At 71.9% G+C, this 56805-nt stretch carries 53 protein-coding genes (2 of these 53 running past the window's edge); 11 read left to right on the top strand and 42 right to left on the bottom strand.

Annotated features, from left to right (window positions below):
• The 6 genes in view from ACIQGQ_RS20200 to ACIQGQ_RS20175 are tightly spaced (at most 44 nt apart) and all read left to right on the top strand, a layout consistent with a single transcriptional unit that may run on beyond the window.
• On the top strand, positions 1-823 hold the 3' portion of the coding sequence (locus tag ACIQGQ_RS20200; RefSeq protein ID WP_366290644.1) for a sugar ABC transporter permease. The gene continues 83 nt to the left of window position 1, outside the view; the window shows 823 of its 906 coding nt (coding positions 84-906); its start codon lies beyond the left edge, outside the window; its stop codon occupies positions 821-823.
• 2 nt (positions 824-825) lie between these two features.
• Positions 826-1773, top strand: a complete 948-nt coding sequence (locus ACIQGQ_RS20195; RefSeq protein ID WP_402397665.1) for a carbohydrate ABC transporter permease — start codon at positions 826-828, stop codon at positions 1771-1773.
• Positions 1774-1779: 6 nt separating this feature from the next.
• The gene (locus ACIQGQ_RS20190; protein WP_402397662.1) at positions 1780-2808 is read left to right on the top strand and encodes an NAD-dependent epimerase/dehydratase family protein; all 1029 of its coding nucleotides are present in this window, start codon (positions 1780-1782) and stop codon (positions 2806-2808) included.
• Between the two features lie 8 nt (positions 2809-2816).
• Positions 2817-3872 (top strand): dihydrodipicolinate synthase family protein, encoded by a 1056-nt coding sequence (locus ACIQGQ_RS20185; protein WP_402397660.1) that lies wholly within the window; start codon positions 2817-2819, stop codon positions 3870-3872.
• A complete protein-coding gene (locus ACIQGQ_RS20180; protein WP_402397657.1) occupies positions 3856-4878 on the top strand; it encodes a hydroxyacid dehydrogenase in 1023 nt (340 codons plus the stop codon). Before ACIQGQ_RS20185 ends, ACIQGQ_RS20180 begins: the two co-directional genes overlap by 17 nt.
• Before the next feature lie 44 nt (positions 4879-4922).
• The gene (locus tag ACIQGQ_RS20175; protein WP_402397655.1) at positions 4923-5771 is read left to right on the top strand and encodes a fumarylacetoacetate hydrolase family protein; all 849 of its coding nucleotides are present in this window, start codon (positions 4923-4925) and stop codon (positions 5769-5771) included.
• Positions 5772-5784: 13 nt separating this feature from the next.
• Here ACIQGQ_RS20175 and ACIQGQ_RS20170 read toward each other — a convergent pair whose 3' ends face one another.
• The 5 genes from ACIQGQ_RS20170 to ACIQGQ_RS20150 all read right to left on the bottom strand — a co-directional run bounded on the left by ACIQGQ_RS20170 (position 5785) and on the right by ACIQGQ_RS20150 (position 12202).
• A complete protein-coding gene (locus tag ACIQGQ_RS20170; protein ID WP_402397654.1) occupies positions 5785-7476 on the bottom strand; it encodes a flavin monoamine oxidase family protein in 1692 nt (563 codons plus the stop codon).
• A 58-nt stretch (positions 7477-7534) separates the two neighbouring features.
• Positions 7535-8332 (bottom strand): carbon-nitrogen hydrolase family protein, encoded by a 798-nt coding sequence (locus ACIQGQ_RS20165; protein ID WP_402397650.1) that lies wholly within the window; start codon positions 8330-8332, stop codon positions 7535-7537.
• 174 nt (positions 8333-8506) lie between these two features.
• The gene (locus ACIQGQ_RS20160) at positions 8507-8986 is read right to left on the bottom strand and encodes an Lrp/AsnC family transcriptional regulator (protein ID WP_402397648.1); all 480 of its coding nucleotides are present in this window, start codon (positions 8984-8986) and stop codon (positions 8507-8509) included.
• Positions 8987-9091: 105 nt separating this feature from the next.
• Positions 9092-10549 (bottom strand): aldehyde dehydrogenase family protein, encoded by a 1458-nt coding sequence (locus ACIQGQ_RS20155; protein WP_366290614.1) that lies wholly within the window; start codon positions 10547-10549, stop codon positions 9092-9094.
• Positions 10550-10735: 186 nt separating this feature from the next.
• On the bottom strand, positions 10736-12202 hold the full coding sequence (locus tag ACIQGQ_RS20150) for a GuaB1 family IMP dehydrogenase-related protein (protein ID WP_402397644.1): 1467 nt from the start codon (positions 12200-12202) through the stop codon (positions 10736-10738).
• A gap of 308 nt (positions 12203-12510) precedes the next feature.
• Here ACIQGQ_RS20150 and ACIQGQ_RS20145 point away from each other — a divergent pair, with 308 nt between their 5' ends.
• Positions 12511-13533, top strand: a complete 1023-nt coding sequence (locus ACIQGQ_RS20145) for a terpene cyclase (protein WP_402397643.1) — start codon at positions 12511-12513, stop codon at positions 13531-13533.
• Positions 13534-13600: 67 nt separating this feature from the next.
• Here ACIQGQ_RS20145 and ACIQGQ_RS20140 read toward each other — a convergent pair whose 3' ends face one another.
• The 6 genes from ACIQGQ_RS20140 to fmt form a co-directional block, all read right to left on the bottom strand.
• Positions 13601-14617: a sugar-binding transcriptional regulator gene (locus tag ACIQGQ_RS20140; protein ID WP_402397712.1), complete on the bottom strand. Its 1017-nt coding sequence runs from the start codon at positions 14615-14617 to the stop codon at positions 13601-13603.
• Positions 14618-14770: 153 nt separating this feature from the next.
• Positions 14771-15454: a ribulose-phosphate 3-epimerase gene (gene rpe, locus ACIQGQ_RS20135; protein WP_402397640.1), complete on the bottom strand. Its 684-nt coding sequence runs from the start codon at positions 15452-15454 to the stop codon at positions 14771-14773.
• Positions 15455-15605: 151 nt separating this feature from the next.
• The gene (locus ACIQGQ_RS20130; RefSeq protein ID WP_402397637.1) at positions 15606-15950 is read right to left on the bottom strand and encodes a DUF4253 domain-containing protein; all 345 of its coding nucleotides are present in this window, start codon (positions 15948-15950) and stop codon (positions 15606-15608) included.
• 141 nt (positions 15951-16091) lie between these two features.
• Entirely contained in the window at positions 16092-16223 is a 132-nt protein-coding gene (locus tag ACIQGQ_RS20125; RefSeq protein ID WP_402397634.1) for a hypothetical protein, read from the bottom strand.
• Positions 16224-16372: 149 nt separating this feature from the next.
• Entirely contained in the window at positions 16373-17809 is a 1437-nt protein-coding gene (locus ACIQGQ_RS20120; RefSeq protein WP_402397632.1) for an RsmB/NOP family class I SAM-dependent RNA methyltransferase, read from the bottom strand.
• A 73-nt stretch (positions 17810-17882) separates the two neighbouring features.
• Entirely contained in the window at positions 17883-18815 is a 933-nt protein-coding gene (gene fmt, locus ACIQGQ_RS20115; RefSeq protein WP_402397629.1) for a methionyl-tRNA formyltransferase, read from the bottom strand.
• A gap of 227 nt (positions 18816-19042) precedes the next feature.
• On the opposite strand from fmt, the gene ACIQGQ_RS20110 reads away from it, so the two are divergent.
• Positions 19043-19588 (top strand): hypothetical protein, encoded by a 546-nt coding sequence (locus tag ACIQGQ_RS20110; RefSeq protein WP_402397626.1) that lies wholly within the window; start codon positions 19043-19045, stop codon positions 19586-19588.
• A gap of 88 nt (positions 19589-19676) precedes the next feature.
• Here ACIQGQ_RS20110 and ACIQGQ_RS20105 read toward each other — a convergent pair whose 3' ends face one another.
• The 14 genes from ACIQGQ_RS20105 to pyrR form a co-directional block, all read right to left on the bottom strand.
• Positions 19677-21818 carry a primosomal protein N' gene (locus ACIQGQ_RS20105; protein WP_402397624.1) on the bottom strand — a complete coding sequence of 714 codons (2142 nt, stop codon included), beginning with the start codon at positions 21816-21818 and terminating at the stop codon, positions 19677-19679.
• 124 nt (positions 21819-21942) lie between these two features.
• Entirely contained in the window at positions 21943-23151 is a 1209-nt protein-coding gene (gene metK, locus ACIQGQ_RS20100; protein ID WP_402397621.1) for a methionine adenosyltransferase, read from the bottom strand.
• Positions 23152-23392: 241 nt separating this feature from the next.
• Positions 23393-24595 carry a bifunctional phosphopantothenoylcysteine decarboxylase/phosphopantothenate--cysteine ligase CoaBC gene (gene coaBC, locus ACIQGQ_RS20095; RefSeq protein ID WP_402397618.1) on the bottom strand — a complete coding sequence of 401 codons (1203 nt, stop codon included), beginning with the start codon at positions 24593-24595 and terminating at the stop codon, positions 23393-23395.
• A 133-nt stretch (positions 24596-24728) separates the two neighbouring features.
• Positions 24729-25001: a DNA-directed RNA polymerase subunit omega gene (rpoZ, locus tag ACIQGQ_RS20090; RefSeq protein ID WP_003970369.1), complete on the bottom strand. Its 273-nt coding sequence runs from the start codon at positions 24999-25001 to the stop codon at positions 24729-24731.
• A gap of 123 nt (positions 25002-25124) precedes the next feature.
• On the bottom strand, positions 25125-25742 hold the full coding sequence (gene gmk / locus ACIQGQ_RS20085) for a guanylate kinase (protein WP_402397615.1): 618 nt from the start codon (positions 25740-25742) through the stop codon (positions 25125-25127).
• Positions 25743-25780: 38 nt separating this feature from the next.
• Positions 25781-26104, bottom strand: coding sequence for an integration host factor (locus ACIQGQ_RS20080; protein WP_003970367.1), 324 nt, complete (start codon positions 26102-26104; stop codon positions 25781-25783).
• 244 nt (positions 26105-26348) lie between these two features.
• Entirely contained in the window at positions 26349-27188 is an 840-nt protein-coding gene (gene pyrF / locus ACIQGQ_RS20075) for an orotidine-5'-phosphate decarboxylase (RefSeq protein ID WP_402397612.1), read from the bottom strand.
• Entirely contained in the window at positions 27185-28294 is a 1110-nt protein-coding gene (locus tag ACIQGQ_RS20070) for a quinone-dependent dihydroorotate dehydrogenase (protein ID WP_402397610.1), read from the bottom strand. The genes pyrF and ACIQGQ_RS20070 overlap by 4 nt, the downstream gene beginning before the upstream one ends.
• Positions 28295-28355: 61 nt before the next feature.
• Positions 28356-31664: a carbamoyl-phosphate synthase large subunit gene (gene carB / locus ACIQGQ_RS20065; protein ID WP_402397608.1), complete on the bottom strand. Its 3309-nt coding sequence runs from the start codon at positions 31662-31664 to the stop codon at positions 28356-28358.
• Positions 31657-32799 (bottom strand): glutamine-hydrolyzing carbamoyl-phosphate synthase small subunit, encoded by a 1143-nt coding sequence (carA, locus tag ACIQGQ_RS20060; RefSeq protein WP_402397605.1) that lies wholly within the window; start codon positions 32797-32799, stop codon positions 31657-31659. Before carA ends, carB begins: the two co-directional genes overlap by 8 nt.
• Positions 32796-33377 carry a hypothetical protein gene (locus ACIQGQ_RS20055; RefSeq protein ID WP_402397602.1) on the bottom strand — a complete coding sequence of 194 codons (582 nt, stop codon included), beginning with the start codon at positions 33375-33377 and terminating at the stop codon, positions 32796-32798. The genes carA and ACIQGQ_RS20055 overlap by 4 nt, the downstream gene beginning before the upstream one ends.
• Positions 33374-34660, bottom strand: coding sequence for a dihydroorotase (locus ACIQGQ_RS20050; RefSeq protein WP_402397600.1), 1287 nt, complete (start codon positions 34658-34660; stop codon positions 33374-33376). The genes ACIQGQ_RS20055 and ACIQGQ_RS20050 overlap by 4 nt, the downstream gene beginning before the upstream one ends.
• A gap of 2 nt (positions 34661-34662) precedes the next feature.
• Positions 34663-35640, bottom strand: a complete 978-nt coding sequence (locus ACIQGQ_RS20045) for an aspartate carbamoyltransferase catalytic subunit (protein ID WP_366290686.1) — start codon at positions 35638-35640, stop codon at positions 34663-34665.
• 94 nt (positions 35641-35734) lie between these two features.
• Entirely contained in the window at positions 35735-36319 is a 585-nt protein-coding gene (gene pyrR / locus ACIQGQ_RS20040) for a bifunctional pyr operon transcriptional regulator/uracil phosphoribosyltransferase PyrR (protein ID WP_402397597.1), read from the bottom strand.
• A 220-nt stretch (positions 36320-36539) separates the two neighbouring features.
• On the opposite strand from pyrR, the gene bldD reads away from it, so the two are divergent.
• The gene (bldD, locus tag ACIQGQ_RS20035; RefSeq protein ID WP_326696507.1) at positions 36540-37040 is read left to right on the top strand and encodes a transcriptional regulator BldD; all 501 of its coding nucleotides are present in this window, start codon (positions 36540-36542) and stop codon (positions 37038-37040) included.
• A gap of 182 nt (positions 37041-37222) precedes the next feature.
• Here the strand turns inward: bldD and nusB are convergent, their stop codons facing one another.
• The 14 genes from nusB to ACIQGQ_RS19965 all read right to left on the bottom strand — a co-directional run bounded on the left by nusB (position 37223) and on the right by ACIQGQ_RS19965 (position 51056).
• The gene (gene nusB, locus ACIQGQ_RS20030) at positions 37223-37654 is read right to left on the bottom strand and encodes a transcription antitermination factor NusB (RefSeq protein ID WP_366290557.1); all 432 of its coding nucleotides are present in this window, start codon (positions 37652-37654) and stop codon (positions 37223-37225) included.
• Between the two features lie 2 nt (positions 37655-37656).
• Positions 37657-38223 (bottom strand): elongation factor P, encoded by a 567-nt coding sequence (efp, locus tag ACIQGQ_RS20025; RefSeq protein WP_352277403.1) that lies wholly within the window; start codon positions 38221-38223, stop codon positions 37657-37659.
• 49 nt (positions 38224-38272) lie between these two features.
• Positions 38273-39379 carry a M24 family metallopeptidase gene (locus tag ACIQGQ_RS20020; RefSeq protein ID WP_402397592.1) on the bottom strand — a complete coding sequence of 369 codons (1107 nt, stop codon included), beginning with the start codon at positions 39377-39379 and terminating at the stop codon, positions 38273-38275.
• Between the two features lie 65 nt (positions 39380-39444).
• Positions 39445-40266 carry a Pro-rich N-terminal domain-containing protein gene (locus ACIQGQ_RS20015; RefSeq protein WP_402397590.1) on the bottom strand — a complete coding sequence of 274 codons (822 nt, stop codon included), beginning with the start codon at positions 40264-40266 and terminating at the stop codon, positions 39445-39447.
• Positions 40267-40395: 129 nt separating this feature from the next.
• Positions 40396-40836, bottom strand: coding sequence for a type II 3-dehydroquinate dehydratase (aroQ, locus tag ACIQGQ_RS20010; protein WP_366290550.1), 441 nt, complete (start codon positions 40834-40836; stop codon positions 40396-40398).
• Positions 40833-41927 (bottom strand): 3-dehydroquinate synthase, encoded by a 1095-nt coding sequence (gene aroB, locus ACIQGQ_RS20005; protein ID WP_402397586.1) that lies wholly within the window; start codon positions 41925-41927, stop codon positions 40833-40835. Before aroB ends, aroQ begins: the two co-directional genes overlap by 4 nt.
• Positions 41924-42475 carry a shikimate kinase gene (locus ACIQGQ_RS20000; protein WP_402397583.1) on the bottom strand — a complete coding sequence of 184 codons (552 nt, stop codon included), beginning with the start codon at positions 42473-42475 and terminating at the stop codon, positions 41924-41926. Before ACIQGQ_RS20000 ends, aroB begins: the two co-directional genes overlap by 4 nt.
• Entirely contained in the window at positions 42472-43656 is a 1185-nt protein-coding gene (gene aroC / locus ACIQGQ_RS19995) for a chorismate synthase (RefSeq protein WP_402397580.1), read from the bottom strand. The genes ACIQGQ_RS20000 and aroC overlap by 4 nt, the downstream gene beginning before the upstream one ends.
• A 758-nt stretch (positions 43657-44414) precedes the next feature.
• Positions 44415-45266 (bottom strand): shikimate dehydrogenase, encoded by an 852-nt coding sequence (locus ACIQGQ_RS19990; RefSeq protein ID WP_402397578.1) that lies wholly within the window; start codon positions 45264-45266, stop codon positions 44415-44417.
• A complete protein-coding gene (gene mltG / locus ACIQGQ_RS19985; protein ID WP_402397575.1) occupies positions 45263-47044 on the bottom strand; it encodes an endolytic transglycosylase MltG in 1782 nt (593 codons plus the stop codon). Before mltG ends, ACIQGQ_RS19990 begins: the two co-directional genes overlap by 4 nt.
• A gap of 95 nt (positions 47045-47139) precedes the next feature.
• Positions 47140-47613 carry a Holliday junction resolvase RuvX gene (gene ruvX, locus ACIQGQ_RS19980; protein ID WP_402397572.1) on the bottom strand — a complete coding sequence of 158 codons (474 nt, stop codon included), beginning with the start codon at positions 47611-47613 and terminating at the stop codon, positions 47140-47142.
• 8 nt (positions 47614-47621) lie between these two features.
• Positions 47622-50291: an alanine--tRNA ligase gene (gene alaS / locus ACIQGQ_RS19975; protein WP_402397568.1), complete on the bottom strand. Its 2670-nt coding sequence runs from the start codon at positions 50289-50291 to the stop codon at positions 47622-47624.
• Positions 50291-50614 carry a hypothetical protein gene (locus ACIQGQ_RS19970; protein WP_352277418.1) on the bottom strand — a complete coding sequence of 108 codons (324 nt, stop codon included), beginning with the start codon at positions 50612-50614 and terminating at the stop codon, positions 50291-50293. Before ACIQGQ_RS19970 ends, alaS begins: the two co-directional genes overlap by 1 nt.
• A gap of 7 nt (positions 50615-50621) precedes the next feature.
• Entirely contained in the window at positions 50622-51056 is a 435-nt protein-coding gene (locus ACIQGQ_RS19965; protein WP_366290683.1) for a DUF948 domain-containing protein, read from the bottom strand.
• A gap of 215 nt (positions 51057-51271) precedes the next feature.
• On the opposite strand from ACIQGQ_RS19965, the gene ACIQGQ_RS19960 reads away from it, so the two are divergent.
• Entirely contained in the window at positions 51272-53473 is a 2202-nt protein-coding gene (locus tag ACIQGQ_RS19960) for an ATP-binding protein (RefSeq protein ID WP_402397565.1), read from the top strand.
• Positions 53474-53490: 17 nt separating this feature from the next.
• Here ACIQGQ_RS19960 and rpsD read toward each other — a convergent pair whose 3' ends face one another.
• On the bottom strand, positions 53491-54105 hold the full coding sequence (rpsD, locus tag ACIQGQ_RS19955; RefSeq protein WP_352277422.1) for a 30S ribosomal protein S4: 615 nt from the start codon (positions 54103-54105) through the stop codon (positions 53491-53493).
• 188 nt (positions 54106-54293) lie between these two features.
• Here rpsD and ACIQGQ_RS19950 point away from each other — a divergent pair, with 188 nt between their 5' ends.
• Positions 54294-54995: a DUF2470 domain-containing protein gene (locus tag ACIQGQ_RS19950; RefSeq protein ID WP_402397563.1), complete on the top strand. Its 702-nt coding sequence runs from the start codon at positions 54294-54296 to the stop codon at positions 54993-54995.
• A gap of 198 nt (positions 54996-55193) precedes the next feature.
• On the opposite strand, the gene ACIQGQ_RS19945 is transcribed toward ACIQGQ_RS19950, so the two are convergent.
• Together ACIQGQ_RS19945 and ACIQGQ_RS19940 are read right to left on the bottom strand one after the other, a co-directional pair.
• Positions 55194-56570 (bottom strand): replication-associated recombination protein A, encoded by a 1377-nt coding sequence (locus tag ACIQGQ_RS19945; RefSeq protein ID WP_402397561.1) that lies wholly within the window; start codon positions 56568-56570, stop codon positions 55194-55196.
• Positions 56571-56636: 66 nt separating this feature from the next.
• A protein-coding gene (locus ACIQGQ_RS19940; RefSeq protein ID WP_402397558.1) for a vitamin K epoxide reductase family protein crosses the window boundary here: on the bottom strand, positions 56637-56805 show its end. 467 nt of this gene lie beyond the right edge of the window; the window shows 169 of its 636 coding nt (coding positions 468-636); its start codon lies off the right edge, out of view; the stop codon is at positions 56637-56639.

The following is a 56805-nucleotide window of genomic DNA, read 5'->3' as shown; positions in this document are numbered from 1 at the left end:
CGTCCTCCCCTGCTTCCTGCTCTTCCTGGCGTTCCGGTTCGGTCCGGGCATCGCCGGGGTGCTGATGAGCTTCACCGACTACAGCCTCACCGGGGGCGGCAGCTTCATCGGGCTGGACAACTTCACCCGGCTCTGGGACGACCCGCTGTTCTGGCAGGCGCTGAAGGTCACCGTGCTCTACACGGTGCTCGCGGTGCCGGGCACGCTGATCGCCTCGGTGTCGCTGGCCCTGATCACCCGCCGCGCGTTCCGCGGCGCCAAGTTCTTCCGCTCGGTGTTCTTCCTGCCGGTGGTCACCTCGCTGGTGCTCGCCGCCACCGTCTTCGTCTGGATCTTCTCGACCGGCGGCCCCTGGTCCACCCTGATGGGCTGGTTCGGGATGTCCGAGGGCTCCTGGCTCTCCGACGACGTGCTGGTGCTGCCCGCGCTCGCCGTGGTGGGCGTCTGGTCCCGGTTCGGCTACGGGATGCTGATCCTGCTGGCCCGGATGCAGGACATCCCCCGGGAGCTGGAGGAGGCGGCCCTCACCGACGGGGCGGGGGCCTGGCAGCGGTTCCGGTACATCGTGCTGCCACAGCTCAAGCCCGCGCTGTTCTTCCTCGCCGTGATCGAGACGACGGCCTCCTTCCAGGTCTTCGACGCGGTCTACACGATGACCGGCGGCGGCCCCGCCAACGCCAGCTACACGCTCGTCTTCCAGCTCTACGACGCGGGCTTCAAGTACTTCGACCTGGGTTACGCCTCCGCCATCGGCGTCGCGCTCTTCGCGCTGACCGTGGTGGTCGCGGTGATCCAGCGGCTCGTGATCGGGAAGGACCAGTGACCATGACCGCAGCACCCGCCACCCCGAAGGCCCCGCCCGCCGCGCCGGCCCCGAAGGTCCCGGACCGGGCCGCCCGCCGCGCCGAACGCAGGCTGCGCAAGCTCGCCGACCGGGAGACCGTCCCGCACGGCATGCGGCCCACCCGGGCCGGCCGGATCGGGCGCGCCGTCCTGCTGACGGTGGCCGCGATCGTCACGATCTTCCCGTTCTACGCGATGGTCGTGCTCTCCCTGAAGCCGTCCGCCGCCGTCGAGTTCCCCGGCAGCCTGGTGCCGTGGCCGCTCAGCGGCGAAGCGTACGACACCGTCATGAACGCCCAGGACGTGCCGCGCTGGCTGGTCAACACGCTCGTCTACTCGGTCGTCTCGGTCGTCGGCGTGCTGCTGCTCGCCTCGCTCGCCGGGTACGCCTTCGCCAAGAAGCGCTTCCCGGGCCGGGAGACGATGTTCTGGTCGTTCCTGTCGATGGTGATGGTGCCGTACCACGTCACGATGATCCCGACCTTCGCGATGATCGCGAAGCTGGGCGGCGTGGACACGTACTGGGGCCTGATCGTGCCGACCCTGGCCAACGCACAGGCGGTGTTCCTGATGCGGCAGTTCATCCAGGGGCTGCCGGACGAGCTGTTCGAGGCGGCCCGGCTCGACGGCTGCAACGAGTGGCAGATCTTCTACCGGATCGTGCTGCCGCTGCTGAAGCCGATCCTCGCCACCCTCGGCGTCTTCGTCTTCCTGTGGCACTGGAACGACTTCCTGTGGCCGCTGGTCATCGGCCAGTCCACCGACATGCGCACCCTGACCGTCGGCATCGCCTCGCTCCAGCAGCAGAACGTGCCGCTCAACGTGGTGCTCTCCGGCTCCGTCATCGCGTTCGTGCCCATCTTCGCCGCGTACATGGTGGGCCAGCGCTACTTCACCGAGGGCGTCACCGCGTCCGGAATCAAGGGATAGTCACACATGTTCACCGATGAGGCCGCGCTCGAAGAGCGGCTCGCCACCCCCTCCCCCGCGCTCGTCGCCGACCTCGGCCGCCTCGAAGGCGATCTGCTGGTGCTCGGCGCGGGCGGCAAGATGGGCCCCAGCCTCTGCCGGCTCGCCCGGCGCGCGCTGGACGCCGCGGGCCGCGCGGACGTGACCGTGTACGCGGTCTCCCGCTGGTCGGACCGGTCCGCCGCCGAGGAGCTGGAGGCCGCCGGGGTACGCACCGTCGCCTTCGACCTGATGGACCCGGCCGCCGACCTGGCCGCGCTGCCCGACGCCGGGAACGTCGTCTTCATGGTCGGCGCCAAGTTCGGCTCCGCCGGGGCCCCCTCGCACGCCTGGGCGGTCAACGCCGCCATGCCGGACCGGGTGGCGCGCCGCTGGTCGGAGGCGCGGATCGCCGCGTTCTCCACCGGCAACGTCTACCCGCTGGTGCCGGTCGCCTCCGGCGGCTGCACCGAGTCCGACCCGGTCGGCCCGGTCGGCGAGTACGCCATGTCGTGCCTGGGCCGGGAGCGGATCTTCGGCCACGCGGCACTGACCCGGGGCACCCGGGTCGCCAACATCCGGCTCAACTACGCGGTCGACCTGCGCTACGGCGTCCTCGCCGACATCGCGCACCGGGTGCACACCGGCGAGCCCGTCGACGTGACGACCGGTCACGCCAACGTCGTGTGGCAGGGGTACGCCAACGAGGTCGCCCTGCGCTCGCTGCTGCACGCCACCGGCGGCGAGGCGTTCACCCTCAACCTCACCGGCCCCGAGACCGCGTCCGTACGCCGCCTCGCCCAGTGGTTCGGCGAGGAGTTCGGCACCGAGCCGGTCCTCGCCGGCCAGGAGGCGCCGACCGCGCTGCTCTCCGACGCGAGCCGCTGCCACGCCCTGTTCGGCTACCCGGACGTGACGCTGCGCACCCTCGTCGAGTGGCAGGCCGACTGGCTGCGCCGCGGGCTGCCGCTCTCCGGCAAGCCCACCAAGTTCCAGGTCCGTGACGGAAGGTTCTGATCCACCCCATGCCCACTCCCTCCCCCGTGCGGACCCCCGCCCTCGACGCCCTCGCCCAGGGCGCGGTGATCCCCGCGCACCCGCTCGCCCTGCACGACGACGGCTCCTTCGACGAGCGCCGCCAGCGCGCGCTGACCCGCTACTACCTGGCCTCGGGCGCGGGCGGCGCCGCCGTCGCCGTCCACACCACCCAGTTCGAGATCCGCGAGCCCTCGGTCGGCCTGTTCCGGCCGGTGCTGGAACTGGCCGCCGAGACGATCGACGCCGAGGCCGGCCGCCCGTTCGTCAAGGTCGCCGGGGCCTGCGGCTACACCGCGCAGGCGGTGGCGGAGGCGGAGACCGCGGCCGAGCTGGGGTACGACGCGGTGCTGCTCAGCCCGGCCGTGCCCGGCGCCGACGAGAAGGGCCTGCTGGAGCGGGCGCGGGCGGTCGGCGAGGTGCTGCCGGTGATCGGCTTCTACCTCCAGGAGGCCGTCGGCGGCCGGTACCTGTCGCCGCACTTCTGGTCCTCGTTCACCGATCTGCCGAACACGGTCGCGGTGAAGATCGCCCCGTTCGACCGGTACCGGACCGCCGACGTGATCCGGGCCGTCGCCGCCGCCGACCGCGCCGCCGAGGTGGCGCTGTACACCGGCAACGACGACGACATCATCGGCGACCTGCTCACCCCGTACGGGACGGTGGACGGCGCGCCGCGCTGGTTCGCGGGCGGGCTGCTGGGCCAGTGGGCGGTGTGGACGAGCTCCGCGGTGACGCTCCTGGAGGACGTCCGCCGGGCGCGCGGCGGGGACCACGCGGCGATGGTCCGCTGCCTGGCCCGGCGCCCCGAGCTGACCGACGCCAACAGCGCGGTCTTCGACGTGCGCGGCGCGTTCCGCGGCTGCATCGCCGGGGTCCACGAGGTGCTGCGCCGTCAGGGCCTGCTGGCGAACATCCGCTGCCTGGACCCGGCCGAGACGCTCTCCCCCGGGCAGGCCGAGGAGATCGACCGGGTGTCCGCGGCCCACCCCTGGCTGACCGACGACGCCTTCGTCGCGGAGCACCTCGATGACTGGCTCTCCTGATCCCTCCGGCCGCCCCCGGGTGGTCGTCGCCGTACCGCCGGGGCTGCGGGCGCAGTTCTTCACCGCCGAGGTGTGGGCGGAGCTGGGGCGGGCGGCGGAACTGGTGGTCCCGGACGACCACCGCGACCGGGCGGCGGTCGCGGCCGCGCTGCCCGGGGCCCGGGCGCTGATCACCGCCTGGGGGGCGCCGAAGGTGGACGCCGGACTCCTGGCGTCGGCCGACCGGCTGGAGCTGGTGGCGCACACCGGTTCGGCGGTCGCCCCCTACGTCACCGAGGAGGTGTTCGAGCGGGGCGTCCTGGTCACCCAGGCGGGGGACGCGATGGCCCGCCCGGTCGCCGAGGTGGCCCTGGCGTTCACCCTCGCGCTGCTCCACCGCGTCCACCGCTTCGACCACGCCCTGCGCGGCGGGGCCGAGTGGGCGGCGGCGAGCGCGGCCCCGCCGCGCCACGAGATCCACGGCAGCGACATCGGGGTGATCGGCGCCTCCCGCACCGGCCGCGCCTACATCGCCCTGGCGCGGGCCGTGGGGGCGCGGGTGTCCGTCACCGACCCGTACCTCTCCGAGGCGGACGCCCGGGAGCTCGGGGTGGAGCCGGTGCCCCTGGAGACCCTGCTGCGGCGCAGCCGGATCGTGGCCGTGCACGCCCCGGTCACCGAGGCGACGCACCGGATGCTCGGCGCCGGGCAGCTGGCGCTGATGCCGGACGGGGCCGGGCTGGTGAACACCGCCCGGTCGTGGCTGGTCGACGAGGACGCGCTCCTGGCCGAGCTGACCACGGGCCGGCTGGACGCGGCCATCGACGTCTTCGACGCGGAGCCGCTGCCGGTGGACCACCCCTTCCGTGCCCTGCCCAACGTCCTGCTCACCCCGCACCAGGCGGCGGGCACCGTCGAGTGCCGCCACCGGCTCGGGGCGAGCGCCGCCGACGAGGTGCTGCGGCTGCTCGCCGGGCGGCCGCCGCTCCACGCGGTCACCGCCGACGCCCTCGCCCGCCTGCACTGACCCCGCCCCCGACCTCCCCGTACCTGCCAAGGAGAACCCCGCACATGCGACTGATGCGCATCGGCGAGCCCGGCCACGAGCGCCCGGTCCTCGTCGGCCCCGAAGGCCGCCACTACGACCTGTCCGGCATCACCGGCGACATCGACGGCACGTTCCTCGCCGCCCTCGCGGACGACCCGCGCCTGGTGCCCGACGTGTCGGCGCTCCCGGAGACCGACATCACCGGCGAGCGGATCGGCGCCCCGGTGGCCCGCCCCTCCGCACTGCTCTGCATCGGCCAGAACTACGCGGCGCACGCCGCCGAGTCCGGTGCCGAACCGCCCGAGCAGCCGATCCTCTTCTACAAGTCGCCGAACACCGTGGTCGGCCCGTACGACGACGTGCTGATCCCGCGCGGCTCGAAGAAGACGGACTGGGAGGTGGAGCTGGCCGTCGTCATCGGGCGGCGCGCCTCCTACCTCGACTCCCCCGCCGACGCCGCCGCGCACATCGCGGGCTACGCCGTCAGCAACGACGTCTCCGAGCGGGCCTTCCAGCTGGAGGAATCGGGCGGCCAGTGGTCCAAGGGGAAGAGCTGCGCCACGTTCAACCCGCTGGGTCCGGTGCTGGTGACCGCCGACGAGGCCGGCGACCCGCAGGACCTGCGGCTGCGCAGCTACGTCAACGGCGAGCCCCGGCAGGACTCCTGCACCGCGGACATGATCTTCGGCGTGGCGCATCTGGTGCACCACCTGTCGCAGTACCTGGTGCTGGAGCCCGGTGACGTCATCAACACCGGTACCCCGCAGGGCGTGGCGCTCTCCGGCCGCTTCCCCTACCTGGGCCCGGACGACGTGATGGAGGTCGGGATCTCCGGCCTCGGCCGGCAGCGCAGCGTCTGCCGGCCCGCGTAGCCCCGGAAGGGGCTCAGTCCTCCGGGAGCTCGACCGGGGCGATGGAGTCGAAGACGTCGCCGGGGCCGGGGTTGGTCGGGTCGGTCGCGCCGCCGAACTGGGCCATCACGCCCCAGACGGCGTTGAGCGCGGTCTGCACGGCGCCCTCGGCCCAGCCGGCCGTCCAGGAGATGTCGTCGCCGGCGAGGAACAGGCCCCGCCGGTCGGCGGGCAGCCGGTCCTGCATGAAGTGGGTGAACAGCCGCCGCTGGTAGCGGTAGTGGCCGGGCAGGTTGGCCTTGAACGCGCCCATGAACCAGGGCTCGTTCTCCCAGGAGACCGTCACCGGATCGCCGATGACGTGCCGCCGGATGTCGACGCCCGGGTAGATCTCGCCGAGCGACTTGAGCATGACCTCCATCCGCTCGTGCGGGGAGAGCGGCAGCCACTTCAGGCTGTCGTCGCACCAGGTGTAGGAGAGGCAGATGACGGCGGGCCGGTCGGGCCCGTCGTCCAGCAGGTAGGTGCCACGGGTCATCCGGTCGGTGAGCGTCATGGACATGGTGTCGCGGCCGGTGGCCGGGTCCTCGTCCAGCCAGAACGGGCGGTCGACCGGGACGAAGAGCTTGGACGACTCCATGTAGTGGGTGCGCTCCATCGCCGTCCAGTGGTCGATCGGGAAGAGCGCGTCGTCGCAGTCGATCTTCGACAGCAGCAGCCAGGACTGGCCGGTGAAGATCGCGGCCGGGTAGGTGCGGATGGAGCCGGTGGCGTCGGTGACGGTGATCCGGTTGCCCGCGGTGCGGTGCAGCCGGGTCACCGCGCCCAGCGGCTCGCCGCCGTGCAGCGAGGAGAGCGACGTGCCGGCGGGCCAGTGGACGATCTTCTGCGGTTCGCGCTCCCAGAGCCGCAGCGGGAGCTGCTGGCTGCCGCCGACGATGCCCCGGTGGTGGTCGTCGGCCTCGGTGTAGACGACGCGGAGGATCTCCAGGATCGAGTTGGGGAAGTCGGTGTCCCAGCCGCCGGTGCCGAAGCCGACCTGGCCGAAGATCTCCCGGTGCCGGAACGACGCGAAGGCGTCGGAGTCGCAGAGGAAGCCGTAGAAGGTCTGGTTGTCGAGCCTGCGGACCAGCTCGGACCAGATCTCCCGGATGCGCGGCACATCGCGTTCGCGCATCGCCCGGTTCATGTCGGAGAAGTCGGCGCCCTCCTCCAGGCAGCGGTTCCAGGCGTCCATCACATCGCGGTAGACCTGCGGCAGGTCGTCGATGGTCCGCGCGTAGTGCGACTCCCCCTTGAGGTCGACGACGGTCGACGGGGTGGCCTCGGCGAGCGGGTTGGGGAACGGCCTGGTCGTGAGGCCGACCAGGTCGATGTAGTGCTGGAGCGCGGTGGATGACGGCGGGAAGCGCATCGCGCCCATCTCCGCGGTGAGGTCCGGGTCGCACCCCTCGAAGCCGACGGTGCGCAGCCGTCCGCCGATCCGGTCCGCCTCGTAGACGACGGGCTTGAGGCCCATCTTCATCAGCTCGTAGGCGGCGACGATCCCGGAGAGTCCGCCGCCGATGACGGCGACCTCGGTGCCGTGCGCGGTCGCGGGTATCTGGCCGATGCCCGCAGGGTGGGCCAGGAAGTCGTCGTAGGCGTAGGGGAAGTCCGGTCCGAACATGGTGATCGGCTCGGTGGCGTCGGTGTGCTGGACGGCGTTGGGCACCGTGGACGTCATGGGGTACGGACTCCTTGCGCGGGTGGGGGCGGTGCGGTGGAACGGTGGCGGGGCGGGCTCAGACCAGCGGGCGGTAGAGGCCGGGGCGGCGGTCCCGCAGATACGGGTTGGCGGCGCGCGAGGCGCGCAGGAACGCCGGGTCGACCTCGCCGACGACGAGCTCCTCGCCGCGCCCGGCCCGGGTGCGGACGGTGCCGTCGGGGCCCGCCAGGCAGCTCAGCCCGACGAACTCGTACCCGCCCTCCTGGCCGGTCCGGTTGGTGTACGCCACGTAGAGCTGGCTCTCGAAGGCGCGGACCGGCACCAGGGACTCGGCGACGAACGGGAAGGGATGCATCAGCGCGGTCGGCACCAGCAGCAGATCGGTGCCGGCCAGGGCGTGGGCGCGGACGTTCTCCGGGAACTCGACGTCGTAGCAGATCAGGATGCCGATCCGGACGCCGTCCAGTTCGGCCTGGACGACGGGCTGCCGGCCCGGGGTGAACCACTTCTGCTCGAAGTCGCCGAAGAGGTGGGTCTTGCGGTAGTTCGCGAGCGGCACGCCGTCCGGGCCGATCAGCCGGGCGGCGTTGTAGATCTTCTCGTCCGCGAGCTCCGGGTAGCCGTAGAGGACGGCGAGCCCGTGCCGGGCGGCGATCCCGCCGATCCGCCGGGCGGACGGCCCGTCGGCGGGCTCGGCCAGCAGCGGCACGTCGGCGCCGATCGCGTACCCGGTCAGGAAGAGCTCGGGGCAGACCAGCAGCCGGGCACCGGCCTCGGCCGCCCGCCGCGCGGCCGCGTCGAGGGCGTCGATGTTCCGGTCGACCCGCCCGGGACATCCGGAGCTCTGGAGCAGGGCGGTGCGCAACGGCGGCATGGCTGACCTCGGGCGATACGGGCGGGCGGGGACGTATCGACGGTACGGGCCGCCGCTCGCACCGGACAAGGCGCGAGTGTTGCGCGTCCACCGTCGATCCATTGCGCGTCGAAGCCCCTGGGCGGCGATTCGTTGCACATGGCGTCCTCGCAGGTCACCGAGGTGATCCGGCTCTCACGCCGGGTTCGCGCTCCGGGCCTGTTCGGGGGCGCCCGCGGAGTAGCGGCGCAGCAGCGGCGAGAGCACCAGGACGGACTTGGTCCGCTCCACGTACGGCTCGCCCGCGATCCGTTCCAGGACCTGCTCGAAGTGGCGCATGTCCGCGGCGAAGACCTGCACGATCGCGTCGGCCTCGCCGGTCACCGTGGACGCCGAGGCGATCTCCGGGTAGCGCTCCAGGCCCTGCCTGATCGCCTCCGGCGAGGTGTTGCGGCTGCAGTAGATCTCGATGAAGCCCTCGGTCTCCCAGCCCAGCGCCGCCGGGTCCACCCGGACCGTGAAGCCGGTGATGGCGCCCTCGGCGCGCAGCCGGTCCACGCGGCGTTTCACCGCGGGGGCGGACAGGCCGATCTTCGCGCCGATGTCGGCGTAGGAGCGCCGGGCGTCTTCGGCGAGGGCGTGGACGATGCGTTCGTCGAGGTCGTTCAGGCGCACGTCGGGCGGTTCACTTCTCTGCGATGGCCGGATCCGGGGGCGGCGCGGGCCGCCCCCGAAGTAGACCACGGCCGCGCCCCGGCCGGGCGCGGCCGGGGCCGCCGCTCAGAAGGGGAAGCCGGAGCGGCCGTGCTGGACCGAGATCCACTTCTGGGTGGTGAACGCCTCGACCATGGCGTCGCCGTTGAGCCGGCCGAGGCCGGAGCTCTTCTCACCGCCGAAGGGGACGATCGGCTCGTCGTGGACCGTGCCGTCGTTGATGTGGATCATGCCGGTGTGGATGCGCCGGCCGACCCGGACACCGCGCTCGACGTCCCCGGTGTGCACCGCGCCGCTCAGGCCGTACGGGGTGTCGTTGGCGATCCGGACCGCCTCGTCCTCGCCGTCGAAGGGGATGAGCAGGGCGACCGGGCCGAAGATCTCCTGGGAGAGCACCGGCGCGTCGGCGGCCAGTCCGGTCAGCACGGACGGGCTCACCAGGTTGCCCTCGGTCGGGCCGTGCAGCAGCGCCGTCGCACCGGCGGCCACGGCCTGCTCGACGACCGCGGAGACGGCCTCGGCCTGCGAGGAGTTGATCAGCGGGCCGATGACGGTGGCCGGGTCGGCCGGGTCGCCGACCGGCAGCGAGGCCACCTTGGCGACGAACTTCTCGGTGAACTCCTTCTCCACCGCCCGGTCGACCAGGATGCGGTTGGCGGCCATGCAGACCTGGCCCTGGTGGACGAACCGGCTGAAGACGGCCGCGTCCACGGCGTAGTCCAGATCTGCGTCGTCGAGGACGATCAGCGCGCTGTTGCCGCCGAGCTCCAGCACGGCGCTCTTGAGCTGGGCCGCGCAGACCGTGGCGACGTGCCGCCCCACCTTGTCGGAGCCGGTGAAGGAGATGACCTGCGGCACGGGGTGCTCCAGCAGGGCGTCGCCGATCTCGGCGATGTCGGTGACCACGACGTTCAGCAGCCCGGCCGGCAGCCCGGCCTCCTCGAACACCTTCGCCACCAGCGTGCCGCCGCAGACCGGGGTGTTCTGGTGCGGCTTGAGGACCACGGCGTTGCCGAGCGCCAGGGCCGGGGCCACCGACTTCAGCGAGAGCAGGAAGGGGAAGTTGAAGGGGCTGATGACGCCGACGACACCGACCGGCACCCGGTAGACGCGGTTCTCCTTGCCCTCGGTCGGCGAGGGCAGGATCTGCCCGGTGGGCCGCAGCGCCAGCTGGACCGACTCGCGCAGGAACTCCTTGGCGAGGTGCAGCTCGAAGGCGGCCTTCAGCCGGGTCCCGCCCAGCTCCGCGACGATCGCGTCGCTGATCTCCGCCTCGCGCTCCTCGACGATGCGCAGCGCCCGCTCCAGCACCGTGCGCCGGGCGTACGGGTTGGTCTCGCCCCAGGCCCGCTGGGCCTCCTGCGCACCGCGGTACGCCTGGTCGACCTCCTCGGCCGTGGCGACGGTGATCGAGGCGAGCTTCTCCCCGTCGTACGGGTTGAAGTCGATGATGTCCCAGGAGCCCTTGCCCTGCCTCCATTCCCCGTCGATGTACTGCTGGGCCAGATCGGTGAAGAAGGACATGGGATCCCTTACCACGGAGGAACGGGCAACTGATTGGTGTTCATGTTACTTACATTCCACCGCGGTTGACGGTGATAGGCCGGTTGCCGCCGCGATCCGGACAGCCGCCGCCCGGCCCCGGAAACACCGGTGCCCCGCCGGGCGCGAACGGCCCGGCGGGGCACCGGTGTCGAAGGACGGGAAGGATCAACTCCAGCTGGCGTGCAGCGGCTTGCCCTCGGCGTATCCGGCGGCGCTCTGCACCCCGACGACCGCCTTCTCGGCGAACTCCGCGAGGGAGGCCGCCCCGGCGTAGGTGCAGGAGGAGCGGACGCCCGCGATGATCGAGTCGATCAGATCCTCGACGCCGGGCCGGGCCGGGTCGAGGAACATCCGCGAGGTGGAGATGCCCTCCTCGAAGAGCGCCTTGCGGGCCCGGTCGTAGGCGGACTCGTCCGAGGTGCGGTTCTTCACGGCGCGCGCGGACGCCATGCCGAAGGACTCCTTGTAGAAGCGGCCGTCGGCGGTCTGCTGGAGGTCGCCGGGCGACTCGTACGTACCGGCGAACCAGGAGCCGATCATCACGTTGGACGCGCCCGCGGCGAGCGCCATGGCGACATCGCGGGGGTGGCGGACGCCGCCGTCGGCCCAGACGTGCTTGCCGTACTTCTTCGCCTCGGCGGCGCACTCCAGGACGGCCGAGAACTGCGGCCGCCCCACGCCGGTCATCATCCGGGTGGTGCACATGGCGCCGGGGCCCACGCCCACCTTGATGATGTCGGCGCCCGCCTCGATGAGGTCGCGCACACCCTCGGCGGCGACGATGTTGCCCGCCACGATCGGGACCGAGGGGTCGAGGGCGCGGACCGCCCGGACCGCGCTGATCATGGACTCCTGGTGGCCGTGGGCGGTGTCCACGACGAGCGTGTCGACGCCCGCGTCCAGCAGCTGCTTGGCCTTGCCCGCGACGTCCCCGTTGATCCCGACGGCGGCGGCGATCCGCAGCCGGCCCTCGGCGTCGGTGGCGGGGGTGTACAGGGTGGCGCGCAGCGCGGCCTTGCGGGTGAGGAGGCCGACGAGCCGGCCCTCCGCGTCGACGGCGGGGGCGAGCTTGCGGTTGGCGCCGTCCAGCCTGTTGAACGCGTCGCGCGGGTCTATGTCCGCGTCGAGCAGCACCAGGTCCTTGGACATGACCTCGGTGAGCTGGGTGAAGCGGTCCACACCGGCCAGGTCGTGCTCGGTGACGACACCGAGGGGCCGGCGCTCGTCGTCGACCACGACGCCCGCGCCGTGCGCGCGCTTCGGCAGCAGCGACAGGGCGTCGGCGACCGTCTGGCCGGGGGCCAGCACGATCGGGGTGTCGAGGACCAGGTGCCGCGACTTCACCCAGGCGACGACCTCGGTGACGACCTCGATCGGGATGTCCTGCGGGATGACGACGAGCCCGCCGCGCCGGGCGACCGTTTCGGCCATCCGGCGGCCCGCGATGGCCGTCATGTTCGCCACGACGAGCGGGATGGTGGTGCCGGTGCCGTCGGGCGAGGAGAGGTCGACGCCCTGGCGGGAACCGACTGCCGAACGGCCCGGGACCATGAAGACGTCGTCGTACGTGAGGTCGTAGGGGACCGCGGGGGAGTCTGTGTAACGACCAGTACCGGGCTCAAGAAAACGCATAACACTGATTTTTTCATACGAATCGCCGCAGGTCGCGTCCACGATGGCACAACAAACAGCACCCGCGTTGGTACGTTCCTCCGAAAGAGGTCCGGCGGGAGTCCCGGACGGGTGCAGCCCGTCTTGCCCGCGGACCCTACCCGAAGTCGTTCGGATCAATCCCCGATCGTCTGCCCTGGACCTGGTGACAAGGGGTCCGGTAGCTTCAAATTCGCAGGTCCCGTGGGTCTCACCAACGCCCCGGAGGAACAGCCGGAAGAGCCACAACTTCCGTCATACGTACGACCGGAGAGGATCACGACCCACTCGTGGAGAGCGAACTGCCGGACATCTACTGCCCGTTCCCCCAGCTCAGCAACCCGAACGTGCCGCACACCAGAGTCCATCTGGAGGAGTGGACCCGCGACACCGGTCTGGTGCACCGCGATTCGGCCAGGGCCCGCTTCGTCCAGGCGGACTTCGGCGCGTTCGTCGGCATGGTGTATCCGACCGCCGACAGCAAGAACCTCGACCTGGTGGCCGACTGGTTCGTCTGGCTCTTCCTCGTCGACGACCAGCTCGACGACGGACACCTCGGCCGCAGCCCGGAGCGGGTGCGGGACGTGGTCGGGCTGATGCGGGACGTCATCCGGAGCGACACCCCCGGCGCCCTGCCCGAGGGCGAGCTCCCGGCGGCCGTGACCGCCCTGGCCGATCTGTGGGAACGTACGACGCCGATGGCCGCCCCGCACTGGCGCGCCCGCTTCGGCTGGCACCTCACCACCTACCTCACGACCACCACCACCTGGGAGGCCGGAAACCGCGCCTCGGGCGTGGTGCCGTCCGAGGAGACCTATATCGCCAAGCGGCGCCACACCGGTGCGATACATGTCTGCATGGACCTGATAGAGATCGTGGCCGGCATCGAGGCACCCGAGTCGATCCACAACGACCCCCGGTTCATCACCGCGCTGGAAGCCTCGTGCAACGTCGTGTGCTGGGCCAACGACGTGTACTCGTACGAGAAGGAACAGGTGCTCGGCGAGATCCACAACCTCGTCCACCTGGTCCGGCACCACCGCGGCCACGGCGAGCGGCAGGCCCTGGAGCACGTCTGCGCGGAGATCACGACCGAGACGGAGCGCTTCCTCACCGCCGAGGCCGAGCTGCTGTCCGCCTATCCGCAGCTGTCCTGGATGCTCCGGCCGTATCTGGACGGCATGCGCAGCTGGATGCGCGGCAATCTCGACTGGTCGCGGCAGACCCCGCGCTACAACCCGGCCGACGTGAGCCAGTACGAGGAGCCGCAGGAGTATCTGGAGGCACGGGTGCTGGGCATGGCCCAGGACTGAACCACCCGGACACGGGTCCGCCCGGACGGCGCGCATGCCGTCCGGGCGGACCCGTGTCCGGGGCCGGTCAGTCGCCGTCCGGGTCGGCGCGCTCCAGCGCCGGGCGCAGCGGGGCCGCCGACTCGGTCAGCAGAAAGTCCGCCGCGGCCGTGTCCGTCACCAGGCTGGTGACCAGCCCCGAGCGCAGCACCGCCCCGATCGCCGCGGCCTTGCGCTGACCGCCCGCGATGGCCACCACCTCGGGGATCCGGCGCAGCCGGTCGGCCTCGACCGTGATGCACCGCTCCCCCAGGTCCCGGCCGACCCGCCGGCCCTCGGTGTCGAAGAGGTGCGCCGACATCTCCGCCGCGACGCCGAGCGAGGCGTAGTGCGCCCGCTCCTGGTCGGAGAGCATGTCGTGGACGGTCGAGATGCCCGGCTCCCAGGAACCGATGGAGACCGCCGCGACGGTCACCTTGTCGAAGTACTCGAAGGCGCGGGCGATGCCCGTCTGGTGGCGCAGGGCCGCGGCCGTGGCCGGGTCCGGCAGCAGCATCGGCGCGTAGATGGGGTGGGCCTCGCCGCCGGAGACCTGGGCGGCCCGCCGGACCGCCTCGACGGAGCCGCGCTCCGCCGTCCCCGCGTCGTACACCCCGGTGAGCTGTACGACCGTGCACGGCGGCAGCCGGTCGAGCGCCGCCGCCATGTGGATGGTGGAGCGGCCCCAGGCCAGCCCCAGTACATCGCCTTCGTTCACCAGTTCGCCGAGCAGATCGGCCGCGACCTCGCCCAGGTTCTCCGGATCCGGTGCGTCGTCCTGCTCCTCGGCCGGCGATTCGACGACGACCGCGTGACGCAGCCCGTAGCGGGCCCGGAGCGCGTCGGAGCGCTCGGCGTCCAGCTCGGCGGGGACCCGGATCTCGATACGTACGAGATCGCGCTCCAGCGCCGTCTCCAGGACCCGGGCCACCTTGAAGCGGCTGACGCCGAACTCCTCGGCGATCTGGATCTTCGACTTTCCCTCGAGGTAGAAGCGGCGGGCCATGGCCGCCGCCTGCACCAGCTCCGCGGGCCCCATCCGCAGGGCGGACCGGCCCGCCGACATTGCAGACACCGCGCTCTCCTCACTGCTGTTCACACTCTCGATACGCCGTTCATCCTGTCAGATCCGGCGCCCCCTGATCGGCCCCGTGGGACCGCGTTCATCTGCTCTTGGCCTGCCCGACCTCGGGCGGGAGGCCGTGCTCAGGCGCCGGTGTCAGTGGCCGCACGCCCAGGCCGCCGAGGCCGTGGCCCGCTCCGCCCGGGCGCGCAGCGAGCGCACCGCCTCGTCCGGGTCCTCGGCCCCGTACACCGCCGAACCCGCCACGAAGACGTCGGCGCCGGCCTCGGCGCACCGTTCGATGGTGGACGCGGAGACCCCGCCGTCGACCTGGAGCCACAGTTCGAGCCCGTGCTTGGAGATCAGCTCCCGGGTCCGGCGGATCTTCGGCAGCATGATGTCCAGGAACGCCTGGCCGCCGAAGCCCGGCTCCACCGTCATGATCAGCAGCATGTCCAGCTCGGGGAGCAGGTCCTCGTACGGCTCGATCGGCGTCGCGGGCTTGAGCGCCATCGACGCCCGGGCCCCCTTGGCGCGGATCTCCCGCGCGAGGCGCACCGGAGCGGCCGCGGCCTCCGCGTGGAAGGTGACGGAACCGGCGCCCGCCTCGACGTAGGCCGGGGCCCAGCGATCCGGGGCCTCGATCATCAGATGGCAGTCCAGCGGGGTGTCCGTGGCCCGGGCGAGCGATTCGACGATCGGCACACCGAGGGTCAGATTGGGCACGAAGTGGTTGTCCATCACATCGACGTGGAGCCAGTCCGCGCTCCTGACGGCCTCGGCCTCCTCGGCGAGACGGGCGAAGTCGGCGGACAGGATGCTGGGGTTGATCTGGGCCATGCCCCCAAGCCTGCCATGTTCCGCGCCACTTCCCCGCCTTGGTGCGGGCCAAAGCCTCACGGGATCATTACGGTTCGCGTGATCAAGGGGTTCCGGCCGCCCTGCGGGGGCGTTTCGGGCGGGCTCGTACGGATCGGGCCGGTCGGTCCCATCAGAAGTCCCACCGGTCGGCGTCGGCGACCCTCCCGGCGTACGCGGCCAGGGTGTACGGCCGCCGACTCCGCGGGACGGTGTCCGGGCAGAACGCGAAGTGCTCGGCCGCCACCGCGAGGGCCTCCTCGGGGGTCGTCGGCGCAGCGGCGACCGGGAGGTGCGGGGTGGCGAAGCCGGCCCCGACGACGCGGACCCCCAACCGGCGCTCCCAGTCGAGGACGACCGCGGAGGACTTCCCGGTGTCGTCGTCCTGGTCGAGCGGACCGGACCGGATCGCGGCGGCGAGGGCCCCGGAGGCGGCGGTGACCAGCCCCTGCCCGGCCGACGGACGCTCGGCCGCCAACCGGTCGGCCCCCGCCGCCTCCCGGCCCGGCGCGAGGCCCGGCCACTCCTCGAAGGAAGCCGTGACGGCGGCCCGCTCCGCCGCCGGGAGCGGGTCGTCCGCGTCGACGGCCGTGCACTCCGCCCACCGCGCCGCGAGCAGCTAGGCCGGGTCGGACACGTCCTCCGGGCAGAGCTCGCCCGATCCCCAGGGGCGGAACAGCCCGTCGTCGTCCGGCTCCAGCGGGGCGAGCAGCAGCGGCCACAGCCCGGTGCGCGGGTGTTCGGCCTGCACCCGCGCCCGCAGTCCGGCGGTGGCCGGTACGCCGGCGGGCCAGAGCGGCCGCTCGTCCCCGTCCCCCTCGTCGGACGTGATCGTCCGGCCGGCCGGGAGCGGGGTGCCGAGGGCCGACAGCGCTCCGGGGTTCGCAGGCCTCTCGCCGGTCAGGTGGTGCGTCGCAGCAGGGCCAGGTACATGGCGTCCGTGCCGTGCAGGTGCGGCCAGAGCTGGACGTCGGGGCCGTCGCCCAGCGCGGGAACGTCCGGCATCAAGGGGCGGGCGTCGATCCACTCGGCCTCGACGCCCCGGACGCCGCCGCGGCCCTTGAGCACGTCCTCGACCACCGTCCGGGTCTCCGCGAGATGCGGCGAGCAGGTCGCGTAGCCGACCACGCCGCCCACCCGGACCGCCTTCAACGCCTCGCCGAGCAGGCCGCGTTGCAGCGGGGCGAACTGCTCCAGGTCCTCCTTGCGGCGGCGCCAGCGCGCCTCCGGGCGGCGGCGCAGGGCGCCGAGCCCCGAGCACGGCACGTCCATCAGCACACGGTCGAAGCTGCCGGGGCGCCACGGCGGCCGGGTGCCGTCGGCGGTGATCACCTGGTACGGGCCGGGGTTCCCGGCCAGGGCGTGCTCGACGAGCCGGGCCCGGTGCGGCTGCTTCTCGGCGGCGAGCAGCGTGGCGCCCCGCTCCGCGGCCAGCGCGGCGAGCAGGGCGGCCTTGCCGCCGGGGCCTGCGCAGCCGTCGAGCCAGCGGCTGTCGCCGCCCTCCAGAGGTGCGGCGGCCAGCGCGGCGGCCACCAGCTGGCTGCCCTCGTCCTGGACCCCGGCCCGGGCCTCGCGCACCGCCTCCAGCGCGCCGGGTTCGCCGCCCTCGGCCATCCGCACGGCATACGGCGACCAGCGGCCGGGCAGGCCGTTCTCCTCGCCGAGCGCTTCGAGCAGCTCCCCGGTGGTGGCACGGCCGGGGCGCGCGACCAGGGTGACCTCGGGGCGCTCGTTGTCCGCCTCCAGGAGGTCCTCGATACCGGCCCGGCCGCCGCCCAGCGCGTCCCAGAGCGCCGAGACGATCCAGCGCGGGTGCGAGTGCACGACCGCGAGGTGGTCCTCGGCGTCCTCCTCGTAGGGCGGGGCGACCTTGGCCACCCAGCCGTCGAGGTCGTCCGCGGCGACCTTGCGCAGCACCGCGTTGACGAACTTGGCGCGCCCCTCGCCGAGCACCACCCGGGCCAGCTCCACACTGGCGGAGACCGCCGCGTGGGTGGGGATACGGGTGCCGAGGAGCTGGTGCACGCCCATGTTCAGCACGTCCAGGACCGGCGGGTCGACCTCGCGCAGCGGACGGTCGATGCAGGCCTCGACGATCGCGTCGTACGTTCCCTGGCGGCGCAGCGTGCCGTAGACCAGCTCGGTCGCCAGCGCCGCGTCCCGGTGGTCGAAGTCGCCCTTGGCACGGGCCTTCTTCAGCAGCGGGGGCAGGACGAGGTTGGCGTACGCGTCGCGTTCGTCGACCGCCCGCAGGGCCTCGAAGGCGAGAAAGCGGACCGGGTCCTTCTTCGGCCGGCGATGGGGCTTGGCGGGACGGCGACGCTGCTGGTCGTTCACGTGAAAGGTGCTCCGCTGAAGGTGAGGGGACGAATCCTCCCAGCCTACGTCGCCGCCCCTGCCGGGGTCCGCCTCAGCTCCCCAGCAGCTCGCCGTGGACGATCCGCACCCCGCGCGCCCAGTCCGCGGCGCGCATCGGCTTCTTGCCCTGCGGCTGGACCCAGAGCAGTTCGACGGCGTGCGATCCGGTGCCCACGTACACGTTGTTCTTGGCGGCGGAGAGCTCGCCGGGGGCCAGGTCGGTGCGGTCGAGGACGGGGACGGCCTGGATCAGCTTGAGCCGCTCGCCGCGGAACAGGGTCCACGCGCCGGGCGCGGGCGTGCAGCCGCGTACCACCCGGTCGACCCGGAGCGCGGGCGCCGACCACTGGACCTGGGCGTCCTCCACGGTGATCTTCGGGGCGAGGGTGACGCCGTCGGCCGGCTGCTCCACGGCGTGCAGGGTGCCGTCCTCGATGCCGTCCATCGTCGCCGCGAGCAGCCCCGCGCCGGCGAACGCCAGCCGGGTGAGCAGGTCGCCGCTGGTGTCGGTGGGGCGCACCTCCTCGGTGAGGACGCCGTAGACCGGTCCGGAGTCGAGTCCCTCCTCGATCAGGAAGGTCGACGCGCCGGTCAGCTCGTCCCCGGCCATCACCGCGTGCTGCACCGGGGCCGCGCCGCGCCAGGCGGGCAGCAGCGAGAAGTGCAGGTTGACCCAGCCGCGGGCGGGCACGGCGAGCGCCTCCTTGGGCAGCAGCGCGCCGTAGGCGACGACCGGGCAGCAGTCCGGGGCGATCTCCCGCAGCCGGGCCAGGAAGTCCTGGTCGCGCGGGCGGGCGGGCTTCAGCACCTCGATGCCCGCCTCCTCGGCCCGCTCGGCGACCGGGCTGGCGACCAGACGGCGGCCCCGCCCGGCGGGGGCGTCGGGCCGGGTCACGACGGCGGCCACCTCGTGCCGGTCGGAGGCGATCAGGGCGTCCAGGGCGGGTACGGCGACCTCGGGGGTGCCTGCGAAGACGAGCTTCATGGGTGGCTGACTGCCTCTCGGGCCGAAGTGCGGTGACGAGCAACGCACAAGTCTATGGGGCGGGGCGCCAGGGGGCGTACGCATGCCCGTGCGCCCCTTTGAAGGGCGTACGCGCCCCTGAAGCGTGACCAGAACCACAGCTCGGGCGTTGGTCAAGAGAGATTGACCGAAGCGAGCCGCCCTGGTGCGGCCCGATCCCTTTCAACGCCGGTTCGAGAGGCTTCTTCATGGCCGACCACGCAACCCACGACGCCCAAGCGAGGGCCAGTCTGCATCTGTTGGTGCGGGACATCGAGCGGGTCCGGCGGCAGGTGGACGCGCTGCGTACGCTCACCGCCCAACTGGGCAACGTCTACCGTCCGCGCCGCTCCGGCCCGTCCACGGGCTTCGTCGTCTACGGCAGGGCCCCGGCCCCCACCGTAAGGCTGGCGCAGGAACTGCGCGACAGCGTCGAGACGCTGGTCACCGCCGCGGTCGACTTCGACCGCTCGCTGGGCTTCTCCTGGGACGCGGTGGGCTCCGCGCTCGGGGTCACCAAGCAGGCGGTGCACCGCCGCTACGGAGCGCGCCGCAACGCCCGGCAGCCGGGGGCGGCCGAGGCCGCCGGGGAGACCGCCGTGCCGCGCGGCCTGCCCGTCCCGGGCTCCGGTGGCCCGTCCGCGCTGCCCGCCGTGCCCGCGGCCCGGTCCATGCCGCCGCAGCCGTCGACGGACCGCCCGTCACTGCGCGAGGACCTGCGCCCGGGCGCCTTCCCCGGCCCACGCAACGGCTGACCGCCACCCCCGTCCGTCCGCTGCCCCGTCGCGCGATTCCCGCGCGGCGGGGCAGCCCCATGCCCGGGAGCTTCCCGTGCCCCGGCCGTCAGCCGATGTCCGGCGGGTCGACCCTGATCCGGACCCGGTCGCCGCCCCGGGACAGCCGCGCCGCCTGAGCGGCCTTCAGGGCGTGCGCCAGCGCCGCGCCGCTGCCCGGCGGCACACGGAGCAGCACCCGCTCCCAGGACTCCCCCGGCGGCGCCTGACCGGGTCTTCGGGGCCGGCCGGGCGCGGCGGCCGCCACCGGGACCGGGCCCAGTGTCTCGGCCTCCGGCGGCAGTTCGGCCGCCGCGAGGAATCCGGCCAGCGCCTCCGGCGTACCGGTCACCGAGGCCATCCGGGACACCGGCGGGAAGCCCAGCTCGGCCCGGTCCGCCAGCTCGCGGCGGGCGTGCCCCACCGGGTCCCAGCGCACCAGCGCCTGCACCGGCCGCAGCGTCGGCTCGGCGACGACCACCACCGTGCCGCCCTCCGGCTGCCCGCGCACCAGCGCGGCGGCCGCCGTCCACCGCCGCAGCGCCTCCTCACCGGCCCGCAGATCGGGGCGGCCGACCATCGCCCAGCCGTCCAGCAGCAGCGCCGCCGCGTAACCGCCCTCGGCCACCGGCTCGGCGCCCGGGGTGCTGACGACCAGCGCGGGCGCGTCCGGCACCGCGTCGAGCACATGGTCCCGGCCGGAGGTCCGCACCGGAACGGCCGGAAAGGCCCGGCCCAGCTCCTCGGCGGTCCGCCGGGCGCCGACGATCCGGGCCCGCAGCCGGCCGGAGCCGCAGGCCGGGCAGTGCCAGGCGGTCTCGGGCCGCCCGCACCAGGCACAGTCGAGGTCCCGCTCGTCCGGGGCCTGGAGCGGCCCGGCGCAGTGCCGGCAGCGGGCGGGCTCGCGGCAGCGCTCGCAGGCCAGCCGGGGCGCGTAGCCCCGCCGGGGCACCTGGACCAGGACCGGGCCCCGGCGCAGCCCGTCCCGGACCGTCTGCCAGGCCAGGCTGGGCAGCCGGGCCGCCCGGGCCGCGCCGTCCCGGGCCAGCTCCCCGTCGTCGACCGTACGCACCAGGGGGGCGGCGGCCCGCAGCTGCTCGCGGTCGGCGCGCAGGGGCAGCGCCCAGCCGCTCTCCACCAGCTGCGCGGCCTCCACCGTGCAGCTCGTGGAGCCGAGGAGGAAGGCGCACCGGCTGTGCGCGGCCCGCAGTTCGAGCACTTCGCGCACGTGGGGGAAGGGGGCGTTGTCGTCGCTGTGGCTGGCGTCCCCGTCGTCCCAGACGGCGACCAGGCCGAGATCGGCGACCGGGGCGAACATCGCCGCCCGGGTGCCGACGACCGCCCGCACCGAGCCGCGCCGGACGGCGAGCCACTCGCGGTACCGCTTCTCCGGTCCGGAGTCGGCGGTGAGCAGCGCGTGGTGACCCGGGCCGAGCAGCCCGGTGAGCGCGGCGTCCACCCGGGCGGCGGCCCGGCCGTCGGGCACGACGAGCAGCGCGCCACGCCCGGACGCGAGGGTGGCGGCCATGGCCCGGGCGATCTCCTCGGGCCAGTGGGGCCCCGGCAGCGCCGTCCACACGGCCCTGGGCGCACCGCCCTCCGCCAGCGCCCGCAGGAACGCCGGACCCTGCGCGTACCGCTGCCAGCTCCCCGCCGACGGCGCGGGCGGCGGCGGCAGCGGCGCGGGCGAGGGCTTCGACTCGGCCCGCCCGTTGCGCGGCGGCACGGCGAGCTGGAGGACATCGGCGAGGCTGCCCGCGTACCGGTCGGCGACGGCGCGGGCGAGGGCCAGCAGCTCCGGCCCCAGCACCGGCTCGGGCGACACGACATAGGCGAGCGCGGCGAGCGCGCCCTGGTAGTCCGACTCGGCACGCCGCTCGATCAGGAAGCCGTCGACCAGCCCGCCGCCCTCGCGCCGCCCGCCCCGGACCTGACGCCCCCCGGCCCCGAACCGGACCCGCACCCGCACCCCGGGCCGCGCCTGGTCGTCCAGCTCCTCGGGCACCGCGTAGTCGAAGTACTGGTCGAGGTGGAGGGCGCCCTTGTTGACCACCACCCGGGCGACCGGCAGCTCCTTGGCGAGCGGGGCGCCGCGCCAGGTACGCGGCTTGGCGCGGGGCACCTCGGCCCTGCGCACCGTCTCCCGGATCAGCGCAAGCTGCTCCGGGGCCCCGGCGCCGGGGTCCTCCGGCCGCTCGTTCTCGCTGCTCACAGCCAAATTCCTACCAGAGGGCACCGACAGCGGCCCCATCGGAGAAGTCCGGGGCCGGACACGCCGGGGCCCGGACACCACGTGCGGTGTCCGGGCCCCGGCGTACGGACGGGACGGCGGCTGTCTACAGCCCGGCCGCCGCGCGCAGCGCGTCCACGCGGTCGGTGCGCTCCCAGGTGAAGTCGGGCAGCTCCCGGCCGAAGTGGCCGTAGGCCGCGGTCTGGGCGTAGATCGGGCGGAGCAGGTCGAGGTCGCGGATGATCGCGGCCGGGCGGAGGTCGAAGACCTCGCCGATGGCGTGCTCGATCTTCTCGGTGTCGACGGCGGCGGTGCCGAAGGTCTCGACGAAGAGGCCGACCGGCTCGGCCTTGCCGATCGCGTAGGCGACCTGGACCTCGCAGCGGGCGGCGAGACCCGCGGCGACGACGTTCTTGGCGACCCAGCGCATGGCGTACGCGGCCGAGCGGTCCACCTTCGACGGGTCCTTGCCCGAGAAGGCGCCGCCGCCGTGCCGGGCCATGCCGCCGTAGGTGTCGATGATGATCTTGCGGCCGGTCAGTCCGGCATCACCCATCGGGCCGCCGATCTCGAAGCGCCCGGTCGGGTTGACCAGGAGCCGGTAGCCGTCGGTGTCCAGCTTGATGCCGTCCTCGATGAGCTGCGCGAGCACGTGCTCGACGACGAACTCACGGATGTCGGGCGCGAGCAGCGAGTCGAGGTCGATGTCGCTGGCGTGCTGCGAGGAGACCACGACCGTGTCGAGGCGGACGGCCTTGTCGCCGTCGTACTCGATGGTGACCTGGGTCTTGCCGTCCGGGCGCAGGTACGGGATGGTCCCGTTCTTGCGGACCTCGGAGAGCCGGCGGGAGAGCCGGTGCGCGAGGTGGATCGGGAGCGGCATCAGCTCGGGCGTCTCGTCGCAGGCGTAGCCGAACATCAGGCCCTGGTCGCCGGCGCCCTGCTTGTCGAGCTCGTCCTCGTCGCCCTCGACCCGCTGCTCGTACGCCGTGTCGACGCCCTGCGCGATGTCGGGCGACTGCGCCCCGATGGAGACCGAGACGCCGCAGGAGGCCCCGTCGAAGCCCTTCTTCGAGGAGTCGTAGCCGATCTCCAGGACCTTGTTGCGGACAAGCGTCGGGATGTCGGCGTAGGCCTTGGTGGTGACCTCACCCGCCACATGGACCAGACCCGTGGTGATCAAGGTCTCGACGGCGACGCGGGACCGCGGGTCCTCGCGGAGCAGCGCGTCGAGAATGGTGTCGCTGATCTGGTCGGCGATCTTGTCGGGGTGGCCCTCGGTGACGGACTCCGAGGTGAAGAGACGGCGGGACACATCGCTCCCTGGGGTTGCAGCGGCTGCTGGCTGAATCATTGGGCGGATCGCCGGGAGCTGCGCCCGGCACAATCCGGAGCCAGTTTATCGGTCGTATTCGTCCGGCGGACAGTACGTCTCGCTCTTTGAGCCATCTGTGACCCGCCACACTCCCCTCCGACGTGGGAGGAATCCCTTTGGGGAACGGGCTTTTACCCCCATTTTCCAAGGCATTCGCACACCTTCGCACGAAACAAAAAATTCATCCGAGCCGCGGCGACACGAGGTCCCAGACCGTGTCGGCAAGCGCTTCCTTGGGTCCGTGCGGCACCTGGGTCTCGCCTCCGTCGGCCGCGAGCACCACCGCCTCGTTCTCCTCGGAGCCGAAGGTCCGGCGCTCCCCCACCTCGTTGACGACCAGGAGGTCGCAGCCCTTGCGGCGGAGCTTCTCCCGGCCGTTGGCGAGGACGTCGTCGGTCTCGGCGGCGAAGCCCACGACGATCTGCCCCGGCCGGGCGCGCTCGGCGGACACCTCGGCGAGGATGTCGGGGTTGCGGACCAGGGCGACGGGGGCGGGCTCCTGCCCGTCCTTCTTCTTGATCTTCCCCTGGGCGTACTCGGCGGGGCGGAAGTCGGCGACCGCCGCGGCCATCACGACCACGTCGGCGTCGGCGGCGGCCTTCAGCACGGCCTCGCGCAGCTGGACGGCGGTCCCCACGCGCAGGACGTCGGCGCCGGCCGGGTCGGGCAGCCCCGTGTTGGCCTCGATCAGCGTGACCCGGGCGCCGCGGGCCAGGGCGGTGCGGGCCAGGGCGTAGCCCTGCTTGCCGGAGGAGCGGTTGCCGAGGTAGCGGACCGGGTCGAGGGGCTCGCGCGTACCGCCCGCGCTGATGACCACATGGCGGCCGGCCAGGTCGGGCTCGACCGGGCCCCGGGCCAGGACCCGGCGGCAGACCTCGAAGATCTCCCCGGGGTCGGGCAGCCGGCCCTTGCCGGTGTCGGCGCCGGTGAGCCGGCCGACGGCGGGCTCGATGACGACGGCGCCCCGGCGCCGCAGGGTGGCGACGTTCTCCCGGGTGGCGGGGTGCTCCCACATCTCGGTGTGCATGGCGGGCGCGAAGACGACCGGACAGCGGGCGGTGAGGAGCGTGTTGGTGAGCAGGTCGTCGGCGAGGCCGTGGGCCGCCCGGGCGAGCGTGTCCGCGGTGGCGGGGGCGACGACCACCAGGTCGGCCTCCTGCCCGATCCGGACGTGCGGCACCTGGTGGACGTCGTCCCAGACCTCGGTGGAGACCGGGTGACCGGAGAGCGCCGACCAGGTGGCGGCCCCCACGAAGTGCAGCGCCGACGCGGTCGGCACCACCCGGACGTCGTGACCGGATTCGGTCAGCCGGCGCAGCAGCTCGCACGCCTTGTACGCGGCGATGCCCCCGCTGACCCCCAGAACGACCTTCGGCTTGTCCACTGCGTCTCCCCGCACTCGGATACGAACACCCCCATGCTGCCTCACCCCGGCCGTCCGGCCGAGAGCGCCCCGGACACACCTCGGGCCCGGCAGCCAGTGGCTGCCGGGCCCGGAGTGAGGACGTGGTTCCTGCTTACTGCGCGGGGCCCTCGATGGCCTCGGAGGTGAGCAGGCCCGCGTTGATCTCGCGGAGCGCGATCGAGAGCGGCTTCTCGTGCACATGGGTGTCGACGAGCGGACCGACGTACTCCAGGAGACCCTCGCCGAGCTGCGAGTAGTACGCGTTGATCTGGCGCGCGCGCTTGGCGGCGTAGATCACGAGGCTGTACTTCGAGTCGGTGGCCTCAAGGAGCTCATCAATCGGCGGGTTGATGATGCCCTCGGGCGTGGTGATGGAAGAGGACACTCTCTGCCTTCCGAAGGGGGTGAGAATCAAAGAAACCTTTGATGGTGCGGAGGTCCGCGTCAGTGTTTGTCAGCGCCTGAGCAGTACCTGAGCAGTGCCTGGGCAGTGCTTTTCGGTAATTGTTCAGTCGCTGTCGGCACTGTGGCCGGAAGCCTCCAGCATCAAGGCTAGCAGCTCACGCGCCACGTCCTCGACGGAGGTGTTGACCAGCGTCGTGTCGAACTCGGCCTCGGCGGCCAGCTCGACCCGGGCGGCGGCGAGCCGGCGCTCGATCACCTCGGGCGCCTCCGTCCCCCGGCCGGTGAGCCGGCGGACCAGCTCCTCCCAGCTCGGCGGCGCCAGGAAGACCAGCTGGGCGTCCGACATCGACTGGCGGACCAGCCGGGCGCCCTGGAGGTCGATCTCCAGCAGCACCGGCTCGCCCGCCTCCAGGCGGTCGAGCACGGCGCGGCGGGGTGTGCCGTAGCGGTTGCCCGCGAACTCGGCCCACTCCAGCAGCTCGCCGTTGGCGATCAGCTTGTCGAACTCCTCGTCGTCCACGAAGAAGTAGTGGACGCCGTCGCGCTCGCCGGGGCGGGGCCTGCGGGTCGTCGCCGACACCGAGAGCCAGACCTCGGGGTGGACCTTGCGCATATGAGCGACGACCGTGCTCTTGCCGACCCCGGAGGGGCCGGAGAGCACGGTCAGCCGCGGACGTACGTCCGGGGGTACGGGGGACGTCCCCCGGGATGTTGCAGCCATGGAGCGATTATCCAGGTTCTCAGGGGTGCCTGAGAACGTCAGGCGGGGCTGCCGCCGAACTCCCGCTCCAGGGACGCGATCTGGTTGGAGCCGAGACCACGGACCCGGCGGCTCTCGGAGATACCGAGCCGCTCCATGATCTGCTTGGCGCGGACCTTGCCCACGCCCGGCAGGGACTCCAGGAGGGCCGAGACCTTCATCTTGCCGATGACGTCGTTCTCCTGGCCCTGCTTGATGACCTCGTGGAGGGAGGCGCCGGAGTGCTTCAGTCGATTCTTGACCTCGGCCCGCTCCCGGCGAGCCGCGGCGGCCTTTTCGAGCGCGGCTGCGCGCTGTTCAGGGGTAAGGGGCGGAAGAGCCACGCCTACGTCACCTCGGATGTCGATCTGTCGGATACGGACCGGTGAGGAAGCTGGATGCCCCACACCAGGTGAGCGACGGACCACTCGTGTACGTCGGCTCTCGACGGAGACTAGCGGCCAGGGCCGCCCGAGTCAGCGAGAACCAACGAAAAGTCCTGGTCAGCCTTGCCCGACCAGGACAATCCAGGCATAACAACCGAGTTTTTTGGTCAGGAGTTGGTCAACAGCCTGTTACGCGATGCCGTCAACGGCCCGCCAGGGCCGTTCGGATCTCGTCCGTCAGACGTTCGGCGGCCCCGCGCAGCCCCGCCGCGTCCGGTCCCGCGCGCAGTACGCCCCGGCTCACACTGGGCACGACGTTGCCCACCGCGTCGCCGAAGACCCCGGGCAGGTCCGCGGGGGTCGCGCCCTGCGCCCCGATCCCGGGGGCGAGCAGCGGGCCGTTGATCGCCAGGTCCACCCCGGCGTCCCCGAGGGTGGCGCCGACCACCGCGCCGACCGAGCCGAGCGGCCGCGCCCCGGCGTTCTCCTCGGCCATCCGGTCGAGCATCAGCTGGGCCAGCGGGCGGCCGTCCGCGGCGGTGGCCCGCTGCACCTCGGCGCCCTCCGGGTTGGAGGTGAGGGCGAGTACGAAGACCCCGGCGCCGGAGGCGGCGGCCGCGTCGAGCGCCGGGCGCAGCGAGCCGAAGCCGAGGTACGGCGAGACGGTGACCGCGTCCGAGAAGAGCGGCGAGGCCGGGTCCAGGTAGGTCGCCGCGTAGGCGCCCATCGTGGAGCCGATGTCGCCCCGCTTGGCGTCCATCAGCACCAGCGCGCCGGCCGCCCGCGCCTCCTCGACCGCCTTCTCCAGGACGGCGATGCCGCGCGACCCGAAGCGCTCGAAGAACGCGGACTGCGGCTTGAGCACCGCCACCCGGTCGGCGAGGGCCTCGACGACCGTACGGGTGAAGCGCTCCAGCCCGGCGACGTCGTCGGCCAGGCCCCAGCCGGTGAGCAGCGAGGCGTGCGGGTCGATGCCGACGCAGAGCGGGCCTCGGGTGTCCATGGCGCGGCGCAGGCGCGCGCCGAACGGTTCGGGGCTCATGCGGTGGCCTTCCTGGTTGCTGCGCCGACGGCCTCGGCGAGGGTGGCGTACGGGGAGGCGGCCAGGCGTGCGGCCAGGCCCTTGTGGATCGACCGGGCGTAGAACGGGCCCTCGTAGATGAAGGCGCTGTAGCCCTGGACGAGGGTGGCGCCGGCGAGGATGCGCTGCCAGGCGTCCTCGGCGTTCTCGACGCCGCCGACACCGACCAGGGTGATCCGGTCGCCGACGCGGGCGTAGAGGCGGCCGAGCACCTCCAGGGAGCGCGCCTTGAGGGGGGCTCCGGAGAGCCCGCCGGTCTCGCCGGTCAGGGCGGGCGGGGACGTCAGGCCGAGGCCCTCGCGGGCGATGGTGGTGTTGGTGGCGATGATGCCGTCCAGGCCCAGCTCGACCGCGAGGTCGGCGACCGCGTCGACGTCCTCGTCCGCGAGGTCCGGGGCGATCTTGACGAGGAGCGGGACGCGCCGGTGGGTGACGGTGCGGTCGGCGGCCTCGCGCACGGCGGCGAGCAGCGGCCGCAGCGCCTCGGTGGCCTGGAGGTTGCGCAGACCGGGCGTGTTGGGCGAGGAGACGTTGACGACGAGGTAGTCGGCGTGGGCGGCGAGCCGCTCGGTGGACTTCACGTAGTCGGCGGCGGCCTCGGCCTCCGGCACGACCTTGGTCTTGCCGATGTTGACGCCGACCGTGGTCCGGAAGACCGGCCTGCGGGCCGCCAGCCGCGCGGCGACGGCGGCGGAGCCCTCGTTGTTGAAGCCCATGCGGTTGATCAGCGCACGGTCCGCGACGAGGCGGAAGAGGCGCTTCCTGGGGTTGCCGGGCTGCGGTTCGCCGGTGACGGTGCCGATCTCGACGTGGTCGAAGCCGAGCATCGCCATGCCGTCGATCGCGACGGCGTTCTTGTCGAAGCCGGCGGCGAGGCCGAAGGGGCCGTGCATCCGCAGGCCGAGCGCCTCGGTGCGCAGCTCCTTGTGGCGGGGGGCGAGCGCGGCGGCGACGAAGGTGCGCAGCACCGGGACGCGGACGGCCAGGCGGATCCATCGGAAGGCCAGGTGGTGGGCCTGCTCGGCGTCCATCCGCTTGAAGAACAGCCGGAAGAAGAGCTTGTACATCGCAAGTGTCCTCACGGAGAGGGGGGACACCGTTGCCGGTGTCCCCCCGTCTGCCGGTGTGCTAGTCGCGGGCCGCGGTCAGGTGTCGGGCGTGTTCCTGGAGCGAACCGACCCCGACGCCTCCGTGGGTGAGCGCGTCGATGCCCTGGACGGCGGCGGCGAGCGCCTGGACCGTCGTCAGGCAGGGCACGGACCGGGCCACGGCCGCGGTGCGGATCTCGTAGCCGTCGAGGCGGCCGCCGGTGCCGTACGGCGTGTTGACGATGAGGTCGACCTCGCCGTCGTGGATGAGCTGGACGATGGTCTTCTCGCCCTGCGGGCCGGGGCCCTCGGACTGCTTGCGCACGACGGTGGCGTTGATGCCGTTGCGCTTGAGGACCTCGGCGGTGCCGGAGGTGGCGAGCAGCTCGAAGCCGTGGGCGACGAGCTCGCGCGCCGGGAAGATCATCGAGCGCTTGTCGCGGTTGGCCACCGAGATGAAGGCGCGGCCCTTGGTGGGCAGCGGCCCGTAGGCGCCCGCCTGCGACTTGGCGTACGCCGTGCCGAAGACGGAGTCGATGCCCATGACCTCGCCGGTGGAGCGCATCTCCGGGCCGAGGACGGTGTCGACGCCGCGGCCGTGGATGTCGCGGAAGCGCGACCACGGCATGACGGCCTCCTTGACGGAGATCGGCGCGTCCATCGGCAGGGTGCCGCCGTCCCCGTTGGCCGGGAGCAGGCCCTCGGCGCGCAGCTCGGCGATGGTGGCGCCGAGCGAGATGCGGGCGGCGGCCTTGGCCAGCGGCACCGCGGTCGCCTTCGAGGTGAAGGGGACGGTGCGCGAGGCGCGCGGGTTGGCCTCCAGCACGTAGAGGATGTCGCCGGAGAGCGCGAACTGGATGTTGATCAGCCCGCGGACGCCGACGCCCTTGGCGATGGCCTCGGTGGAGACCCGCAGCCGCTTGATGTCGTGGCCGCCGAGCGTGATCGGGGGCAGCGCGCAGGCGGAGTCGCCGGAGTGGATGCCGGCCTCCTCGATGTGCTCCATGACGCCGCCGAGGTACAGGTCGGTGCCGTCGTAGAGCGCGTCGACGTCGATCTCGATGGCGTCGTCGAGGAAGCGGTCGACCAGGACCGGCCGGGTGGGGCTGATCTCGGTGGACTCGGCGATGTACGAGGAGAGCCGCGCCTCGTCGTACACGATCTCCATGCCCCGGCCGCCGAGCACGTAGCTGGGGCGGACGAGGACGGGGTAGCCGATCTCGTCGGCGATGGCCTTGGCCCCGTCGAAGGTGGTGGCGGTGCCGTGCTTCGGGGCCGGGAGCCCGGCCTCGGCGAGGACCCGGCCGAAGGCGCCGCGGTCCTCGGCGGCGTGGATCGCCTCCGGGGACGTGCCGACGACCGGCACGCCGTTGTCCTTGAGCGCCTGGGAGAGGCCGAGCGGGGTCTGGCCGCCGAGCTGGACGACGACGCCCGCGACCGGGCCGGCGAGGGTCTCCGCGTGGACGATCTCCAGCACGTCCTCCAGCGTCAGCGGCTCGAAGTACAGGCGGTCGGAGGTGTCGTAGTCGGTGGAGACGGTCTCCGGGTTGCAGTTGACCATCACGGTCTCGTAGCCCGCGTCGCTCAGCGCGAAGGAGGCGTGGACGCAGGAGTAGTCGAACTCGATGCCCTGGCCGATGCGGTTGGGGCCGGAGCCGAGGATGATGACCGCGGGCCTGGTGCGCGGCGCGACCTCGGTCTCCTCGTCGTAGCTGGAGTAGAAGTACGGCGTCTTCGCGGCGAACTCGGCGGCGCAGGTGTCGACCGTCTTGTAGACCGGGCGGATGCCCAGCGCGTGCCGCACCTCGCGCACGACGTCCTCGCGCAGGCTGCGGATGTCGGCGATCTGGGCGTCGGAGAAGCCGTGCCGCTTGGCCTCGGCGAGCAGCTCGGGGCCCAGCTCGTCGGCGGTGGCGATCTCGTCGGCGATCTCCTTGATCAGGAAGAGCTGGTCGACGAACCAGGGGTCGATCTTCGTCGCTTCGAAGACCTCCTCCTGGGTGGCTCCGGCCCGGATCGCCTGCATGACGGTGTTGATCCGGCCGTCGGTCGGGCGGACGGCCTCGGCCAGCAGCTCGGCCTTGTCGCCCGGCTCGCCGGTGAAGGCGAACTGCGAGCCCTTCTTCTCCAGCGAGCGGAGCGCCTTCTGGAGCGCCTCGGTGAAGTTCCGGCCGATCGCCATGGCCTCGCCCACCGACTTCATGGTGGTGGTGAGGGTGGAGTCGGCGGACGGGAACTTCTCGAAGGCGAACCGCGGGGCCTTGACGACGACGTAGTCGAGGGTGGGCTCGAAGGAGGCCGGGGTCTTCTCGGTGATGTCGTTGGGGATCTCGTCGAGCGTGTAGCCGACGGCCAGCTTGGCGGCGATCTTGGCGATCGGGAAGCCGGTGGCCTTGGAGGCCAGCGCCGAGGAGCGGGAGACGCGCGGGTTCATCTCGATGACGATGACCCGGCCGTCCTTCGGGTCGATCGCGAACTGGATGTTGCAGCCGCCGGTGTCGACGCCGACCTCGCGGATGATCGCGATGCCGATGTCGCGCAGCCGCTGGTACTCGCGGTCGGTGAGCGTCATCGCCGGGGCGACGGTGATCGAGTCGCCGGTGTGGACGCCCATCGGGTCGAAGTTCTCGATGGAGCAGACGACCACGACGTTGTCGTTCCTGTCGCGCATCAGCTCCAGCTCGTACTCCTTCCAGCCGAGGATGGACTCCTCCAGGAGCACCTCGGTGGTCGGGGAGAGCGTGAGGCCCTGGCCGGCGATGCGGCGCAGCTCCTCCTCGTCGTGGGCGAAGCCGGAGCCGGCGCCGCCCATGGTGAAGGAGGGGCGGACGACGACGGGGTAGCCGCCGAGCGTCTCGACACCGGCGAGGACGTCGTCCATGGAGTGGCAGATGACCGAGCGGGCGGACTCGCCGTACCCGATCTTCTCCTTGACGGCCTCGACGACGCCCTTGAAGAGGTCGCGGTCCTCGCCCTTGTTGATGGCCTCGACGTTGGCGCCGATCAGCTCGACGCCGTACTTCTCCAGGACGCCGTTCTCGTGCATGGAGATCGCGGTGTTGAGCGCGGTCTGGCCGCCCAGGGTGGGGAGCAGCGCGTCGGGGCGCTCCTTGGCGATGATCTTCTCGACGAACTCGGGGGTGATCGGCTCGACGTACGTGGCGTCGGCGATCTCCGGGTCGGTCATGATCGTCGCCGGGTTGGAGTTGACCAGGATGACGCGCAGGCCCTCGGCCTTGAGGACGCGGCAGGCCTGGGTGCCGGAGTAGTCGAACTCGGCGGCCTGGCCGATGACGATCGGGCCGGAGCCGATGACCAGGACGGACTGGATATCGGAGCGCTTAGGCACGCTGGCCCTCCATCAGGGATACGAAGCGGTCGAAGAGGTACGCGGCGTCGTGCGGGCCCGCGGCCGCCTCGGGGTGGTACTGGACGCTGAAGGCCGGCTGGTCGAGGAGCTGGAGGCCCTCGACGACCTGGTCGTTCAGGCAGACGTGGGAGACCTCGGCGCGGCCGAAGTCGGTGTCGGACACCTTGTCGAGCGGGGCGTCGACGGCGAAGCCGTGGTTGTGCGCGGTGACCTCGACCTTGCCGGTCGTGCGGTCCTGCACGGGCTGGTTGATGCCGCGGTGGCCGTACTTCAGCTTGTAGGTGCCGAAGCCGAGGGCGCGGCCCAGGATCTGGTTGCCGAAGCAGATGCCGAAGAGCGGGGTCTTCCGCTCCAGGACGCCGCGCATGACGGAGACCGGGTGGTCGGCGGTGGCGGGGTCGCCGGGGCCGTTGGAGAAGAACACGCCGTCGGGACCGACCGCGTAGACGTCCTCCAGGGTGGCGGTGGCGGGCAGCACGTGCACCTCGATGCCGCGCTCGGCCATCCGGTGCGGGGTCATGCCCTTGATGCCGAGGTCGATCGCGGCGACGGTGAACTTCTTGGTGCCGATCGCGGGGACGACGTACGCCTCCTTGGTGGCGACCTCGGCGGAGAGGTCGGCGCCCACCATCTCGGGGGCCTCCTGGACCCGGGCCAGCAGCGTGGCCTCGTCGGCGACGGCGTCGCCGGAGAAGATGCCGACGCGCATGGCGCCGCGCTCGCGCAGGTGGCGGGTGAGGGCGCGGGTGTCGATGCCGCTGATGCCGACGACGCCCTGGCGCTCCAGCTCCTCGTCGAGGGAGCGGCGCGAGCGCCAGTTGGAGGGGATGCGGGCGGGGTCGCGGACGACGTAGCCGGAGACCCAGATGCGGCCGGACTCGGGGTCCTCGTCGTTGACCCCGGTGTTCCCGACGTGCGGGGCGGTCATCACGACGACCTGGCGGTGGTAGGAGGGGTCGGTCAGCGTCTCCTGGTAGCCGGTCATGCCGGTGGAGAAAACCGCCTCGCCGAAGGTCTCCCCCACGGCCCCGTAGGCACGGCCGCGGAATGTGCGGCCGTCCTCCAGGACGAGTACGGCGGGAGCCTTGGCGGCCCCCCGGGTGGAGATCGTCATCGTGCGGCGCCTTCCGTAGCGGTGGTGGTGAGTTGGTTGACGGCCTCGACCCAGGCCCGGTGCTCGGCCGAGTGGTCGGAGCGGAAGCCGGAGTCGATCAGCTTGTCGCCGTGGGCCCAGGTGATGATCAGCAGGCCGCCCTCGGGGAGGACCTTGCCCGCGATGCCCTTGTCGAGCCGGGCCTCGCGCAGGGCTTCGGCCGGTACGAAGAAGTCGGCGGCACCGGGGCGGACCACGTCCAGGCCCCGCCGGGTCAGGGTGAGTTCCACCCGGCTGCGGGTGCCCAGGCCGTGGGCGACGATCCGGTCGAGCCACTGCCCCGCGGTGGTGGAGGCGTGGTAGCGGCCGGTCAGGGTGAGCAGCGGCTCGTCGTCCGCGAACCCTTCCGGGGTGGTGCGGAGTTCCGGCAGGTCCGCCTGGAGGCTGCCCCGCCACTTCCATCCCTGGCGCATCAGCCAGTAGACGAAGGCGACCAGGACGGCCAGTGCGATGACCCAGCTGATCCGGGCGGACCAGTCGGTGACCTCGGCGGACTTCCGTTCGGCAGCGAGCTGGTAGAGAGAGGTGAGTGATGTCACGCGAGCTTCCCGTCGACGACCGTTGCACGGCCCCGCAGGAAGGTGTGGGTGACTCGGCCCGGCAGCTCGCGCCCCTCGTACGGAGTGTTGCGGCTGCGGGAGGCGAAGCCCGCGGGGTCCACGACACCACGGTAAGCCGGATCGACCAGGGTGAGGTTGGCGGGTTCCCCCGCCGCGACGGGCCGGCCGTGTCCGTCGAGCCGTCCGATGGCGGCCGGGCGGAACGACATCCGGTCGGCGACCCCCGCCCAGTCGAGCAGCCCGGTGTCGACCATCGTCTGCTGGACGACGGAGAGCGCGGTCTCCAGACCCACCATGCCCATGGCGGCGGCGGCCCACTCGCAGTCCTTGTCCTCGTGCGGGTGCGGGGCGTGGTCGGTGGCGACGCAGTCGATGGTGCCGTCGGCGAGCGCCTCGCGCAGCGCCATGACGTCGGCCTCGGTGCGCAGCGGCGGGTTCACCTTGTAGACCGGGTCGTAGGTGCGGACGAGCTCGTCGGTGAGGAGCAGGTGGTGCGGGGTGACCTCGGCGGTGACGTTCCAGCCCTTGGACTTGGCCCAGCGGACGATGTCCACGGAACCGGCGGTCGACAGGTGGCAGATGTGCACCCGGGAGCCGACGTGGGCGGCGAGCAGCACGTCGCGGGCGATGATCGACTCCTCGGCGACGGCGGGCCAGCCGCCCAGTCCGAGCTCGGCGGAGACGACGCCCTCGTTCATCTGGGCGCCCTCGGTGAGGCGGGGCTCCTGGGCGTGCTGGGCGACGACGCCGTCGAAGGCCTTCACGTACTCCAGGGCCCGGCGCATGATCACCGCGTCGTCGACGCACTTGCCGTCGTCGGAGAAGACCTTCACGCCGGCCGCCGAGTCGTGCATGGCGCCCAGCTCGGCGAGCTTCCTGCCCTCCAGGCCGACGGTGACGGCGCCGACCGGCTGGACGTCGCAGTAGCCGGACTCCCGGCCGAGCCGCCAGACCTGCTCGACCACGCCGGCGGTGTCGGCGACGGGGAAGGTGTTGGCCATGGCGTGCACGGCGGTGAAGCCGCCGACGGCGGCCGCCTTCGTACCGGTCAGGACGGTCTCGGAGTCCTCGCGGCCCGGCTCGCGCAGATGGGTGTGGAGGTCGACCAGGCCGGGCAGCAGGATCTGCCCGGCGGCCTCGACGACGGTCGCGCCGGTGGCGTCGAGTCCGGTGCCGACGGCCGCGACGGTCTCGCCGTCGAGAAGGACGTCCTGGGGCTCGCCGCCGAGGATGCTCGCACCGCGGATCAGGGTCTTGCTCATGGTTACTTGTTCTCCTCGGTACGGGACGGGGCAGCGGATTCGTACCCGCCGAGCAGCAGGTACAGGACGGCCATGCGGATGGATACGCCGTTGGCGACCTGCTCGACGGCCGTGCACCGGCCGGAGTCGGCGACCTCGGCGGTGATCTCCATGCCGCGCACCATCGGGCCGGGGTGCATGACGATGGCGTCCTCGGGCATCCGCGCCATGCGGTCGGCGTCCAGGCCGTAGCGGCGGGAGTACTCGCGCTCGGTCGGGAAGTACGCGGCGTTCATCCGTTCACGCTGCACACGCAGCATCATCACCGCGTCGGACTTCGGCAGCACCTCGTCGAGGCCGTAGCTGACCTCGCAGGGCCACTGCTCGACACCGACCGGGACCAGGGTCGGCGGGGCCACCAGGGTGACCTGGGCGCCCAGGGTGTTCAGCAGGTGGACGTTGGAGCGGGCCACCCGGCTGTGCAGGATGTCGCCGACGATGGTGATCCGGCGGCCTTCCAGGTCGCGGCCGAGGCCGCTGTCGGCCCCGACCAGCCGGCGGCGCATCGTGAAGGCGTCCAGGAGGGCCTGGGTGGGGTGCTCGTGGGTGCCGTCACCGGCGTTGACGACGGCACCGTCGATCCAGCCGGAGGTGGCGAGGCGGTACGGGGCCCCGGAGGCGCCGTGCCGGATGACGACGGCGTCGGCGCCCATCGCCTCCAGGGTCAGCGCGGTGTCCTTGAGCGATTCGCCCTTGGAGACGGACGAACCCTTCGCGGAGAAGTTGATGACGTCGGCCGACAGGCGCTTGGCCGCGGCCTCGAAGGAGATGCGGGTACGCGTCGAGTCCTCGAAGAAGAGGTTGACGACGGTACGGCCACGCAGGGTGGGGAGTTTCTTGATCGGCCGGTCGGCGACCCGGGCCATCTCCTCGGCGGTGTCGAGGATCAGGACGGCGTCGTCGCGGGTGAGGTCGGCGGCCGAGATGAGGTGGCGCTTCATCTGGGTGTTCTCCGAAGGGATGGAGGGTTCAGGCATGCGGGCGTGCGTGAGCAGCCGTACGGACCTGCGACGGGCCGTACGGGGGTGGCTGGAGCTACTGCTCGCCCGTCGGGGCGGTCCGACCGTCACCGAGCAGTACGGCGTCCCGGCCGTCCTCCTCGGCGAGCTGGACCTTGACCGTCTCCCGCAGCGACGTGGGGAGGTTCTTGCCGACGTAGTCGGCACGGATCGGGAGTTCGCGGTGGCCCCGGTCGACCAGGACGGCGAGCTGCACCGCGCGCGGGCGGCCGATGTCGCCCAGGGCGTCGAGCGCGGCGCGGATCGTGCGTCCCGAGAAGAGGACGTCGTCGACCAGGACGACGAGGCGGCCCTCGATGCCCTCACCGGGGATGTCGGTGCGGGCCAGGGCGCGCGCCGGGCGCAGCCGCAGGTCGTCGCGGTACATCGTGATGTCGAGGGAGCCGACCGGCATCTTTCCGCCGGTGATCTCTTCGAGCTTTTCGGCGAGCCGGCGGGCGAGGAAGACGCCTCGCGTCGGAATGCCGAGGAGCACCACGTCGTCGGCGCCCTTGGCGCGTTCGACGATCTCGTGGGCGATACGGGTCAGAACCCGGGCGATGTCCGGGGCCTCCAGAACGGGGCGTGCCGCGTTGCCGGTGGCTTCGTGCTGTGCGTCCATAAGAAACGGACCTCCTTCTCCGCCTCACGGGACGGACCTTAAAGGACGTCGAAATTGCGTCATCCACGTTACCAGGGCTTGCGTCGGCCCCTGTCGGCACCCCCGGGATGCCCGTCCGAACCCTTTCAGCTTGACGCAACCAAGTAACGCTGCGTAACCTCACAGTGAGTTACCAGCAACGCGGCGGAGCCGCGCAATGTCCCAGCGTCCGGGGAGCTTTATGTCCAGCGAATACGCAAAACAGCTCGGGGCCAAACTCCGTGCCATCCGCACCCAGCAGGGTCTCTCCCTCCATGGCGTGGAGGAGAAGTCCCAGGGCCGCTGGAAGGCCGTCGTGGTCGGTTCGTACGAGCGCGGCGACCGTGCCGTGACCGTGCAGCGCCTCGCTGAGCTCGCGGACTTCTACGGGGTCCCGGTGCAGGAGCTGCTGCCCGGTACGACGCCCGGCGGTGCCGCCGAGCCGCCGCCGAAGCTGGTCCTGGACCTGGAGCGGCTGGCCCACGTGCCGCCGGAGAAGGCCGGTCCGCTCCAGCGCTACGCCGCGACGATCCAGAGCCAGCGCGGCGACTACAACGGCAAGGTGCTGTCGATCCGCCAGGACGACCTGCGCACCCTGGCCGTGATCTACGACCAGTCGCCCTCCGTGCTCACGGAGCAGTTGATCAGCTGGGGCGTGCTCGACGCGGACGCGCGCCGCGCCGTGTCCCACGAAGAGGGCTGAGGCCCGCAGAAGAGATCCACCGCCGTGCCGGCGCGTTCACCCCATCGGGTGCTCGTGCCGGCACGGTTTTTTTCGTGCCCGCCGCCCGCCGCCCGCCGCCTCTCAGCCCCGCCGCCGCATGCCGAAGGGGCCCGCGGTCACGGAGACCGCGGGCCCCTTCGTCGGCTGAACGCCGCCGGCGGCTACTGCTCCCGGCGGAGGTTCGGCTTGAGGTCCTTGAAGCGGGCCAGCAGCCCGTTCACGAAGGACGGGGATTCATCGGTGGAGAACTCCTTGGCGATCTGGACCGCCTCGTCGATCACCACCGCGTCCGGCGTGCCGTCCTCCCAGATCAGCTCGTAGGCACCGAGACGCAGGATGTTCCGGTCGGCGACCGGCATGCGGTCGATCTCCCAGTCCACGGCGTACGTCACGATGAGGTCGTCGATCCGGTTCGCGTACTTCGCGTACCCCTCGACGAGCTCCATCGTGTACTCGGCGACCGGCGGCTGACGGGTGTCGGACCGCGAGTGCCGCACCCAGTCCGCGAGGACCGTCAGCACGGACTCACCGCGCTGGTCGGCCTCGAAGAGGATCTGGAAGGCGCGCTTGCGGGCCTTGTTCCGGGCAGCCACGGTTAGCTGTTCACCCGGCCGAGGTAGTCGCTGGTGCGGGTGTCGACCTTGATCTTCTCACCGGTGGTGATGAAGAGCGGGACCTGGATCTGGTGGCCGGTCTCCAGGGTGGCGGGCTTGGTGCCACCGGTGGAGCGGTCGCCCTGGACGCCCGGCTCGGTCTCCTGGATGACGAGCTCGACGGCGGCCGGGAGCTCGACGTAGAGCACCTCGCCCTCGTGCTGCGCCACGGAGGCGGTGAAGCCCTCGATCAGGAAGTTGGCGGTGTCGCCGACGGCCTTGCGGTCCACGTGGAGCTGGTCGTAGGTCTCCATGTCCATGAAGACGAAGTAGTCGCCGTCCATGTAGGAGAACTGCATGTCGCGACGGTCGATGGTGGCCGTTTCGACCTTCACACCGGCGTTGAACGTCTTGTCGACGACCTTGCCGGAGAGCACGTTCTTGAGCTTGGTGCGCACGAAGGCCGGGCCCTTGCCGGGCTTGACGTGCTGGAACTCGACGACGGACCAGAGCTGGCCTCCGTCGAGCTTGAGCACCATGCCGTTCTTGAGGTCGTTCGTGGAAGCCACGGTTGCGGAATCTCCTGGGCTGAAGCTGGTGGACGACCGAGGATGCGCGCTAGAGCGCGAGCAGCTCCTTGGTCGTGATGGTGAGTAGCTCGGGTCCGCCGTCCGCCTCGGGGCGCACGACGAGCGTGTCATCGATCCGGACCCCGCCCCGGCCCGGGAGGTGGACCCCCGGTTCGACGGTGACCGGCACACAAGCGTCCAGTTTACCCATGGCCGCAGGTGCCAACTGCGGGTCCTCGTCGATTTCGAGTCCCACTCCGTGCCCGGTCCAGGGTGCCAGGCTCCCGCCGTGCCCCGCGGAGTGCAGCAGATTTCGGGCCGCGTGGTCCACGTCCCGGTAGGCGGCTCCCGGCACGAGCGCCTCCCGGCCGGCTCGCTGAGCGGCGAAAACGAGGTCGTAGAGCTCGATCTGCCAGTCGGCGGGCGCCGTCCCGATGACGAAGGTGCGGCCGATCTCGCAGCGGTAGCCGCGGTAGCTCGCGCCCAGGCAGACGGAGAGGAAATCCCCTTCCTCGACCCGCCGGTCCGAGGGGCGGTGACGGCCCCGGCCGGAATTCGGCCCGGTGGCCACCGAGGTGGCGAACGCGGGGCCGTCGGCGCCGTGGTCCACCAGACGGCGCTCCAGCTCCAGGGCGAGATGCCGCTCGGTACGGCCGACCAGGATGGACTCCAGGAGCTCGCCCAGGGCCTGGTCGGTGATCTCGGCGGCGATCCGCAGACAGGCGATCTCCTCCTCGTCCTTGACCACCCGCTGCTGCTCGACGGCGGTCCCGAGGTCGGCCAGCCGCAGTCGCGGCGCGACCGAGCCCATGGCGCGGTGGCGGGCGACCGTCAGATGGTGCTCCTCCACGGCGAGGGACTCCGCTCCGGAGGAACCGGCCAGATCGGCGGCCGCCACTGCCGGGTCCCCGCCCGCGACGGGCAGCACCGACACCCGCAGCCGGTCGTCGGTCCGCCCCTCGGTGTGCTCGACGCCCGGTGCGCGCGGCGAGAACAGCACGTCCTCGCCGGGGCCGAGCAGCAGAACGGCTCCCGGTGGCGCACCGCCCGCGAGATAGCGGACGTTGGCGGGGCGGGAGACCAGGGCGGCCGCGGCACCCGCGGCGGCGCACCGGTCGCGGAGCGCTCCGCGGCGGACGGCGTACACCTCTGACATGCCACGAGCCTACGAGCGGGGGCGCGGGCCCGCGCGGTCAGCGCAGCCGACCGGGGGGTGAGGATTCACCAGCTCGGCGGGGAGGCTATGGACCGGGCGAGGATGTCGTCCAGGACCCGGGCGGTGGTCTCGACGTCGTAGGTCGAGTTGTCGATGATCGGGAGCCCGGAGCCGTACCAGCCGGCCATCCTGCCGTGGATCCTGGCGACCTCCTCGTCCGAGAGGCGGCGGTTGCCGCTGCGCTCGGCGTTGCGCTCCAGGACGATCTCCAGGCCGGGCAGCAGGACGACCGGCAGGAGCCCGGGGCCGACATGGCGCTTCCAGCCCCCGAGACCGACGACCGGCCGGTCGGGGAAGACCGCGTCGTCGAGGATGCAGGAGATGCCGTTGGCGAGGAAGTTGCGGGCGGCGAAACCGCAGGTGCGGCGGGCCAGGCGGTACTGCGCCTCGGAGTGGTCGTTCCACCCGGCCTGCGGGTCGGCGAAGCCGGAACAGACCCACTCGCGGACGTCGTCGAGGCTCACATGGGCGGTGGGGACCCGGCGGCGGCTGGCCCAGAGCTTGGCGACGGTGGTCTTGCCGGCGCCGGCGGGGCCGATCAGCAGGACGGCGAGGGTCGCGCTGCCGGTGCCGGGCTCGGCGGGCGGCGCGGGCAGCGGCACCGGGCCGCCCGGCGGCAGCTGGACATGCCCGGTGGTCTCCCTGGGGGGAGGGCCGGGGGCATGCTGCGGGGCCGGGCCGCTCCACCCGCCGGGGGCGGGCGGGGCGGCGGGCGGCGGGCCCGCCGGTGGGGGCGGGCCGGGGTGCTGGGCCTGGTGCGACCAGCCGACAGGTCCGCCCGCGGGGCCCTGGGGCGGCGGCAGCGGGGCCCCCACTGCGTGCTGCATCCGGTGCCACTCCGTCTCGTACAGTCAACTGGCGCTGGTGGGACGGCAACCGTACCGTTCCCGGCCGCCACAGGGACAACGGGCGGGAAGCCGCCGCAGTGCCCGAACGGCCGGGAATCCTCCGGTCCGTCAGTCGGCGGGCCCGTCGGCCAGGGCGCGCAGCGCGAGGCGGTAGGAGCCGATGCCGAAACCGGCGACGGTTCCCGTGGCCACCGGTGCGACCACGGAATGGTGGCGGAACTCCTCCCGCGCGTACGGGTTGGAGATGTGCACCTCGATCAGCGGCGCGGTGCGCTGGGCCGCCGCGTCCCGCATCCCGTACGAGTAGTGTGTGAAGGCCCCCGGGTTGAGAACGACCGGAATCGAACCGTCGGCGGCCTCGTGGAGCCAGCGGATCAGCTCGCCCTCGTCATTGGTCTCCCGGACCTCGACGTCGAAGCCCAGCTCCTTGCCGAGGCTCTGGCAGGCGTCGACGAGTCCGGCGTAGGAGGTGGCTCCGTAGACGTCCGGCTCGCGGGAGCCGAGGCGGCCGAGGTTCGGCCCGTTGAGGACGAGGACCCGGCGCGTCACGCCGACACCTCCCCGTACGCGGCGAGCAGTACGGCCGGGTCGGGGCCCTCCAGGACGGTGGGCTTGCCGAGGCCGTCGAGGACGATGAAGCGCAGCAGGTCGCCGCGGGACTTCTTGTCGACCTTCATGGTCTCCAGCAGCCGGGGCCACTGGTCGCCCCGGTAGGTGAGCGGCAGGCCGACGGAGGCGAGGACGGTGCGGTGCCGGTCGGCGGTCGCGTCGTCCAGGCGTCCGGCCAGCCGGCCCAGCTCGGCGGCGAAGACCATGCCGACCGAGACGGCCGCGCCGTGCCGCCACTTGTAGCGCTCGTTCTTCTCGATGGCGTGGGCCAGGGTGTGGCCGTAGTTGAGGACCTCGCGCGGCCCGGACTCCTTGAGGTCGCCGGAGACGACCTCGGCCTTGACCCTGATGGCCCGTTCGATCAGCTCGGCGGTGTGCGCTCCGGTGGGCGTACGGGCGCCCTCCGGGTCCGCCTCGACCAGGTCGAGGATGACGGGGTCGGCGATGAATCCGGCCTTGATGACCTCGGCCATGCCGCTGACGTAGTCGTGGACGGGCAGCGAGTCCAGCGCGGCGAGGTCGCACAGGACCCCGGCGGGCGGGTGGAAGGCGCCGACGAGGTTCTTGCCCTCGGCGGTGTTGATGCCGGTCTTGCCGCCGACGGCCGCGTCGACCATGCCGAGCACGGTCGTGGGCACGGCGATCCAGCGCACGCCGCGCAGCCAGGTCGCCGCGACGAATCCGGCGACGTCGGTGGTGGCGCCGCCGCCGACGCCGACGATCACGTCGGTGCGGGTGAAGCCGGTCTGGCCCAGCGCCTTCCAGCAGTACGCCGCGACCTCGGCGGTCTTGGCCTCCTCGGCGTTCGGCAGCTGGATCGCGATGGCCTCGTAGCCCTGGCCGGCGAGGTCCTGGCGGACCGCCTCGCCGGTCTCGGCGAGCGCCTCGGGGTGGAGGACCGCGACGCGCTTGGCGCGTTCGCCGATGAGCGTGGGCAGTTCGCCCAGCAGCTGCCGGCCGACCAGCACCTCGTACGGGTCGGTGCCCGCGCTGCCGGCGATCGCGATACGGGTGGGAGCCTGCTCGGTCATGTCGTCTCCTGGCCGGGGGCGGCGGGGCCGTCCCCGCGTTCCTGCGGTTCCAGTGCGTCGAGGACCGCGCGGGCGACCTCGTCGGGGGTGCGTCCGTCGGTGGCGACGGTCGCCCGCGCCACCTCGGTGTACAGATGGCGGCGGGCCTCCATCAGCTCGCGCCACTGCCGGCGCGGGTTGACGGCGAGCAGCGGGCGGGCGGTGTTCAGCCCGACGCGCTTCACGGCCTCCTCGACGTCCATCGAGAGGTAGACGACGGGCTGTCCGGCGAGCAGGGCGCGGGTGGTGTCGTCGAGCACCGCGCCGCCGCCGAGGGAGAGGACGCCGGTGTGCTCGGCGAGGGCGGTGCGCACCGCCTGCCGCTCCAGCGCGCGGAAGTGCTCCTCGCCCTCGTCGAAGAAGATCTCCGGGATCGGCTTCCCGGCGGCGGCGACCACGTCCGCGTCGGTGTCCCGGTAACCGGTGGAGAGCAGCCCGGCGAGCAGCTCCCCGACCGTGGACTTGCCGACGCCCATCGGGCCGACGAGGACGACCAGCGGGCCGCTCATCGGATGTGGAGGTGATCGAGGTACGACTCCACGTTGCGCCGGGTCTCGGCGACGCTGTCGCCGCCGAACTTCTCCGCGACGGCGTCGGCGAGGACCAGCGCGACCATCGCCTCGGCGACGATGCCCGCGGCCGGAACGGCACAGACATCGGAGCGCTGGTGGTGGGCCTTGGCCGGTTCGCCGGTGACGACGTCGACGGTGGCGAGCGCGCGGGGGACGGTCGCGATCGGCTTCATCGCCGCGCGGACCCGCAGCAGCTCACCGGTGGTGAGACCGCCCTCGGTGCCGCCGGAACGGCCGGAGGCACGCTTGATGCCGTCCTCGGTGACCAGGATCTCGTCGTGCGCCTGGGAGCCGGGCACCCGGGCCAGGTCGAAGCCGTCGCCGACCTCGACGCCCTTGATGGCCTGGATGCCCATCAGGGCGGCGGCGAGCCGGGCGTCGAGCCGACGGTCCCAGTGCACGTGCGAGCCGAGGCCGACGGGCACGCCGTACGCCAGGACCTCGACGACGCCGCCGAGGGTGTCGCCGTCCTTGTGGGCCTGGTCGATCTCCGCGACCATCGCCTCGCTCGCGTCGGCGTCCAGGCAGCGCACCGGGTCGGCGTCGAGCCGCTCGACGTCGGCGGGCGTCGGGTAGACGCCGTAGGGCGCCTTGGCCGCGGCCAGCTCGACGACATGGCTGACGATCTCGATGCCCGCGGTCTCCTTGAGGTACGACCGGGCGACGGCGCCGAGCGCGACACGGGCCGCCGTCTCCCGGGCGCTGGCGCGCTCCAGGATCGGCCGGGCCTCGTCGAAGCCGTACTTCTGCATGCCCGCGAGGTCGGCGTGGCCGGGCCTCGGGCGGGTCAGCGGGGCGTTGCGGGCCAGCTCGGCCAGGGTGGCGGGGTCGACCGGGTCGGCCGCCATGACCTGCTCCCACTTGGGCCATTCGGTGTTGCCCACCATCACGGCGACCGGGGAGCCCATGGTCAGTCCGTGGCGCACCCCGCCGAGGAAGGTGACCTCGTCCTTCTCGAACTTCATCCGCGCACCGCGGCCATAACCGAGCCGTCGCCGGGCGAGTGCGTCCGCCACCATCTCCGTGGTGATCGGGACGCCGGCGGGAAGACCCTCCAGCGTCGCCACGAGTGCGGGGCCGTGCGACTCCCCCGCGGTCAGCCAGCGCAACCTGCTCAACGGTGCTCCTCATGCTCGCGCCTGGAACTGCGACGGCGCGACCGGGTGCGCGGCCCTGGCCCGCCGCCCCGATCCTCCCACGACCGGCGCCCCGGCCCGCCCGCCGGTCCAGCAGACGGACGGCCCGTCCGGGCTGGTTGATCACGGCCGCTGTCGCGGCGGGAAAATCCGCGGCTATCCACCGCGACAGCGTTTCCACCTCGCCTATCGAGGCATCAGACCGAGTCAGCCACACCAGCCATAAGGACTGGTGTAACTGTCCCAGAAAACTCCATTATCCACGTATTGCGCGCCCCCCGAATACCTCACGCAAGTCTTTACTGCCTTAACATAAACAGGGCCCGCGTAGTACTGGTAATTCCCACGATCTTTAACCCATGAGCCACCCTGGACCTGAATGCCGGCCTCAAGCAGTTCAGTACCCTTCCCATACCATCCAGGGCTCCGCATCGTCACCACACAATTCTTCCCGGTGGCCGAACTGTAGAGCAGGTAGGTGCGTGCAGAGAATTCTTGGTTCTGACTGCTCCACCCCATCCCCATCGACTGGAGCCTGGAATACCCGGACCCACACGCAGCCTCAGGCGTTGCGGCGGCGGCCGCGGCCGGCTCTGCCGCAACGATCCCGAACCCAAGCATCGAGACACAAGAAGCCAGGGTTATAGCCATGCGACGTCTCTTCACGAATCCTCCATTTTTCGCGTGAGCTAGAAATTAGCACCCACCGAGACAGGAGGCAATTACTTTGCAAAAAGCACCTACTCGCAGATCCGGCCTCTGTCCGACCGCAGCCTCAGAGCTTCCATACCGGCACCTCTCAGCGTTTCAATTGAAGTGCTATAGATTCCGGTAAATTGACCGATTTGCAGCAGCGCTTGGTGGGCCAGCAGATCCAAACCACTCACGACCGCACCGCAACTTCTCGACCACGCCGCCGCCAAGTGCGTCGGCCACGGGTCGTACAGCACGTCGAAGAGGGTGCCGGGCCGCTCCGGTACGGCGGCGGCCAGGGCGTCCGTGGTCCCGGCGGGGGTGGTGGCGACGACCAGCGGGGCGCTCAGGGCCCCCCCGGCCTCCGCCCAGTCGGCGATCCGGACGTCGACGCCGAGGCGCTCGCCCCAGCCGCGCATCTCCCGGGCCCGTTCCGGGCTGCGGACGTATGCCGTGACCGGTCCCGCGCAGATCTTGGACAGCGCGGCGAGCGCCGAGGAGGCGGTGGCCCCTGCGCCGAGCACGGCGGCGGACTCGACCTTCTCCACGCCCCGTTCGCGCAGTGCGGCGACCATGCCGGGGATATCGGTGTTGTCACCGGTCCGGCGGCCGTCCTCGGTGAGGACGACCGTGTTGACGGCCTCCACCGAGGACGCGGTCTCGCTGATGGAGTCCAGCAGAGGAATGACCGCCCGCTTGAGGGGCATGGTCAGTGAGAGCCCGGCCCAGGTCGGGTCGAGCCCCGCCATGAATTCGGCCAGACCCGCCTCGTCCACCTCGAACCGGTCGTACGTCCAGTGGGTGAGGCCGAGTTCGGCGTACGCGGCCCGGTGCAGGACTGGGGAAAGCGAATGGGAAATGGGGGAACCGAGGACGGCCGCCCGCCGGATGGTGGTCACTGCCCCGACTTCTCCTGCTCGTACTTCCTGCGATTCTTCTCGTGCTCCGCATTGGTCACCGCGAACAGCGTCTTGTCCTCCGTCACGGACACGAAGTAGTACCAGGGACCGGGGGTGGGCTTGATTGCCGAGTGCAGCGCGGCTTCACCGGGGTTATTGATCGGCCCGGGCGGCAGACCGTGGATGTAGTACGTGTTGTACGGATCCTTGAACTTCCGTAGATCCGATACCGCTCCTACGTCCAGCGTGCTCTGTTCCTTTGCGTAGTTCACCGTCGAGTCGAAGTCGAGAAGCCCGTAGGTCTCGGTGTTGTTCGGCTTGAGCCTGTTGTAGACAACCCGCGCGACCTTGTCGAAGTCGTGTTTGTACTTGCCCTCGGCCTGAACGAGGCTGGCGACAGTAATCACCTGCCACGGGTCCTTGAGCCCCAGCTTCTCGGCGGCGCCTTCGAGATCGACCTTGCCGTACTCGTCGTTGGCCCGCGAGACCATCTTCTTGAGGACATCCTCCGGCTTCATGCCCTTGGCCACGGGGTAGGCGGCAGGAAAAAGGAAGCCTTCCAGCGGATCGTCGATGTCCTTGTTCTTGTCGGCCCACGAGGGCACTCCGAGGCTTCCCGCCTTGGCAGCTGCGACACCCTTGGTGGTTCCGTCCTTGATGCCGAGCCGCTTGTCGATCTTCGCGTAGATGACGCTGTTACGGGTGCCCTCGGGAATCACCAGGAGGTTCTGGCTCTTCGGGTCGACCAGCATCTTCACGGCCTCGGCCGCGGACATCTCCTTGCGAAGGAGGTAGACACCCGCCTGGATGGAGTCGCCCTTGGGGTTCTCCTTCTGCGCCGCGACGAACGCGTCGACGCTCTTGACGACGCCCTGCTTCTTCAGGATGTTGCCGATGTCGGCGCCGAAAGCACCCTTCTCGATCTCGATCTCGACCTGACCGGTGCCCGCGCCGGAGTAGTCGGGCGCCGAGCCGTACCGGTCCTTGAAGAAGCCGTAGCCGAGGTAGACGACTCCGCCGAGGCCGCCGGCCAGGACCAGCGAGACGACCAGGCAGGCACAGCCGTTGCGGCTCTTCTTCTTCCCCTTGCCCCGGCGCTCGCCGCCGCGTCCGCCACGACGGGACACGCGCGAGTCGTCCTCGTCGTCGTCCTCGTCGTAGCCGTCGTCGTCCTTGTCGCGGGTGCGCCCGCGGGAGTCCCGGTCGTCGTCGCGCTCGTCCGTGCCCGTGAAGAAGGGGTGGGTCTCCTCCGGCTGGACCTCGGGGTCCCAGTCCGGGTTCGGCGCCGGTTCCTGCCGGGGGGCGGCCTCGCGGCGGCCCGGGGGCTGCGGCGGCGGGTAGGCCTCCGGAGTGCCGTAGTAGTCGTGCGCCTCCGGGTAGCCGCCCTGCCCCCCGCCGTACGGGTCGGCCGGCTGGGGGGCGTAGGGCATTGCGCCCTGCTGCTGCCCGGTCTGCCAGCCGCCGTCGTCGTAGCCCGGCTGAGCGGGCTGCTGGGGCTGGGGCTGCTGGTGTCCCTGCTGGGCGTACGGGTCCTGCGGGACTCCGTAACCGGGCTGCTGCTGGTACGGCTGCTGGGCGTACGGGTCGTGCGCCTGCTGCTGCTGCGCGTACGGGTCGTGCGGCTGCTGGGCGTACGGATCGTGCGGGTAGGACTGCTGCTGGCCGCCGTACTGGTTCTGGCCGTGGGCGGGCTGCTGTCCTCCCCATCCCTGGTCCCCGTACAGGGGGTCCTCGGGATGCCACGGTTCGGAGCCGGGGCCCCGGCCATACTCAGTCATCGATCCCCTAGAGCCGCGAGACGACGTTCCGTCTCTTGCTGTGCGGTATTTGTTCGACACACCGCCGCATCGCGCGGAACGTTACCGTATCGCGATCAGCCAACCACCTCGACGGCTTCCCCGGGCGGACGGCCCGAGGCCCGTTCGGACTCCAGAGCGTTCTGAAGGATCACCACAGCGGCAGCCTGGTCGATGACGGATCGCCCTTTCCTGGACTTCACGCCCGAAGCGCGGAGCCCTTGACTGGCCGTCACTGTGGTCATCCTCTCGTCCACCAATCGCACCGGAACGGGTGCGGCCGAGCGGGCGACCTCCTGGGCGAAGACCCTGATCTTGGCGGCGGCGGGTCCCTCGCCACCGCCGAGGGACCTCGGCAGGCCGATGATGATCTCGATCGGCTCGTACTCCTCGACGATCTGTCCGAGCCGCCGGTGGGCCGCCGGGACGTCGCGTCCCGGAACGGTCTCCACCGGCGTCGCGAGGATCCCGTCGGGGTCGCAGGACGCGACCCCGATCCGGGCGTCCCCGACGTCGATCGCGAGGCGACGGCCCCGGCGCATCTGCGTCATGCCCGCCGTCACGCCGTTTCGGTGACGAGGCGCTCGACGGCGGACACGGCGGCGCCGATCGCCTCCGGGTCCTGGCCACCGCCCTGGGCGACGTCCGGCTTGCCGCCGCCACCGCCACCGAGGGTCTTGGCCGCGGCACGGACCAGGTCACCGGCCTTGAGACCGCGCTCGCGGGCCGCCTCGTTGGTCGCGATGACGGTCAGCGGACGGCCGTTGGCCGTGGTGAACAGGGCGACGACGGCCGGCCGGCCGCCCTGGATGCGGCCGCGGACGTCGAGGACGAGCCGGCGCAGGTCGTCGGCCGAGGTGCCGTCGGGGACCTGGCCGGTGACCAGGGCGACGCCCCGTACGTCCTTGGCGGACTCGACCAGTCCGGCGGCGGCCTGGAGGACCTTCTCCGCGCGGAACTTCTCGATCTCCTTCTCGGCGTCCTTCAGCTTGCCGAGCATGCCGGCGATCTTCTCCGGCAGCTCCTCCGGGCGTCCCTTGACCAGCTCCTGGAGCTGGGCGACGACGGTGTGCTCCTTGGCGAGGAAGTTGTACGCGTCGACGCCGACCAGGGCCTCGATGCGGCGCACGCCGGAACCGATGGACGACTCCCCGAGCAGCTTCACCAGACCCAGCTGGGCAGTGTTGTGGACGTGCGTACCGCCGCACAGCTCCTTGGAGAAGTCGCCGATGGTGACGACCCGGACCCGCTCGCCGTACTTCTCACCGAACTCGGCGATGGCGCCCTGCTTCTTGGCCTCGTCGATCGACATGACCTCGGCCTGGACGTCGAGTTCACGCGAGAGCACGTCGTTGATCTTCTGCTCGACGTCGGTCATGACCGAGCCGGGAACGGCGTTCGGCGAGCCGAAGTCGAAGCGGAAGCGGCCCGGCTGGTTCTCGGAACCGGCCTGGGCGGCCGTCGGGCCGAGCGCGTCGCGCAGGGCCTGGTGGGTGAGGTGGGTGGCGGAGTGGGCACGGGCGATGGCCCGGCGGCGCTTCACGTCGATCGAGGCGTAGACCGGGGCACCGACGGTGACCTCACCGACCTGGACGACACCCTTGTGGACGTGGACGCCGGGGACCGGCTTCTGCACGTCGCGGACCTCGATGACGGCGCCGGTGTCGAGCCGGATGCGGCCCTGGTCGGCGATCTGGCCGCCGCCCTCGGCGTAGAACGGGGTGCGGTCGAGGACGACCTCGACCTCGTCGCCCTCGGAGGCGGCCGGGGAGGAGACGCCGTCGACGAGCAGGCCGACGATGACCGACTCGCCCTCGGTGGCCGTGTAGCCGGTGAAGTCGGTGGCGCCGGAGTTGTCGGCGACCTCGCGGTACGCGGACAGGTCGGCGTGGCCGGTCTTCTTGGCGCGGGCGTCCGCCTTGGCGCGGTCCCGCTGCTCCTTCATCAGGCGGCGGAAGCCCTCCTCGTCCACGGCGAGGCCCTGTTCGGCGGCCATCTCCAGGGTGAGGTCGATCGGGAAGCCCCAGGTGTCGTGGAGCAGGAACGCCTTGTCACCGGCGAGAACGGTGCCACCGGCGGCCTTGGTCTCGGTGACGGCCGTGTCGAGGATGTTGGTGCCGCCCTTGAGGGCCTTGAGGAAGGCGGCCTCCTCGGCGAGGGCGACGGTCTCGATGCGCTTGCGGTCGGTGATCAGCTCCGGGTACTGCTGCCCCATCGTGTCGATCACGACGTCGACCAGGTCCTTGACGACCGGCCCGGTGGCGCCCAGCAGCCGCATGTTGCGGACGGCGCGGCGCATGATGCGGCGCAGCACGTAGCCGCGGCCCTCGTTGCCCGGGGTGACGCCGTCGCCGATGAGCATCACGGAGGTGCGGATGTGGTCGGCGACGACCCGGAGCGAGACGTCCGAGCCGTGCTCGGCGCCGTAGCGGACGCCGGTCAGCTCGGTGGCCTTGTCCATGACGACGCGCAGGGTGTCGGTCTCGTACATGTTCTGCACGCCCTGCAGGATCATCGCGAGGCGTTCCAGGCCGAGGCCGGTGTCGATGTTCTTGGACGGCAGGTCGCCGAGGATCGGGAAGTCCTCCTTGCCGTCGCCCGCGCCGCGCTCGTACTGCATGAAGACCAGGTTCCAGATCTCCACGTACCGCTCGTCGTTGACGGCCGGGCCGCCCTCGACGCCGAACTCGGGGCCGCGGTCGTAGTTGATCTCGGAGCAGGGGCCGCAGGGGCCGGGGACGCCCATGGACCAGAAGTTGTCCTTCTTGCCCAGGCGCTGGATGCGTTCGGCCGGGACGCCGACCTTCTCGCGCCAGATCCGCTCGGCCTCGTCGTCGTCGAGGTAGACGGTGATCCACAGCCGCTCGGGGTCGAGGCCGAAGCCGCCGTCCTCGACGGAACCGGTGAGCAGCTCCCAGGAGAGCGTGATGGCGCCCTCCTTGAAGTAGTCACCGAAGGAGAAGTTGCCGCACATCTGGAAGAACGTGCCGTGCCGGGTGGTCTTGCCGACCTCCTCGATGTCCGGCGTACGGACGCACTTCTGCACGCTGGTGACGCGCGGGGCCGGGGGCTTGACCTCGCCGAGGAAGTACGGCTTGAAGGGGACCATGCCCGCGGGGACCAGCAGCAGAGTCGGGTCGTCCGCGATGAGCGACGCCGAAGGGACGACGGTGTGACCGCGCTCCTCGAAGAAGCTCAGCCAGCGGCGACGAATTTCTGCCGACTCCATCAGTGGTCCTCATTCCGGTTGTACGACTTATAGGGGAGCTTGCGGTGTTCGGTGGTCACGACGAGGTGCGGCCGGACCGGAAGGTCCTGGTCGACCGGCGCCTCCAGCCCCAGCGCCTCGCCCAGTTCGGCCTCGCGCCGGACCATGGACTCCCGGACGTCCAGAGCGAAGTCCTTGAGCCGGTGCCCCGTCTCGATCGCCCGGTCGGCGGCCTGCGCCGCGAGGCTCTCGGGGGTGAGCTGCTTGAGCTTCTGATTCACCTTGGCGGTGGCCCAGACACCGGCGGCGGCGCCTGCGGCGAACCAGAACGTACGGCGGAACATGGCTGCGTCAGTCCTTCGGTCCGCGGGAACTTCTGCCGTTGCGCTTCCGGCCGCGCGCGGACGGCACCGCGCGGCCGACGATCACCTGCCGGGGAGGCTCCGGTTCGGCTCCGGTCCTGCGGCCGATGGCCCGGCGCACCCCGTAACCGAACGCGGCGACCTTGACCAGCGGGCCGCCGAAGGTCGAGGCGACCGTGGTGGACAGCGCGGAGGCGTTCGACGTGACCTCCTGGACGTCCGTCGCGATCGCGTCGACCTTGTCGAGCTGGGTCTGCGCGGAACGCACGGTGGCGGAGGCGTCGGCGAGCAGCGGAACGGCCTGCTCGGTCACGTCCGCCACGAGCTTGGTCGTCGCCCTGAGCGTCTGGGCCAGCCTCACCAGCACGACGGCGAGGAACGAGACCAGGATCGCCCAGAAGACGGCCACCAGGATCCCGGCCACCTCTCCACCGGACACAGTGCACCGCTCTCTCGGTCGTCGCTGTCTTCGTACTGTCTCTTGTTCGGTCCGGCGACGGCCGTGGTCACGGCCGGTCGTCGTCCCTTGAGCCTATCGCGCCGGTGGTCGCACCCCGTACCGCATTACCCACGGAAACGTCGAGGGGCACCCGGGCGAGATTGTACGGAGAGCCGCCGTGCCAGTACTCTGCGTGTTTCATGCGACGCCCCCAGCGCCCCGTTGTGTCCCCCCGCGTTCCGAGCACCCGGACCGGCCCCGGGAACCTCCCGACGGAGCTGAACAGATTCGTCGGACGGGAGAACGAACTCGTCCGCCTCGCCCAGCTCCTGGAGGAGTCCAGGCTGGTCACGGTGGTCGGCGTCGGCGGAGTGGGAAAGACCCGATGCGCCGCCCGCGTCGCCGGTCTTCTGGAGAAACGGTACTGCGACGGCGTCTGGATGGCGGAGCTCACCGCCCTCCACGACCCCGAGCTGCTGGAGCACGCCCTGGTCGACGCGCTCGGGCTCTCCGGCCATGTCGGCGGGGCGCCCCGCGCAGCACTCGTCGAGCATCTGGCCGCGCGCCGGCTGCTGCTGGTGATCGACGGCTTCGAGCAGCTCGTGGACGCCTGCGCCTCACTGGTGCGGGAGCTGCTGCGCCGGGCCCCGGGGCTGCGGGTGCTGGCCGTCGGGCGGCTCCCGCTGGAGCTGGCCGGGGAGGTGGTCTTCCCGCTGCCGCCGATGTCGGAGGCGGACGCGGTGCTGCTGTTCGAGGAGCGGGCCGCCGCGGTCCGCCCGGAGTTCCGGCCGGCCGACGACGAGCGCGAGGCCACCCGGGAGCTCTGCCGCCGCCTGGACGGAATCCCGCTCGCCCTGGAGCTGGCCGCCGGGCGGCTGCGCGCCCTGTCCACCGTCCAGCTGCTGCAGCGCCTGGACGACCGCTTCCGGCTGCTGACCGGTTCGAACCGCAGCGCGCCCGCCCGCCACCAGACCCTGCGTACCGCCATCGGCTGGAGCCACGAGCTGTGCGCGCCGGAGCAGCGGCTGCTCTGGGCACGGCTCTCGGTCTTCGCCGGGCAGTTCGACCTGGAGGCCGTGGAGTACGTCTGCGGCGGGGCCGATCTGCCGGCCGATTCGATGCTCGACGTGCTCTCCGGGCTGCTGGCGCAGTCGGTCGTGCTGCGCGAGGACTCGGCGCACGGCACCCGCTACCGGATGCTGGACACGGTGCGGGAGTACGGCGCCGAGTGGCTGGCGGCCACCGAGGACACGGAGCGGCTGCGCCGGCGCCACCGGGACTGGTACCTGGGGCTCGCGACCTGGTGCGAGCTGGACTGGTTCAGTCCCCGGCAGGCCGAGGTGGCGGCGCGGGCCGAGAGCGAGCTGCCCAATCTTCGGCGGGCGCTGGAGTGTTCGCTGGAGAATCCGGGCGAGGCCCATCTCGCGCAGCATCTGGCCGGCACGCTGTGGTTCCTCTGGGTGTGCTGCGGGCGGCTCTCGGAGGGACGGCACTGGCTGGACCACGTGCTGGAGGAGGAGACCCCGTACGACTCCTCGCGGCTGAAGGCGCTGTGGGTCCTGGGATACGTGGCGGTGCTCCAGGGCGACCCGGTCGGCGCGGTCGCCGCGCTCCAGGAGTGCCGGGAGGCGGCCGAACGGGGCGACGACTCCGTGGCGCTCGCCTACGCGGCGCACCGGCTGGGGAGCCTGGCGCTCGTCACCGGCGACCTGGGCCGGGCGCGGGAGCTGCTGGACGACGCGGCGCGCCGCTACCGGGAGCTCGGCGAGCTGAACAGCAATGTGCTGATGGCCCGGGTCGAGCTGGCGGCCGCAGTCGGGTTCGACGGGGACCCGGACGGCGCGGCCGCGATCTGCGAGGAGATCACGGCGGAGTGCGAGGACCACGGAGAGCTGTGGGCCCGGTCGTACGCGTTGTACGTGCTGGCCTTCACGGCCGCCCGGCACGGCCGCCCGGCACGGGCCCGGGAACTGCTCGGGCAGTCACTGACGATCAGCGGCACCTTCCACGACCTGCTCGGTTCGGTGCTCGCCCTGGAGTTGCTGGCACTGGTCACAGCGATGGAGGGTGACGCGGCGGAGGCGGCGGTGCTCCAGGGGGCCGCCGACCGGATCTGGCCCTCGGTGGGGCTGCCGCTGTTCGGTTCGGCGCACTTCGGGCAGGCCCGGGCGCGCTGCGAGGAGCTGGCCCGCCGGGAACTGGGGGCCGCCCGCTACGAGTCCGGGCTGCGCGAGGGCGGGCGGCTGGACCCGGACGCGGCGGTGGCCAGGGCGCTGGGGAACGGCCCTGCGGTCCGGCGGCAGCCCCCGGCGCCCCGGCCCGGAGCGGTGGCGCCCCCCGGAGAACCACTCCGGCCCGCCCCTTCCCGTACGTCGGGAGGGAGCGGGCCGGAGCGCCGTTGAAAGCGACTACGCCTGGATCAGCGGGCGTAGTACTCGACGACGAGCTGCTCGTCGCAGATCACGGGGATTTCCTTGCGGTTCGGGTCCCGGTCAAGGCGGAAGGCCAGGGCCTTCAGGTTCACCTGCAGGTAGCGCGGGGTCTCGCCGTCGGTGTCGTTGCCACCCTCACGGGCCACCTGGAAGGGGACCTTGGAACGGCTGCGCTCGCGGACCTGCACGACATCGTCGGGGCGCACGCGGAAGGACGGCTTGTCGACCTTGCCACCGTTGACCTCGATGTGGCCGTGGACGACCATCTGACGGGCCTGGTAGATGGTCTTGGCGATGCCCGAACGCAGAACCAGGGCGTCGAGACGGCGCTCCAGCTCGACGACGAGCGCCTCGCCCGTCTTGCCTTCGGCCTTCTTGGCGCGGTCGTAGGCGCGCGCCATCTGGCGCTCGCTGATGTCGTACTGGGCGCGAAGACGCTGCTTCTCCAGCAGACGGACCTTGTAGTCCGAGTTCTGCTTGCGGCCGCGGCCGTGCTCGCCCGGCGGGTAGGGGCGGGCCTCGAAGTACTTGACGGCCTTCGGCGTCAGCGCAATGCCGAGCGCGCGGCTCTTCTTGACCTTGGGACGCGACTGGTTAGGCACGTTCTCCAGACCTCCATCGTAGGTTAGGTTAGGCTCACCTTAGTTGAGGAGATCGCATGTCTCGCCCGGGGAACACCAGTCACTTCACGGACAGCACTGACAGCGTCGACACCCCTCGGGGTGCCGATACGACGGAGGACCGATCAGATCGTGGTCAGCCGCGCCCCAGCGGGCTTGAAACCACTCGGATGCCGTCAGCAGCCGAGCGCACACGAACTCTCGTACAGAGTACCTGCTCCGCCGTACTGCTCGTCCCCGGGCTGCGCCGTCTGCCCTCGGAACAGCTGACGCCCCTGGCCAGGACGGTGGGACCGGAGGGCGACGTCTTCCTCGAACTGCCCGCCGGCTCCCCCGTCGTACGGGCCGCCGAGCACGCCCGCGCCGGGGAACCGGAGGCGGTGCTGGAGATCACGGACGTCGCCCCGGTCTCCGTCCCGCACCGCGTCCGCGGCCGGGCGTGGGTCTCCGGCCGACTGACCGCCGTCCCCGGCCTCTCGGGCCCCAGCCGCACGACGCTCCGGCTGGCGACCGAGGAGGCGTACGTGGACGACCTGTGGGGCGCGCGGGCGGTCCGGCCCGAAGAACTGGGCGCTGCGGCCCCCGACCCGTTCCTGGAACACGAGGCGGAGCTGCTCCAGCATCTGGCCACGGCCCACGGCGAGCAGCTGCGGAGTCTGCGCGGGCTGCTGGGCGGGCGGACGGCGGGCCGCTGCCCGGCCCATCTGCCCTCGGTCGTTCCGCTGGCGCTGGACCGGTACGGACTGCGCGTGCGGCTGTGCGAGCCGACCGGCCAGTGCTACGACGCGCGCTTCGAGTTCCCCGAGCCGGTGTGGGATGCCGCCGCACTGAGCTACGCCGTACGGACCCTCTTCGAGGCGGCGGCGCGCTGACCGGGGACACCGTCGCACTCCCTAGGCCCTGTCTTCAAACTGCCGTCTGCCGTGCGGCGCCCGGCCCGCACGCTCGCCGCGTTGTCGGAGTCGTCCCCGTACGCCCAGTACGGGAACGATCCTCCGCCTTGCGATCGCACGCACCGGACACCGCATGGCCCGGCCTCCGGCCGGACGACGGCACTTTGAAGACAGGGCCTAGGCAGGACCGGCTTCCTTGCCCGGGGCCGTACGGCCGAGCCGCTCGCGGACCCGGTCGACCACGTCCGCGTAGCGCGCCTCCGCGCCGTAGCGCGTGGGGCGGTAGTAGTGCCGGTCCCGGACCGCGTCCGGCGCGTACTGCTGGGCTGCGATGCCGCCGGGGACGTCGTGCGGGTAGACATAGCCCTGTGCGTGGCCGAGCTTGGCGGCGCCCTTGTAGTGGCCGTCGCGCAGATGGGCCGGGACGGGGCCGGCGAGGCCCTTGCGCACGTCCTCCTGGGCGGCGGATATCGCCAGTGTCGCCGCGTTGGACTTGGGGGCCAGGGCGAGGGCGATGGTGGCGTGGCTCAGGGTGAGCGCCGCCTCCGGGAAACCGATCATGGCGACCGCCTGCGCGGCGGCCACGGCGGTGGGCAGCGCCGTGGGGTCGGCCAGGCCGATGTCCTCGCTGGCCGAGATCATCAGCCGGCGCGCGATGAACCGGGGGTCCTCCCCCGCCTCGATCATCCGGGCCAGGTAGTGGAGCGCGGCGTCCACGTCGGAGCCGCGGATCGACTTGATGAGCGCGCTCGCCACGTCGTAGTGCTGGTCGCCGTCCCGGTCGTACGTGACGGCCGCGCGGTCGACGGTCTCCTCCAGCGTCTGGAGGCTGATCTCCTTCTCCCGCTTGTCCAGCGCCGCACCGGCCGCGGCCTCCAGCGCGGTCAGCGCCCGGCGGGCGTCGCCGCCCGCGATGCGCAGCAGATGCGACTCGGCGTCCTCCGGCAGCGTCACCGCACCGCCGAGCCCGCGCTCGTCGGCCAGCGCCCGGCCGAGCAGCCCGCGCAGGTCGTCGTCGGTGAGCGGCTCCAGGGTGAGCAGCAGGGAGCGGGAGAGGAGCGGCGAGATGACCGAGAAGTAGGGGTTCTCGGTGGTCGCCGCGATCAGGGTGACCCAGCGGTTCTCCACGGCGGGGAGCAGGGAGTCCTGCTGCGCCTTGGAGAAGCGGTGGATCTCGTCGAGGAAGAGGACGGTCTCCTTGCCGTACCCCCCGGTGGCGCGGCGGGCGCCCTCGATGACGGCCCGCACCTCCTTGACGCCCGCGGTGATCGCCGAGAGCTCGACGAAGCGCTTGTTGGTGGCCTTGCTGACCACGTACGCCAGGGTCGTCTTCCCGATGCCGGGCGGGCCCCAGAGGATCACGGACGACGGGCCCGCCGGGCCGCCGTTCCCCTCCCCCACGAGGCGGCGCAGCGGCGAGCCCGGCTTGAGCAGATGCTGCTGGCCGACGACCTCGTCGAGGGTGCGGGGACGCATCCGGACAGCCAGGGGGCTGCCGGCCGGGTCCTTCTCCTGGCGGTCTTCGGCTGCTGCGGTGAAAAGGTCGGGCTCCACGCCTTGAAGCCTATGTCACGGCACTGACATCCCCGCCGGACCGGGCGCTCGGGGAGGGCCCGCCGGTCAGCTGGTCCAGAAGTCCCACCAGCGGGTCAGGACGAGCATGCCGATGACCCCGATCCACAGGACCGGCGGCACCCAGTGGAACTCCGTCAGGCCGTTGCGGAGCCAGTTCGGCGCGGGGATGATCCGGTGCTTGATGTTGTGCGTGGTGACGTAGCAGAACATGAAG

The organism is Streptomyces sp. NPDC092952, assembly GCF_044754785.1.
Lineage (GTDB): Bacteria > Actinomycetota > Actinomycetes > Streptomycetales > Streptomycetaceae > Streptomyces.
This window is presented reverse-complemented; position numbering and strand designations above follow the sequence as displayed.

Coding starts and splice junctions, on each gene's coding strand:
- ACIQGQ_RS20195 (WP_402397665.1), top strand. CDS start 826: ATGACCGCAGCACCCGCCACCCCGAAGGCCCCGCCCGCCGCGCCGGCC.
- ACIQGQ_RS20190 (WP_402397662.1), top strand. CDS start 1,780: ATGTTCACCGATGAGGCCGCGCTCGAAGAGCGGCTCGCCACCCCCTCC.
- ACIQGQ_RS20185 (WP_402397660.1), top strand. CDS start 2,817: ATGCCCACTCCCTCCCCCGTGCGGACCCCCGCCCTCGACGCCCTCGCC.
- ACIQGQ_RS20180 (WP_402397657.1), top strand. CDS start 3,856: ATGACTGGCTCTCCTGATCCCTCCGGCCGCCCCCGGGTGGTCGTCGCC.
- ACIQGQ_RS20175 (WP_402397655.1), top strand. CDS start 4,923: ATGCGACTGATGCGCATCGGCGAGCCCGGCCACGAGCGCCCGGTCCTC.
- ACIQGQ_RS20170 (WP_402397654.1), bottom strand. CDS start 7,476: ATGACGTCCACGGTGCCCAACGCCGTCCAGCACACCGACGCCACCGAG.
- ACIQGQ_RS20165 (WP_402397650.1), bottom strand. CDS start 8,332: ATGCCGCCGTTGCGCACCGCCCTGCTCCAGAGCTCCGGATGTCCCGGG.
- ACIQGQ_RS20155 (WP_366290614.1), bottom strand. CDS start 10,549: ATGTCCTTCTTCACCGATCTGGCCCAGCAGTACATCGACGGGGAATGG.
- ACIQGQ_RS20150 (WP_402397644.1), bottom strand. CDS start 12,202: ATGCGTTTTCTTGAGCCCGGTACTGGTCGTTACACAGACTCCCCCGCG.
- ACIQGQ_RS20140 (WP_402397712.1), bottom strand. CDS start 14,617: ATGTCGGCGGGCCGGTCCGCCCTGCGGATGGGGCCCGCGGAGCTGGTG.
- rpe (WP_402397640.1), bottom strand. CDS start 15,454: ATGGCCCAGATCAACCCCAGCATCCTGTCCGCCGACTTCGCCCGTCTC.
- fmt (WP_402397629.1), bottom strand. CDS start 18,815: ATGAAGCTCGTCTTCGCAGGCACCCCCGAGGTCGCCGTACCCGCCCTG.
- ACIQGQ_RS20110 (WP_402397626.1), top strand. CDS start 19,043: ATGGCCGACCACGCAACCCACGACGCCCAAGCGAGGGCCAGTCTGCAT.
- gmk (WP_402397615.1), bottom strand. CDS start 25,742: ATGGCTGCAACATCCCGGGGGACGTCCCCCGTACCCCCGGACGTACGT.
- pyrF (WP_402397612.1), bottom strand. CDS start 27,188: ATGAGCCCCGAACCGTTCGGCGCGCGCCTGCGCCGCGCCATGGACACC.
- ACIQGQ_RS20070 (WP_402397610.1), bottom strand. CDS start 28,294: ATGTACAAGCTCTTCTTCCGGCTGTTCTTCAAGCGGATGGACGCCGAG.
- carA (WP_402397605.1), bottom strand. CDS start 32,799: ATGACGATCTCCACCCGGGGGGCCGCCAAGGCTCCCGCCGTACTCGTC.
- ACIQGQ_RS20050 (WP_402397600.1), bottom strand. CDS start 34,660: ATGAGCAAGACCCTGATCCGCGGTGCGAGCATCCTCGGCGGCGAGCCC.
- ACIQGQ_RS20045 (WP_366290686.1), bottom strand. CDS start 35,640: ATGAAGCGCCACCTCATCTCGGCCGCCGACCTCACCCGCGACGACGCC.
- pyrR (WP_402397597.1), bottom strand. CDS start 36,319: ATGGACGCACAGCACGAAGCCACCGGCAACGCGGCACGCCCCGTTCTG.
- bldD (WP_326696507.1), top strand. CDS start 36,540: ATGTCCAGCGAATACGCAAAACAGCTCGGGGCCAAACTCCGTGCCATC.
- ACIQGQ_RS20020 (WP_402397592.1), bottom strand. CDS start 39,379: ATGTCAGAGGTGTACGCCGTCCGCCGCGGAGCGCTCCGCGACCGGTGC.
- ACIQGQ_RS20015 (WP_402397590.1), bottom strand. CDS start 40,266: ATGCAGCACGCAGTGGGGGCCCCGCTGCCGCCGCCCCAGGGCCCCGCG.
- aroB (WP_402397586.1), bottom strand. CDS start 41,927: ATGACCGAGCAGGCTCCCACCCGTATCGCGATCGCCGGCAGCGCGGGC.
- ACIQGQ_RS20000 (WP_402397583.1), bottom strand. CDS start 42,475: ATGAGCGGCCCGCTGGTCGTCCTCGTCGGCCCGATGGGCGTCGGCAAG.
- mltG (WP_402397575.1), bottom strand. CDS start 47,044: ATGACTGAGTATGGCCGGGGCCCCGGCTCCGAACCGTGGCATCCCGAG.
- ruvX (WP_402397572.1), bottom strand. CDS start 47,613: ATGACGCAGATGCGCCGGGGCCGTCGCCTCGCGATCGACGTCGGGGAC.
- alaS (WP_402397568.1), bottom strand. CDS start 50,291: ATGGAGTCGGCAGAAATTCGTCGCCGCTGGCTGAGCTTCTTCGAGGAG.
- ACIQGQ_RS19970 (WP_352277418.1), bottom strand. CDS start 50,614: ATGTTCCGCCGTACGTTCTGGTTCGCCGCAGGCGCCGCCGCCGGTGTC.
- ACIQGQ_RS19960 (WP_402397565.1), top strand. CDS start 51,272: ATGCGACGCCCCCAGCGCCCCGTTGTGTCCCCCCGCGTTCCGAGCACC.
- ACIQGQ_RS19950 (WP_402397563.1), top strand. CDS start 54,294: ATGCCGTCAGCAGCCGAGCGCACACGAACTCTCGTACAGAGTACCTGC.